Annotated in this window: 53 protein-coding genes and 2 pseudogenes (2 of these 55 running past the window's edge); 22 read left to right on the top strand and 33 right to left on the bottom strand. The window is 69.6% G+C overall.

Going from position 1 to position 55,198, the window contains the following annotated elements:
* From mfd to AC3RCE_RS09775, 3 genes are all read left to right on the top strand, one after another.
* Positions 1-1,126, top strand: partial view of a transcription-repair coupling factor gene (gene mfd, locus AC3RCE_RS09785; RefSeq protein WP_492255027.1) — the final stretch only. It extends 2,348 nt beyond the left edge of the window; 1,126 of the gene's 3,474 nt are visible here — the last part of the coding sequence; its start codon lies off the left edge, out of view; it ends in the stop codon at positions 1,124-1,126.
* A gap of 81 nt (positions 1,127-1,207) precedes the next feature.
* Complete coding sequence (locus AC3RCE_RS09780; RefSeq protein ID WP_218294208.1) at positions 1,208-1,885, top strand: hypothetical protein; 678 nt, start codon at positions 1,208-1,210, stop codon at positions 1,883-1,885.
* A gap of 202 nt (positions 1,886-2,087) precedes the next feature.
* The gene (locus tag AC3RCE_RS09775; RefSeq protein ID WP_369642225.1) at positions 2,088-3,068 is read left to right on the top strand and encodes a Bug family tripartite tricarboxylate transporter substrate binding protein; all 981 of its coding nucleotides are present in this window, start codon (positions 2,088-2,090) and stop codon (positions 3,066-3,068) included.
* Between the two features lie 128 nt (positions 3,069-3,196).
* On the opposite strand, the gene AC3RCE_RS09770 is transcribed toward AC3RCE_RS09775, so the two are convergent.
* Entirely contained in the window at positions 3,197-3,496 is a 300-nt protein-coding gene (locus tag AC3RCE_RS09770; protein ID WP_369642224.1) for a hypothetical protein, read from the bottom strand.
* 211 nt (positions 3,497-3,707) lie between these two features.
* Between AC3RCE_RS09770 and AC3RCE_RS09765 the strand changes: the two genes are divergently transcribed.
* Positions 3,708-6,065 (top strand): DNA polymerase II, encoded by a 2,358-nt coding sequence (locus tag AC3RCE_RS09765; RefSeq protein WP_369643889.1) that lies wholly within the window; start codon positions 3,708-3,710, stop codon positions 6,063-6,065.
* Between the two features lie 107 nt (positions 6,066-6,172).
* Here AC3RCE_RS09765 and AC3RCE_RS09760 read toward each other — a convergent pair whose 3' ends face one another.
* Together AC3RCE_RS09760 and AC3RCE_RS09755 are read right to left on the bottom strand one after the other, a co-directional pair.
* The gene (locus tag AC3RCE_RS09760) at positions 6,173-7,699 is read right to left on the bottom strand and encodes a carotenoid oxygenase family protein (protein ID WP_492255026.1); all 1,527 of its coding nucleotides are present in this window, start codon (positions 7,697-7,699) and stop codon (positions 6,173-6,175) included.
* A gap of 77 nt (positions 7,700-7,776) precedes the next feature.
* Positions 7,777-9,399 carry a serine hydrolase domain-containing protein gene (locus AC3RCE_RS09755; protein WP_492255025.1) on the bottom strand — a complete coding sequence of 541 codons (1,623 nt, stop codon included), beginning with the start codon at positions 9,397-9,399 and terminating at the stop codon, positions 7,777-7,779.
* Positions 9,400-9,619: 220 nt separating this feature from the next.
* On the opposite strand from AC3RCE_RS09755, the gene serB reads away from it, so the two are divergent.
* The 5 genes from serB to AC3RCE_RS09730 all read left to right on the top strand — a co-directional run bounded on the left by serB (position 9,620) and on the right by AC3RCE_RS09730 (position 14,713).
* Positions 9,620-10,333 carry a phosphoserine phosphatase SerB gene (gene serB, locus AC3RCE_RS09750; protein WP_218294204.1) on the top strand — a complete coding sequence of 238 codons (714 nt, stop codon included), beginning with the start codon at positions 9,620-9,622 and terminating at the stop codon, positions 10,331-10,333.
* A gap of 32 nt (positions 10,334-10,365) precedes the next feature.
* Positions 10,366-10,962 (top strand): redoxin domain-containing protein, encoded by a 597-nt coding sequence (locus tag AC3RCE_RS09745; protein ID WP_492255024.1) that lies wholly within the window; start codon positions 10,366-10,368, stop codon positions 10,960-10,962.
* A 158-nt stretch (positions 10,963-11,120) separates the two neighbouring features.
* Complete coding sequence (locus tag AC3RCE_RS09740) at positions 11,121-11,585, top strand: (2Fe-2S)-binding protein (protein WP_492255023.1); 465 nt, start codon at positions 11,121-11,123, stop codon at positions 11,583-11,585.
* A complete protein-coding gene (locus AC3RCE_RS09735; protein ID WP_492255022.1) occupies positions 11,582-13,681 on the top strand; it encodes a xanthine dehydrogenase family protein molybdopterin-binding subunit in 2,100 nt (699 codons plus the stop codon). The genes AC3RCE_RS09740 and AC3RCE_RS09735 overlap by 4 nt, the downstream gene beginning before the upstream one ends.
* Positions 13,682-13,705: 24 nt before the next feature.
* Positions 13,706-14,713 (top strand): helix-turn-helix transcriptional regulator, encoded by a 1,008-nt coding sequence (locus AC3RCE_RS09730; protein WP_492255021.1) that lies wholly within the window; start codon positions 13,706-13,708, stop codon positions 14,711-14,713.
* A gap of 63 nt (positions 14,714-14,776) precedes the next feature.
* Here AC3RCE_RS09730 and AC3RCE_RS09725 read toward each other — a convergent pair whose 3' ends face one another.
* Positions 14,777-15,271, bottom strand: a complete 495-nt coding sequence (locus AC3RCE_RS09725) for an RrF2 family transcriptional regulator (RefSeq protein ID WP_492255020.1) — start codon at positions 15,269-15,271, stop codon at positions 14,777-14,779.
* 90 nt (positions 15,272-15,361) lie between these two features.
* Here AC3RCE_RS09725 and ytfE point away from each other — a divergent pair, with 90 nt between their 5' ends.
* Positions 15,362-16,111 (top strand): iron-sulfur cluster repair protein YtfE, encoded by a 750-nt coding sequence (gene ytfE, locus AC3RCE_RS09720; protein WP_492255019.1) that lies wholly within the window; start codon positions 15,362-15,364, stop codon positions 16,109-16,111.
* 17 nt (positions 16,112-16,128) lie between these two features.
* Positions 16,129-16,581 carry a group III truncated hemoglobin gene (locus tag AC3RCE_RS09715; RefSeq protein ID WP_218340834.1) on the top strand — a complete coding sequence of 151 codons (453 nt, stop codon included), beginning with the start codon at positions 16,129-16,131 and terminating at the stop codon, positions 16,579-16,581.
* 51 nt (positions 16,582-16,632) lie between these two features.
* Here the strand turns inward: AC3RCE_RS09715 and AC3RCE_RS09710 are convergent, their stop codons facing one another.
* The gene (locus AC3RCE_RS09710; protein WP_218294196.1) at positions 16,633-16,806 is read right to left on the bottom strand and encodes a LiaI-LiaF-like domain-containing protein; all 174 of its coding nucleotides are present in this window, start codon (positions 16,804-16,806) and stop codon (positions 16,633-16,635) included.
* A 261-nt stretch (positions 16,807-17,067) separates the two neighbouring features.
* On the opposite strand from AC3RCE_RS09710, the gene AC3RCE_RS09705 reads away from it, so the two are divergent.
* Positions 17,068-17,274, top strand: coding sequence for a hypothetical protein (locus tag AC3RCE_RS09705; RefSeq protein WP_369642217.1), 207 nt, complete (start codon positions 17,068-17,070; stop codon positions 17,272-17,274).
* A gap of 145 nt (positions 17,275-17,419) precedes the next feature.
* Here the strand turns inward: AC3RCE_RS09705 and AC3RCE_RS09700 are convergent.
* The 3 genes and pseudogenes from AC3RCE_RS09700 to AC3RCE_RS09690 form a co-directional block, all read right to left on the bottom strand.
* Positions 17,420-17,646 (bottom strand): annotated as a pseudogene (locus AC3RCE_RS09700) (DUF3820 family protein).
* A gap of 35 nt (positions 17,647-17,681) precedes the next feature.
* Positions 17,682-18,044 (bottom strand): translation initiation factor Sui1, encoded by a 363-nt coding sequence (locus AC3RCE_RS09695; protein ID WP_218340832.1) that lies wholly within the window; start codon positions 18,042-18,044, stop codon positions 17,682-17,684.
* Positions 18,041-18,511 (bottom strand): DUF2721 domain-containing protein, encoded by a 471-nt coding sequence (locus tag AC3RCE_RS09690; RefSeq protein ID WP_218294192.1) that lies wholly within the window; start codon positions 18,509-18,511, stop codon positions 18,041-18,043. Before AC3RCE_RS09690 ends, AC3RCE_RS09695 begins: the two co-directional genes overlap by 4 nt.
* 209 nt (positions 18,512-18,720) lie before the next feature.
* Between AC3RCE_RS09690 and AC3RCE_RS09685 the strand changes: the two genes are divergently transcribed.
* Positions 18,721-19,977: a DEAD/DEAH box helicase gene (locus AC3RCE_RS09685; RefSeq protein ID WP_218340831.1), complete on the top strand. Its 1,257-nt coding sequence runs from the start codon at positions 18,721-18,723 to the stop codon at positions 19,975-19,977.
* A 58-nt stretch (positions 19,978-20,035) separates the two neighbouring features.
* Here the strand turns inward: AC3RCE_RS09685 and AC3RCE_RS09680 are convergent, their stop codons facing one another.
* Positions 20,036-20,389, bottom strand: a complete 354-nt coding sequence (locus tag AC3RCE_RS09680; protein WP_218340830.1) for a DUF6172 family protein — start codon at positions 20,387-20,389, stop codon at positions 20,036-20,038.
* 89 nt (positions 20,390-20,478) lie between these two features.
* Here AC3RCE_RS09680 and AC3RCE_RS09675 point away from each other — a divergent pair, with 89 nt between their 5' ends.
* Positions 20,479-21,765: a sensor domain-containing diguanylate cyclase gene (locus AC3RCE_RS09675; protein ID WP_218340829.1), complete on the top strand. Its 1,287-nt coding sequence runs from the start codon at positions 20,479-20,481 to the stop codon at positions 21,763-21,765.
* A gap of 36 nt (positions 21,766-21,801) precedes the next feature.
* Here the strand turns inward: AC3RCE_RS09675 and AC3RCE_RS09670 are convergent, their stop codons facing one another.
* Complete coding sequence (locus AC3RCE_RS09670; protein ID WP_218294188.1) at positions 21,802-22,005, bottom strand: hypothetical protein; 204 nt, start codon at positions 22,003-22,005, stop codon at positions 21,802-21,804.
* A gap of 15 nt (positions 22,006-22,020) precedes the next feature.
* Positions 22,021-23,676 (bottom strand): methyl-accepting chemotaxis protein, encoded by a 1,656-nt coding sequence (locus AC3RCE_RS09665; protein WP_255591399.1) that lies wholly within the window; start codon positions 23,674-23,676, stop codon positions 22,021-22,023.
* A gap of 389 nt (positions 23,677-24,065) precedes the next feature.
* On the opposite strand from AC3RCE_RS09665, the gene AC3RCE_RS09660 reads away from it, so the two are divergent.
* Together AC3RCE_RS09660 and AC3RCE_RS09655 are read left to right on the top strand one after the other, a co-directional pair.
* On the top strand, positions 24,066-25,595 hold the full coding sequence (locus tag AC3RCE_RS09660) for a CYTH and CHAD domain-containing protein (RefSeq protein WP_492255018.1): 1,530 nt from the start codon (positions 24,066-24,068) through the stop codon (positions 25,593-25,595).
* An 82-nt stretch (positions 25,596-25,677) separates the two neighbouring features.
* Positions 25,678-26,361 (top strand): 3'-5' exonuclease, encoded by a 684-nt coding sequence (locus AC3RCE_RS09655; protein WP_369642213.1) that lies wholly within the window; start codon positions 25,678-25,680, stop codon positions 26,359-26,361.
* Between the two features lie 66 nt (positions 26,362-26,427).
* Here AC3RCE_RS09655 and AC3RCE_RS09650 read toward each other — a convergent pair whose 3' ends face one another.
* Complete coding sequence (locus AC3RCE_RS09650; protein WP_369643888.1) at positions 26,428-28,491, bottom strand: oxidoreductase; 2,064 nt, start codon at positions 28,489-28,491, stop codon at positions 26,428-26,430.
* Between the two features lie 95 nt (positions 28,492-28,586).
* On the opposite strand from AC3RCE_RS09650, the gene AC3RCE_RS09645 reads away from it, so the two are divergent.
* Positions 28,587-29,219, top strand: coding sequence for a TetR/AcrR family transcriptional regulator (locus AC3RCE_RS09645; protein ID WP_218294184.1), 633 nt, complete (start codon positions 28,587-28,589; stop codon positions 29,217-29,219).
* A gap of 9 nt (positions 29,220-29,228) precedes the next feature.
* Here AC3RCE_RS09645 and AC3RCE_RS09640 read toward each other — a convergent pair whose 3' ends face one another.
* Positions 29,229-29,456 (bottom strand): SlyX family protein, encoded by a 228-nt coding sequence (locus AC3RCE_RS09640; protein WP_218294183.1) that lies wholly within the window; start codon positions 29,454-29,456, stop codon positions 29,229-29,231.
* 7 nt (positions 29,457-29,463) lie between these two features.
* Positions 29,464-30,654, bottom strand: a complete 1,191-nt coding sequence (locus tag AC3RCE_RS09635; RefSeq protein WP_218340824.1) for an aminotransferase-like domain-containing protein — start codon at positions 30,652-30,654, stop codon at positions 29,464-29,466.
* 125 nt (positions 30,655-30,779) lie between these two features.
* Between AC3RCE_RS09635 and AC3RCE_RS09630 the strand changes: the two genes are divergently transcribed.
* Positions 30,780-31,256, top strand: a complete 477-nt coding sequence (locus tag AC3RCE_RS09630) for an AraC family transcriptional regulator (RefSeq protein ID WP_218340823.1) — start codon at positions 30,780-30,782, stop codon at positions 31,254-31,256.
* A 21-nt stretch (positions 31,257-31,277) separates the two neighbouring features.
* Here AC3RCE_RS09630 and AC3RCE_RS09625 read toward each other — a convergent pair whose 3' ends face one another.
* Entirely contained in the window at positions 31,278-32,261 is a 984-nt protein-coding gene (locus tag AC3RCE_RS09625; protein ID WP_492255017.1) for a Bug family tripartite tricarboxylate transporter substrate binding protein, read from the bottom strand.
* A 78-nt stretch (positions 32,262-32,339) separates the two neighbouring features.
* Entirely contained in the window at positions 32,340-33,824 is a 1,485-nt protein-coding gene (locus tag AC3RCE_RS09620) for an amidase (RefSeq protein ID WP_492255016.1), read from the bottom strand.
* A gap of 95 nt (positions 33,825-33,919) precedes the next feature.
* Between AC3RCE_RS09620 and AC3RCE_RS09615 the strand changes: the two genes are divergently transcribed.
* A complete protein-coding gene (locus AC3RCE_RS09615; protein ID WP_492255015.1) occupies positions 33,920-34,867 on the top strand; it encodes a LysR family transcriptional regulator in 948 nt (315 codons plus the stop codon).
* Positions 34,864-35,502, top strand: a complete 639-nt coding sequence (gene nth / locus AC3RCE_RS09610; RefSeq protein WP_492255014.1) for an endonuclease III — start codon at positions 34,864-34,866, stop codon at positions 35,500-35,502. The genes AC3RCE_RS09615 and nth overlap by 4 nt, the downstream gene beginning before the upstream one ends.
* 78 nt (positions 35,503-35,580) lie before the next feature.
* Here the strand turns inward: nth and AC3RCE_RS09605 are convergent.
* From AC3RCE_RS09605 to AC3RCE_RS09575, 7 genes and pseudogenes are all read right to left on the bottom strand, one after another.
* Positions 35,581-35,769, bottom strand: a pseudogene (locus AC3RCE_RS09605) (type II toxin-antitoxin system death-on-curing family toxin); the annotation flags it as partial.
* A gap of 49 nt (positions 35,770-35,818) precedes the next feature.
* Positions 35,819-36,565, bottom strand: coding sequence for an aspartate/glutamate racemase family protein (locus tag AC3RCE_RS09600; RefSeq protein WP_492255013.1), 747 nt, complete (start codon positions 36,563-36,565; stop codon positions 35,819-35,821).
* 16 nt (positions 36,566-36,581) lie between these two features.
* Positions 36,582-37,343, bottom strand: a complete 762-nt coding sequence (locus tag AC3RCE_RS09595; RefSeq protein WP_218294175.1) for a GntR family transcriptional regulator — start codon at positions 37,341-37,343, stop codon at positions 36,582-36,584.
* Between the two features lie 13 nt (positions 37,344-37,356).
* Positions 37,357-38,244 (bottom strand): ABC transporter permease, encoded by an 888-nt coding sequence (locus tag AC3RCE_RS09590; RefSeq protein WP_218294174.1) that lies wholly within the window; start codon positions 38,242-38,244, stop codon positions 37,357-37,359.
* A gap of 1 nt (position 38,245) precedes the next feature.
* Positions 38,246-39,160, bottom strand: coding sequence for an ABC transporter permease (locus AC3RCE_RS09585; RefSeq protein ID WP_492255012.1), 915 nt, complete (start codon positions 39,158-39,160; stop codon positions 38,246-38,248).
* Between the two features lie 189 nt (positions 39,161-39,349).
* On the bottom strand, positions 39,350-40,645 hold the full coding sequence (locus AC3RCE_RS09580; RefSeq protein WP_492255011.1) for an ABC transporter substrate-binding protein: 1,296 nt from the start codon (positions 40,643-40,645) through the stop codon (positions 39,350-39,352).
* 63 nt (positions 40,646-40,708) lie between these two features.
* Positions 40,709-41,803 (bottom strand): ABC transporter ATP-binding protein, encoded by a 1,095-nt coding sequence (locus AC3RCE_RS09575; protein ID WP_492255010.1) that lies wholly within the window; start codon positions 41,801-41,803, stop codon positions 40,709-40,711.
* Positions 41,804-42,064: 261 nt separating this feature from the next.
* Here AC3RCE_RS09575 and AC3RCE_RS09570 point away from each other — a divergent pair, with 261 nt between their 5' ends.
* Positions 42,065-43,198, top strand: a complete 1,134-nt coding sequence (locus AC3RCE_RS09570; protein WP_255591397.1) for a GGDEF domain-containing protein — start codon at positions 42,065-42,067, stop codon at positions 43,196-43,198.
* Positions 43,199-43,266: 68 nt separating this feature from the next.
* On the opposite strand, the gene cobT is transcribed toward AC3RCE_RS09570, so the two are convergent.
* Complete coding sequence (gene cobT / locus AC3RCE_RS09565; RefSeq protein ID WP_492246017.1) at positions 43,267-44,331, bottom strand: nicotinate-nucleotide--dimethylbenzimidazole phosphoribosyltransferase; 1,065 nt, start codon at positions 44,329-44,331, stop codon at positions 43,267-43,269.
* Here cobT and AC3RCE_RS09560 point away from each other — a divergent pair.
* Entirely contained in the window at positions 44,330-45,121 is a 792-nt protein-coding gene (locus AC3RCE_RS09560) for a class I SAM-dependent methyltransferase (RefSeq protein WP_492255009.1), read from the top strand. The two genes, cobT and AC3RCE_RS09560, sit on opposite strands and share 2 nt — an antisense overlap.
* Before the next feature lie 28 nt (positions 45,122-45,149).
* On the opposite strand, the gene AC3RCE_RS09555 is transcribed toward AC3RCE_RS09560, so the two are convergent.
* The 9 genes from AC3RCE_RS09555 to cobN form a co-directional block, all read right to left on the bottom strand.
* A complete protein-coding gene (locus AC3RCE_RS09555) occupies positions 45,150-46,616 on the bottom strand; it encodes a cobyric acid synthase (RefSeq protein ID WP_218294474.1) in 1,467 nt (488 codons plus the stop codon).
* A 35-nt stretch (positions 46,617-46,651) separates the two neighbouring features.
* Positions 46,652-47,044, bottom strand: a complete 393-nt coding sequence (locus tag AC3RCE_RS09550) for a DUF3037 domain-containing protein (protein WP_218294169.1) — start codon at positions 47,042-47,044, stop codon at positions 46,652-46,654.
* Positions 47,031-47,816 (bottom strand): HipA family kinase, encoded by a 786-nt coding sequence (locus tag AC3RCE_RS09545; RefSeq protein WP_492255008.1) that lies wholly within the window; start codon positions 47,814-47,816, stop codon positions 47,031-47,033. Before AC3RCE_RS09545 ends, AC3RCE_RS09550 begins: the two co-directional genes overlap by 14 nt.
* 80 nt (positions 47,817-47,896) lie before the next feature.
* Positions 47,897-48,955: an aminotransferase class I/II-fold pyridoxal phosphate-dependent enzyme gene (locus AC3RCE_RS09540; protein WP_492255007.1), complete on the bottom strand. Its 1,059-nt coding sequence runs from the start codon at positions 48,953-48,955 to the stop codon at positions 47,897-47,899.
* Positions 48,952-49,944: an adenosylcobinamide-phosphate synthase CbiB gene (gene cbiB, locus AC3RCE_RS09535; protein ID WP_218294167.1), complete on the bottom strand. Its 993-nt coding sequence runs from the start codon at positions 49,942-49,944 to the stop codon at positions 48,952-48,954. Before cbiB ends, AC3RCE_RS09540 begins: the two co-directional genes overlap by 4 nt.
* The gene (locus tag AC3RCE_RS09530; protein ID WP_492255006.1) at positions 49,932-51,518 is read right to left on the bottom strand and encodes a PepSY domain-containing protein; all 1,587 of its coding nucleotides are present in this window, start codon (positions 51,516-51,518) and stop codon (positions 49,932-49,934) included. The genes cbiB and AC3RCE_RS09530 overlap by 13 nt, the downstream gene beginning before the upstream one ends.
* Before the next feature lie 28 nt (positions 51,519-51,546).
* On the bottom strand, positions 51,547-53,616 hold the full coding sequence (locus AC3RCE_RS09525; protein WP_492255005.1) for a TonB-dependent receptor: 2,070 nt from the start codon (positions 53,614-53,616) through the stop codon (positions 51,547-51,549).
* A gap of 131 nt (positions 53,617-53,747) precedes the next feature.
* Complete coding sequence (gene cobO, locus AC3RCE_RS09520) at positions 53,748-54,317, bottom strand: cob(I)yrinic acid a,c-diamide adenosyltransferase (protein WP_218294164.1); 570 nt, start codon at positions 54,315-54,317, stop codon at positions 53,748-53,750.
* A gap of 28 nt (positions 54,318-54,345) precedes the next feature.
* Positions 54,346-55,198 carry the 3' end of a cobaltochelatase subunit CobN gene (cobN, locus tag AC3RCE_RS09515; RefSeq protein WP_492255004.1) on the bottom strand. It continues 3,380 nt past the right edge of the window, so 853 of the gene's 4,233 nt are visible here — the last part of the coding sequence; its start codon lies off the right edge, out of view; it ends in the stop codon at positions 54,346-54,348.

The raw sequence follows: 55,198 nt of genomic DNA, 5'->3' as shown, positions 1-55,198 counted from the left end.
GTCGGTCATCGCCACCGCGCCGCAGCGGCGCCTGGCGATCAAGACCTTCGTGCGCAACGAGGGCACGGGCGTGATCCGCGAGGCGGTGCTGCGCGAATTGAAGCGCGGCGGGCAGGTCTACTTTCTGCACAACGAGGTGGAGACCATCGAGAACCGCCGCCAGAAGCTCGAAGAGATACTGCCCGAGGCCCGCATCGCCGTGGCCCATGGCCAGATGCCCGAGCGCGAACTGGAGCGCGTGATGCGCGACTTCGTGGCCCAGCGCTACAACATCCTCTTGTGCTCGACCATCATCGAGACCGGGATCGACGTGCCCACGGCCAACACCATCATCATGAGCCGCGCCGACAAGTTCGGCCTGGCGCAGCTGCACCAGCTGCGCGGCCGCGTGGGCCGCAGCCACCACCAAGCGTATGCCTACCTCATGGTGCCCGACACCGAGGGCCTGACCAAACACGCCGCCCAGCGCCTGGATGCCATCCAGCAGATGGAAGAGCTGGGCAGCGGCTTCTACCTGGCCATGCACGACCTGGAGATCCGCGGCGCCGGCGAGGTGCTGGGCGAGAACCAGAGCGGCAACATGCTGGAGGTGGGCTTCCAGCTGTACAACGAGATGCTCAACGAAGCCGTCAAGGCGCTCAAGGCCGGCAAGGAGCCGGACCTGCTCAGCCCCCTGTCGGTCACCACCGACATCAACCTGCACGCCCCCGCCCTGCTACCCGACGACTACTGCGGCGACGTGCACCTGCGCCTGTCGTTCTACAAGAAGCTGGCCACCGCCAAGAACCCCGACCAGATCGACGGCCTGCTCGAAGAGATCGTGGACCGCTTCGGCAAGCTGCCGCCGCAGGCCCAGACCCTGATCGACGTGCACCGCCTGCGCGTGCTGAGCCAGCCCTACGGCGTGGTGAAGGTCGATGCCGCCCCGGGCGTGATCCACATCACCTTCAAGCCCCAGCCGCCCATCGACCCGATGCGCATCATCGAGCTCATCCAGAAGAACAAGCACATCAAGCTGGCAGGCAACGAGAAGCTGCGCATCGAGCGCGAGCTCAAGGACCCCAAGGACCGCGCGCAGATGGTGCGGGACATCCTGCGCTCGCTGGGGCAGCCGGTGGTGGCCTAGCGCGTGCAGACATGATTCGAATGGGCCTCCAGCGCTTATCCATCAAGCTCCAGAAGCTATCAAAACAATAGCAATTTAGAAATGGAAGCCGCCCTGGCCCTGATCGCCCTGGTTGCCGCGCTGGCCGCCCGACCCTGGCGGCTGCTGGCCAGCCGAAAGCCCCTGGCGCATGAGGCAGGGCACGGCGCCCCCGCCCCGCTGTGGACGCCGCTGCTGGCCACGCTCGTCCTGCTGCCCTGGGTCTGGGCCCTGCCCACGCTGCACCAGATGCCGCTGCAACTGCAGTGGTCGGGCGCGTGCCTGGTACTGCTCATGCTGGGTTGGCCGCTGGCCGTGCCGACGCTGCTGGCGGTGGGCGCCATCGCTGCGTGGGTCTCGCCCGGCCTGGGCGGATGGGATGCGCTGGGCATCGCCGTGTGGCAGGGCGTGGTGCCCGCCACGCTGGCGCTGCTGCTGGGCGTGGCGCTGCGCCGCCTGGCGGGGGCCCGATCGCTCGCGGGCGTGCGCGCCTTCGTCTATGTGCTGGGCCGGGGGTTTCTGGGCACTGCGCTGTGCCTGTTCGTGGCGGGCACCCTGTCGCAATGGAGCGGCCACACGCTGCCCGGTGTGGGCGACCAGCTCTCGCTCGTGGCGCGCTGGCTGATGGCCTGGGGCGACGCGGTGGTCACCGGCATGCTGTGCGCGGTGTTCGTGGCGTTCAAGCCCGAATGGCTGGCCACCTGGTCGGACGATCTGTACCTGCATCAGAAAAAGGGCTGAAACGCTTTTTCATTCAGCGCAAGCAGCTATCAAAAAAAGAGCAAACGTGCGCTTCGAGGGGCCTCTTCCTGGCGTGCTGGGAGGTCTGGTGCAGGAATTGCTTGAGAACGGAACACGCGGTATACCTGCGAAAAGGCGATGCCCATCCGCGCCCGCGGGGGCTCGCCTGGCGTGCTGTCCGTCCACCCTTGGGAGCTGTTCCATGCAATTTCGACGTCTTGCCCCGGCCCTGGCCTGTACCGTTCTTTCGCTGTATTGCGCAGCCTCTGCCTGGGCCCAGGGCACCTACCCCGACCGCCCCATCAAGGTCATCGTGGCGCTTCCCGCGGGCGGCAGCGCCGACATGATCGCGCGCGTGGTCACGCAGAAGATGGCGGCCGAGCTGGGCCAGCCCTTCGTGGTGGACAACAAGGCCGGCGCATCCGGGCAGATCGGCACGCCGCTGGTCTCGCGCGCCGCGCCCGATGGCTACACGCTGATGGTCTCGCCGGCGTCCTTCCTCACCACCAACAAGAGCATCTTCAAGACCCTGCCCTACGACCCCGAAGCCGACTTCGTGCCCGTCACCAAGTTCGTGAACCAGCCCATGGTGCTGGTGGTCAAGGACAAGCAGAAATTCCCCACCGTGGCCGCCGTGCTGGCCGCCGCCAAGGCCGCGCCGGGCAAGCTGACCTACGCCTCGTCGGGCGACGGCAGCCCGCAGCACCTGGCGGGGCTGATGTTCACCACCCGCACCAAAACCGACCTGCTGCACGTGCCCTACAAGGGCGGCGCCCCGGCCATCAACGATGCCCTGGCCGGCACGGTGGACATGCTGTTCGCCGTGCTGCCCGAGGCGCTGCCGCACATCCAGTCGGGCAAGCTGCATGCGCTGGGCCTGATGGCTTCGCAGCGCACCGCCACCCTGCCGCAGACGCCCACCATGGCCGAAGCGGGCGCGCCGGAGATGAACCTCTCGGCCTGGGTGGGCCTGCTGGCACCGGCCAAGACGCCCCAGCCCGTCATCGACCGGCTGCAGCGCGCCGCCCACGCCGCCCTGGCCGACCCTGACACCAAGGCCAAGCTCGCCGCCAGCGGCATGGAAGTGGCGCCGGGCACCGGCCAGCAGCTCAAGGACGCGATCACGCAGGAGATCAAGGTCCATGCCGAGCTGGTGAAGGCGGCGGGGCTGGTCCCGCAGTAGGCCGCCGCCCTGGCGGACCTCCCGCCCCGAAAGGCCTGCACCATCCCCGAAGAATCTACCCACTCCCATGGATCTGGCACTCTGCGGGCCTGCCGGGCTTCGGCAACCCGGTCAGCGCGGTGGGGCGGTCAGGGCTCGCGCAGCAACCGGGCATAGCGCCACAGCCCCCAGGCCACGCCCACGGCCAGGCCGATGGCCACGCTCCAGCCCACCGGGACACCGACTGCGAAGGCCAGCAGCAGCATCAGGCCCGCACTCACCAGCGAGATCAGCACCAGCGTCACGAAGTCGAAGTGCGCCACCGCCAGCGTGTCCTCGGCCACGCCGCGCTCCCGGCTTCCGCGCCTGTCGCGCTGGGACCGGAACAGCAGCACATCGACCACGAACTCGAAAAAGCCAACAACAATATCGACCAGGAAACTGAACATCGGAATGCTCCGTGCTTGCAGGGGCTGCCATCGTAGCGCCGGGCACCGCCGGCAAAGGCCCCACTCCGGGCCGGTGAATCAAGGCGCCAGCGCCACACCGGGTGAGCGTGGCGGGGCAACGGCATCCGCCCGCTGCTTCGGCGAGAATCAGCACCCCGACGATCCTCCCACCCCCTTGCGTGCCTTCTGCCTGCCCGTGGCCTCCATCCCCATGAAGGGCTTCATCCTCACGCGCCACTGGCGGGACACACCGGCGGGCACCGAGATCGAGTACTGGCTGGCGACGGATGCCGGGCCGCTGAAGGTGCTGCTGACCGGCCAGACCTCGGTGGCCTTCGTCGAGGCGCGGCACCGGGGCACGGTGGACGCGCAGCTCCTGGCCCTGCCGGACGTGGAGCTGCGCGCGCTCGACCTCAAGAGCTTTCAGCAGGAGCCCGTGATCGGGGTCTACGCCAGGCACTTTCGGCAGCTGGGGCGCCTGGCGCGCTCGCTGCAGCAGCTGGGCATCTCCCTGCTCGAAGCCGATGTGCGCCCGCACGAGCGCTACCTGATGGAACGCTTCATCACCGCTGGCGTGCTGGTGGAAGGCGGGCGCACCGAAAACGGCGCCCGCGTGGACTGCAGGCTGCTGCCCGCGCCCGACTACCGGCCCACGCTGAAGGTCGTGTCGCTGGACATCGAGACCAGCCAGCACCAGGCGCTGTACTCCATCGCGCTCGACGGCATGGCCGAGCGCGTGGTGTACATGCTGGGCGAGCCGCCCTCCGCGCCCACGGAGCCCCCGGGCTTTGCGCTCGTCTACTGCCCCACCCGCCAAGCGATGATCGAGCAGCTCAACGACTGGTTCGAGCGCAACGACCCGGACGTGGTCATCGGCTGGAACGTGATCCAGTTCGACCTGCATGTGCTGCAAAAGACCGCCGACGAGTGCGCCACGCCGCTGCTGCCGGGCCGCGAGCGCCGGCCCATTGCCTGGCGCACGCACCCGGGCAAGCAGGGCTACCTCTTCGCGCCCATGCCCGGGCGGGTGGTCATCGACGGCATCGAGGCGCTGCGTGCGGCCGTGTGGAGCTTTGCGTCGTTCAGCCTCGAAAACGTTTCGCAGCAACTGCTCGGCGAGGGCAAGGAGATCGGGGACGAGTACGACAAGATGGCCGAGATCGAGCGGCGCTACCAGCACGACAAGCCCGCGCTGGCCACCTACAACATCCGCGACTGCGAGCTGGTGCTGCGCATCTTCGAGAAGGCCCGGCTGCTGCAGTTCGTGATGGAGCGGGCCCACACCACCGGCCTGCAGATGGACCACTTCGGCGGCTCCATCGCCGCGTTCAGCCACCACTATCTGCCGCGCATGCACCGCCTGGGGTACGTGGCCCCGAATGTGGGCGAGATCCAGGGCAAGTCCTCGCCCGGCGGCTACGTGATGGACTCCCGGCCCGGCTTCTACGACTCCGTGGTGGTGCTGGACTACAAGAGCCTGTACCCCTCGATCATCCGCACCTTCCTCGTCGACCCGGTGGGGTATGTGGAGGGCCTGCACGCCAGCGACGCGGCGCCGCTGATCCGGGGCCCGCTGGGCACGCGCTTCTCGCGCGACAGGCACTGCCTGCCGGAGATCGTCACCACCCTCTGGCGCGCGCGCGACGAGGCCAAGCGCGCGAAGAACGAGCCCCTGTCCCAGGCGCTGAAGCTGGTGATGAACTCGTTCGCCGGCGTGCTCGGTGCGTCGGAATGCCGCTTCTTCAACCCGCAGGTGATCTCGGCGATCACCCTGCGCGGCCATGCGATGGTGAAAGCCACCCGCGACTTCGTGGAGCAGCGCGGCTACGAGGCCATCTACGGCGATACCGACTCCATCTTCATCTGGCTCAGGCGCACCCACACCAACGCCGAGGCGCACGCCGTGGCCGCAGGGCTGGTCAAGGACATCAACGCCTGGTGGACGCGCACCCTGCGCGAAGAGCAGGGCCTTGAGAACTACCTCGAGATCGAGTTCGACACGCACTACAGGAAGTTCTTCATGCCCACCATCCGCGGATCGGACGTGGGCAGCAAGAAGCGCTACGCCGGCCTGAGCGTGGACGTGGAGGGCAAGGAGGAGATGGTCTACCGCGGCCTGGAGATGGCCCGCAGCGACTGGACGCCCCTGGCCCGGCAGTTCCAGGAAGGGCTGCTCTCGCGCGTGTTCCAGGGCATGCCCTACCGGGACTTCGTGGCCGGCTACGCGCAGGCCACCCTGGCCGGCGGCAAGGACGACCTGCTCGTCTACCGCAAGCGCCTGCGCCACCGCCTGGACGCCTACGTGGCCAACGTCCCGCCACAGGTGCGTGCCGCCCGCATGGCCGACGAATACAACGCCCGCAGGGGCCGGCCCCAGCAGTACCAGAGCGGCGGCTGGATCCGCTACGTCATGACCCGCAACGGGCCGGAGCCGCTGGAGGCGCGCCGTTCCCCCATCGACTACGGGCACTACCTCACCAAGCAGATCCAGCCGATCGCGGACGCCATCCTGCAGCCGCTGGGCGAGAGTTTCTCCCACCTGACCTCGGCCCAGCAGGACCTGTTCTAGCGCCAGCCACCTGGCTCGGCAAGGCGGGCCCAGGGCAAGGCACAAACCGCCGGGCGCACCGCTGCTACCGGCGCGGTGCGGTTGCGGTGCAGGTGAAGACGCTCATCTCAGGCCCGCTTCCACGCCGCATGGAAGCCGAACGGCACCACCTGCGGCAGGTGCAGCGTGGCCAGGCAGTGCATGCTGGCCGGGTCGACCACGCCGATCACCGTGCCGGTGTCGTCCTCGGCCAGCGTGGGCACCAGCAGCACGCCGTCGTCCTCGGCGCTGGAGCCGGGGCGGTCCACGAACAGGGGTTCCATCTGCACGGCGGCCTCGCGCTGCCAGATGCCGGCGATGCGGCCGCCGTCCAGGTCCAGCTTCACGGTACGGTCGAAGATGGGCGCCTTGCCTTCGGGGTCGAAGCCCGCGAACCAGGCGTGGCGGGACTGCTTCCGGCCCCAGTAGGCGCCATGCACGGCGGGCAGCTCCACGCTGGCGCCTTCCACCAGCGTCCGGGGCTGCGCATCGCTGCGGCCGGGCTCCAGCCGGTAGCGCTGCACGCGGTGCTGCACGCCCACCGGCACCCCGGCGCGCAGGCGCTCCAGACGCAGGGCGCTGAAGATCTCGGGGCCATCGGTGGTGCACAGGTCCAGCACCAGCACGGGTGCGCCACGGCCGTCGGGGCTGGGCTCGTCCCAGGCCTGCACGGCATGAAAACCGGTCATCGCCGGCACGGCCCAGCTGCGCACGCTGCCGTCGATGAGCGAGATGGCGTCGATGCGCGAGCCCAGGGACTGGTTCCACGCAAAGCTGTCGATGAAACCCCTGCCCGACAGCGCCAGCTTGATCGCGTTGAGCCGCATGGCCGGCTGCCACACGATGGCATGGGTGGGCGTCATCGCAAACGCATGCAGGTAGCCGGCCTGGCGCACGGACCAGCGCGCCAGCACCTCGCGCCGCCGGCTGCCCTGGACGATCTTGAACAGCTTGTAGGTGCACTGGGGGCCCACCTCCAGCCCCACGTTCCAGTAGGCGCCCTGCGCGTCCGTTATGCCATGGGCCGACATCACGTGGATCACCTCGGCATCGTCGTACACGATGCGCCCCGTGGTGGCCAGCGTGTCGGGATCGAAGCTGGTGAGCAGCGGCGTCTCGGTCTGCGCCACCCATTGCGAGCCGATGCGCGCCATCACCACCGCCCCGTTGTCCGTCACCTTGGGGTGGCGCAGGTGGCGCAAGCGCGTGAAGAAGCCCGCCGGGTCCGGCGTGCCAAAGGCCGCACGCGCCGGCTTGCGCGCCGCCAGGCTTTCGCGCAGGTCGTCGGTCTGCAGGTAGCGGCTGCGGTAGGTGGCACTGGCCCCGCCCATGTCCCCCGGGGCCAGCCGCACCCGGTGCAGCATGGCCAGGCCATCGAACCAGTGTTCGTAGCTGCCGTGCGGCAGGTCCCACAGCGCCGGGCCGTTGAGCAGCAGGCTGCCGCCGATGAGCCATGGGGGAATCTGGCCGCGGATCTCGACCGGGGAGTCGGACATTTCACGGGCGATGGATTGGAGGCCGCGCAGGCGGCCCAGGGAGCTGGATGGCGCTGGTGCTGCGGACTGGGCGAGGGTCATGGGCTTCTGGTCGAAATGGCTGTTCAGGCGTCTTGGCACGGGTGTGCGTCCATCATGTCCCAAACCGGGCCAAGGCTGCAGTGGAAATTTACCCAGGGAACTCGCACATGCCGCCCCTACCCGGCAGCCCGCCCCCGCACCTGTCCCCTGACCCCCCAGTTGTTCTCCAGCCCCACGTTCACCGCCTTCCCGCCATCCTCGAATGTCAGCGTGATGACGGTGACCTCCCCATCGGCCACCGAGCGCGAGATGAGCTGGAAGCTCTGCGCATCGAGCCAGTGGCCCTTGATGGCGATGACCCTGTCGGGGCCCTGCGGGGCGGTGCGGTACAGGCCGTCCAGGCCCAGGGGGCCGGCCACGGGCTCGCGCGGCAGCTCCGGGCGGCCGGGATCGAACGTGACTTCATAGCGCGGGTTGGCGGGGGTCAGGTCCAGCACCAGGCGCTGGATGCCCAGGGGGTTGCGCTCCAGCACCCAGGCCTTGCGCGAGACGGTGGCGGCCAGCTCGGGGGTGGTGGCCGGGCTGGTGCTGGGCTTTTCCACCCCGGCGTCGCGGATGCGCGCGGCCAGCTGCTCCTGCGCGGCGCTGTCGGCGGGCAGCGGCTCGTGCGAGCGGGCCGCCGCAATGATCTGGTCGAGGAACGGAGGCAGCGGGTAGTTGCGCCGGCCCGTGACCGCCACGACCACGTCCAGGTCGGGCAGCACCACGATGAGCTGGCGGTTGAAGCCGGCCGTGAAGTAGGCGCGCCTGGACGGGATGCTCCACCAGCCGTTGGCGTACCTGAAGGCAGGCGCGGCGCTGCCGAAACCCATGTCCACCACCGGATTGAAGACCTGCTCCACCCAGGCGGCGGGCAGCAGCTGGCGGCCGTTCCACTGGCCCCGGCGCAGGTAGAGGTACCCGATGCGCGCCATGTCGCGCGGGTGCAGGTACAGGCCCCAGCCGCCCATTTCGATGCCCTGCGGGTCCTTGCGCCAGCGCACGTCGGTGATGCCCAGGGGGCCGAACAGGCGCTTTTGCGCATAGGCCAGGGTGCTGCCGCCGGTCTTGTGCGCGAGGATGGCCGAGAGCAGGTGGGTGTTGCCGCTGTTGTAGTTGAAGCCCGTGCCAGGCGCCTGGGCCATGGGCCGGTCAAGCACGAAGCCCTGCCAGTCGCGCGCGCGGGCCAGCTGCAGCATGGTCTCGGGCACGGCGTCGCTCAGCGGCTCGATCCAGTGCAGGCCCGAGGTCATGTCCAGCAGGTGGCCCAGGGTCATGGCCTTCTTGGCGGCATCGGCGCTGGCGACCTGGCGGCCTTCGAAGAAGTCGAGCACGGGCACGTCGCGCGAGGCGATCAGCCCGTCCTGGATGGCCATGCCGGTGAGCGTGGCGACGATGCCCTTGGTGGTGGAGTTGACGGCGTGCTGGAGCCCCTCGCGGTAGGGGGCGTAGAAGGCTTCGGCCACGAGGGTGCCGTGGCGCGTGACGAGCAGGCTGTCCATGCCCTGCGCGGCGCCGTAGCCGATGAGCCTGGCCAGCGCCGCGGAGTCCATGCCCTGGGCCTCGGGCGTGCTTTCGGCCCAGTCGTCGCCCGGCCATGGGGCCACGGCGGGGGCGGCCTGTGGTGCGGGCGCCGCGGCATCTTGCGCGGCCGCCACCGCGAAGGGTGCGGCGGCACCGGCCAGCAGCACGGCCGTGGCCTGCCTGCGGTTGATCGGTGCGGCGCCGGCCTGCCCAGCCGCCCTGCGTCCCCTGTGCATCGCCATCGCCTGCCTCCCTCCGTTGCATGTTGTGCGGGAATCATATGCGCCCGGCCGTGCGCGCTCCGGCCCGCTGTGCGGGGACCGTTGCCGTTTTTCCACGCCGGCATCGCCAGCAGGCGCCGGGCCGATGCGGCCCTGCGCGCCTCCGCCCGAGCCCCGGGGCGCGGGCGATACCATTGCGGGTTCCGATCTCCGCATTTGCCAAGAGCGCCCCGCCATGAAAAACGCCACCGAATTCGCCCCCGGCCTTGTTGTCCAGGGCATCGAACCCCCGTTGTCCCTGTCCGCCTACAAACTCATCGCGTTCGACATGGACTCCACCCTCATCAACATCGAGTGCGTGGACGAGATCGCCGATGCCGCCGGCCGCAAGGCCGAGGTGGCCGCCATCACCGAAGCCGCCATGCAGGGCATCATCACCGACTACAAGGAAAGCCTGCGCCAGCGCGTGGCCCTGCTCAAAGGCGTGACGGTGCAGCACATGGAGCAGGTGTTCAGCGAGCGCCTGCGCTTCAACCCCGGCGCCCAGGAGTTGATCACCGCCGCCAAGGCCGCGGGCCTGACCACGCTGCTGGTCTCGGGCGGCTTCACCTTCTTTGCCGACCGTGTGAAGGCCGGGCTGGGCATCGACTTCGCCCGCTCCAACATGCTGGAGGTGGACAACGGCCAGCTCACCGGCCGCATGGTGGACCAGGCCTGGGGCGACATCTGCGACGGCGCGGAAAAGCGCCGCACGCTGCTGGAAGTGGCCTCGCTCATGGGCATTGCGCCATCCCAGGCCATCGCCGTGGGCGACGGCGCCAACGACCTGCCCATGATGGATGCCGCGGGCCTGTCGGTGGCCTACCACGCCAAGCCCGCCGTGCGTGCGCAGGCCAAGGTGGCCATCAACCAGGGCGGGCTGGACCGCCTGCTGGAAGTGCTGCGCTGATCCAAAGTCCTTCGCCCGCGCATCGCCCCGCCATGCTCCGGTCCTTCTTCGCCCGCGCATGGTTCTCACTGCGCACTGGCTGGAAGCAGCACCTGGCCACCCTCGCGCTGGCGTGGATCGCCGTCGTGGCGGTGGACACCTGGCGCACGCGCGATCTGCCCCGGGGGCCCGCGCCCGATGCATTGCTGGTGATGGCATCCACCCCCACCGGCGCCACCACCACCCCGCCCGCCGGCACCACCCTGGCGCAATGGCGCGCGCAGCACCCCGGCCAGGCCGTGGCCGTGCATTTCTGGGCCGAATGGTGTGCGGTCTGCAAGCTGGAAGAGCCCGGCATCGCCAGCCTGTCCACCGACTGGCCCCTGCTGGGCGTGGCCATGCAATCGGGCAATGCCGAGCGGGTCGCGCAGGTGCAGCGCCAGCGCGGCATGGCCTGGCCCACGGCGGTGGACCCGCAGGGCACGTTCTCGCGCAGCTGGGGCGTGCGCGCCGTGCCCGCGCTGGTGGTCATCGACGCCCAGGGCCAGGTGCGGTTCGCCACCTCGGGCTATACGCCGCAATGGGCGATGCGCCTGCGCCTGTGGTGGGCGCAGACCATGCCGCAGTGGAATGCAATGCTCCCGAAATAATAGCTACCAGCGCTTGAAGAATAAGCGCCAGCGGCCATTTTCATTCATATCCCTGGCGTGGCGAGCCCCTTGCCGCACCGGTCCGTCTGGCGCAGATCTTCAAGACCTGCCGCCCCTGCCTTTGCACACTGGCCTCCATACCACCACCGGAGGCCCGCATGCACATCACCCTGAACCAGCAACACCAGCCCGTGCCGCCCGGCTGGGAGGACGAACCCCTACTCTGGCTGCTGCGCGAGCCGCTGGGCCTGGTCGGCACCCGCTTTGGCTGCGGCGTGGGCCAATGTGGCGCCTGCACGGTGCTCATTGACGGGGTAGCTCAGCGCGCCTGCCTGCACAGCGCACGCGGGCTGCAGGGGCACGCCGTCACCACCGTCGAAGGGCTGGCTGCGGGCGACGGCACGCTGCACCCCGTGCAACAGGCCTGGCTGGACCTGCGCGTGCCCCAGTGCGGCTACTGCCAGAGCGGCCAGATCATGGGCGCGGTGGCGCTGCTGCGCGCCACGCCCCGGCCCACCGATGCGCAGATCGACGCCGCCATGTCGGCCCACCTGTGCCGCTGCGGCACCCAGCACCGGGTGCGGGCGGCCATCCACCAGGCCGCCCAGGGCACCGCGCCATGAAGCGCCGCCAGTTTCTGGCCACCGCTGGCGCCGGGGCGCTCACGGTCACGCTGGCGGGCTGCTCACTGGTGCCGGTGATCCCCCAGCGCCCCACCTCCACCGCCGATGACGCCCTGGGCTGGATACGCCACGAAGGCGGCCGCTACACGCTGTGGCTGCCCAGCACCGAGATGGGCCAGCAGATCAGCGCCGCGCTGCAAGGCCTGGCGGCCCAGGAGCTGGGCGTGCCGCCCGCGCAGGTGCACCTGCGGCTGCCTGCCACCACCGACATCGCCCGCATGCGCGCCACCGTGGGCAGCGCCAGCGTGCAGGACTTCGCCCTGCCGCTGGCACGCGCCTGCGCCACCCTGCGCGAGGCGCTGGCCCAGGGGCGGACCACGGGCACGCTCGGCGCGCGCGCCATCCCTGCCAGCGCCCTGCGCAGCCTGCAGCCGCGCGCAGGCGCCCGGCCGCCCGCCGCCCCGGCCCCCGGCCAGCTGCACGCCATCGTCACGGGCCAGCCCCTGTTCGCGGGCGACACGCGCCTGCCCGGGCTGCTGTACGGACGCGTGCTGCGCGCACCGGCGTCGGCCGAGCTGACCTCGCACCCCCGGTCCTTCGACGAGGCCGCCGCGCGCGCCGACCCCGCCTGCGTGGCCGTGCTGCAAAGCCCCCGCCTGCGGCAGATGGGCAGCCGGGGCCTGGGCATCGTGGCGCGCACGCCCGCCGCGCTCGACCGCATCGAGGCCGCGCTGGCCGTGCAGTGGGAGGTGGATGGCGCCTTCGGGCAGCCGGCCATCGACGAGCGCATCGACATCGACCAGCACCTGCGCCGTGGCCGCCTGCAGCATGCCGTGCGCCAGGACGACGTGCCCGGGGACACCCTGTGGACGCTGGACCTGCGCATGGACATCCCGCTGGCCGCCCACGCTCCCATCGAGCCCCGCAGCGCCACCGCGCAGTGGATGCCGCAGGAAGGCGAAGGCCCCGCGCTGCGCGTCTGGGCCGGGACGCAGGACATGTTCTACATCCGCGACGTGCTCGCCCGCCAGCTCGGCCTGGAGGCGGGGCGCATCGCGGTGCAGGCCTGCCGCGTGGGTGGCGGCTTTGGCGGGCGCACGCTGTGCACGGTGGAGCTGGAAGCCGCCGTGCTCGCCCAGGCGGCGGGCGCGCCGGTCAAGGTGCAATGGAGCCGCGCGCAGGAATTTGCCCAGGGCTTCCAGCGCCCGCCGTCGAGCCACCGCATCCGCGCCCGCGTGCACCAGGGGCGCCTGACCCACTGGTGGCATGCCTTCGCCAGCAGCCACATCCTGTTCACGCCCGCCGCCATGCCGGTGTGGATGCAACGCCTGGCCGACCTGGCGGGCGACAGCGGCGTGGCGCGCGGCGCGCAGTTGCCGTATGGCGTGCCCCGGCAGCGCATCGAATTCACCGCCGCCCGGCTGCCCGTGCACACGGGCCCCTGGCGCGGCCTGGGCGCGGGGCCCAACACCCTGGCCGTGGAAAGCGCCATGGACGAATGCGCGCGCCTCGCGGGGGCCGACCCGCTGGACTGGCGCCTGCGCCACACCTCGGACACGCGCCTTGGCGCCGTGCTGGCGCAAGCCGCCAGCCACGCGCGCTGGGGCGAACGCCCCCGCAGCGACGCCACCACGCTGCGCGGCCGCGGCATCGCGGGCGGTATCTACAAGGGCGTGAGCTACGCCGCCGCCGTGGCCGATGTGGAGGTGCACCGGGGCACGGGCGAGGTGCGCGTGACCGCGATCTGGTGCGCCCACGACTGCGGCCTCGTCCTGCAGCCCGATGGCGTGCGCGCCCAGACCGAGGGCAACCTCGTCTGGTGCCTGGGCATGGTGCTGCTGGAGCAAGTCCCCGTGGCGCGTTCGGGCGTGGCGGCGGCCACCTTCGCCGACTACCCGCTGCCGCGCATGGGCGACGTGCCGCCGCTGCACGTGCACCTGGTGGACAGCCGCGAGCCCCCGACGGGCGCCGGCGAGACCGCCATGGTCGCGGGGGCGGGGGCCATCGCCAACGCGCTGCGCGACGCCACCGGCGTGCGGTTCACCCGCCTGCCCGTGCGCCGCGCGGACGTGCAACACGCGCTGGCCCCGCGCTAGGCCGCGCGGGCACAATCCGGCCCCATGCAAGACTTCGCCAGCGCCGCCATGGTCCGCCTGCTGGTGCGCGCCATGCACGCGCACGGCCTGGCGCCGCCGCCCGCGCCCCATGGCCTGCACGGCGGTCCCCAGGGCAGCCGCGTGCCCCTGGCCTGCAAGCGCGCGGTGGTGGAAGCCATCCTGCGGCAGGGCGGGCCCGCGATGCTGCTGCGGCTGGCCCAGCGGGTGGACCTGCTGCAAGGCGACCCCGTGCACCGGGCCCTGATGGGCGCCGCCGACATGGCCGCCCTGCTCGCCCGCTGGCAGCGCCTGGAGCGCTACGTCCACTCCCGCCATCAGGTCAGCGTGCAGGCCCTGGGCCCAGGGCGCCTGCAACTGCGCCATCATGCACGCGCTGGCGTGGCCCAGCCGCCCCTGCCCACCGAAAGCCTCGCCGTGCTGGGTGTGCTGCTGGGCGCCGGAAAGGCCCTGGGCGTGCGCGCACTGGGGGTGGAGATGGCTGCGTCCCGCCTGCGATGGGATGCCGATGACCGGCGGGGAGGGGGACTGGACGGGGACCTGGACGGACGGCTCGCGCAACTCATGGCGCACGGCAAGGTGGACCAGTGGGTGCTGCACTGGCAAGCCAGCGGCGCACGCGCCCCCGAGGCACCACCGCCGAGTGCCGCAACCGGCCTGTGCGACCCCCTGCCCTGGCCGCCCCTCGCGCATGCGCTTGCCCGCCATGTGCTGCAAGACCCCGCCGCCCCGCACACCGTGGATGCGCTGGCGCGCCAGGCGGGGCTCGCGCGCCGCAGCCTGCAACGGGCCTTGTCAGGCACCGGCCTGAGCTGCCGCAGCATCGTGGCGGAGGCCCGGGCCCGCGCCGCCGCGCAGTGGCTGCTGCAGGAGCGCCACGGCCTGGCGGAGATCGGTTTTGCCTGCGGCTTCGCGGACCAGCCGCATTTCACGCGCGAATTCGCGCGCCATGTGGGCCTGACCCCCGCCCGCTACCGGCAGGCGTTCGGGGAGCCGGTGCAAACCCCTCAGTGACTATGTTTTTAATAGCACCTTGCGCTTGACAGTAAAGCGCCACAGCCCTTTTTCGTTCAGAATTCAATCCCCATCCGGCGCGGCCCGCCGCGCGGCCCCGTTGCGAGGCACAGCCACGGTGGGCAGGGCGCCGAAGCCCAGGGCGGCGGCCTGTGGCGCCATCAGATCCTCCAGCGTCACGCCATCGAGCACCGTCAGGTAGGCCTGCATGGCCTGCCACAGCACGCCCTTGAGGCGGCAATGGCTGCTCAGGCGGCACTGGTTGGTGGCGGGGTCGAAACACTCCACCAGATTGAAATCCGTCTCGGTGGCCCGCACCACCGCGCCAATGTTGATGGTGCCCGCAGGCCGCATCAGCCGCATGCCGCCTCCCCGGCCGCGCGTCGTCTCCAGCAACCCCTGGGCGGACAGCTGCTGCACGATCTTCATCAGGTGGCTGCGCGAGATGCCGTAGCCCTGCGCCACCTCGGTGATGGTCACCGGCTGCTGGCGGCCTTCGGTGGCGGCGCAGTACATGAGCACCCGCAGCGTGTAGTCGGTCCATTGGGTCAGGCGCATGGGATTTGCCCCAGGTCAATTAAAAGATGCATCTACCGAGAATTTTATTGGATAAAATATTCACATCAAATGAATCTTTAAAGGATCGCCATGAACGCCCGCGTTGATCACCTGCAAACCGCCCACCCCGCACACGCGCCCCTCGGCGCGGATCAGCAGATCGGCCAGATTGCCGTGCAGCTGCCCGGCGCCACGGCGGTGTTCCGGCGGCTCAAGCTCGACTTCTGCTGCGGCGGGCAGGTCAGCCTGGCCCATGCCGCCGCCGAGAAGGGGCTGGACGCCCATGCCGTCCTGGCGGAACTGGCGGCCCTGCAGCGCAGCGACGCCTTGCCCGAAGCCGCCTCGCCCGGCGCGCTCATCGACCACATCCTGGCGCGCTACCATGAGGTGCACCGCGCCCAGTTGCCCGAACTGATCCGCATGGCCCGCCGCGTGGAAGCCGTGCACCGCGACAACCCCATGGTGCCTGCCGGGCTGGCCGACCTGCTGGAAGACATGCACGGTGAACTGCTTTCGCACATGGCCAAGGAAGAACAGGTGCTGTTTCCGATGCTCAAGGCCGGGGGCAACCCCTTCGTGGGCCAGCCCATCGGCATGATGCGTGCCGAGCACGTGGACCATGGCGCCGCGCTGGACAAGCTCAACGCCCTGACCAACGACGCCACGCCCCCCCAGGGCGCCTGCAACACCTGGCGCGCCCTGTATGCGGGCATCGCCCAGCTGGGTGACGACCTCGTCAACCACATCCACCTCGAAAACAACGTGCTGTTCCCGCCGTTCGAGGCAGGTGCGGCGGCCCCCTCGCAGGGTTGCGGTTCGTCGGGCTGCGGGTGCAGCTGAGCGGGAGCCGCACGGCCATGAGCGATCCGGCGGCCACGCCCCCCGGGAAGGCCTCGGCACCCAGCGTGCAGAGCATCACGCAACTGGTGCATGGCTTTTACGCCGATGTGCGGGCCGACCCGCTCCTGGGGCCCGTTTTCGACAAGGCACTGCACGGCCAGTGGGAGAACCACCTGCAGCGGCTTGTCGATTTCTGGAGCACGGTGGCGCTGGGCACGCGCAGCTTCCGCGGCGATGTCTTCGGCAAGCACATGGCGCTGGACGGCGTCACGCCAGCCCACTTCGCCGCCTGGGTAAGGCTGTGGCAGCACCACACCGAGCGCCTGTTCACGCCCGAGGTGGCGGACAGCCTGCAGGTGGCGGCGCATGGCATCGCGCGCAACCTGTTCCGGGGCTATTTCGGCAGCGACCCGGCCTTTGTGCCGCCGCGCGAAGACGACGGGCACGGCCCACGGCGGGCCGGCGGCTGACCCCGCGCGCGGGGCGATGGTCCGTGTTGCGGGTGCCCCGCGAACCCGGCCTTACTTGCCCTTGGTACCGGGCGTAAAGAACAGGGCCACGCCCACCGCGATCAGCGCGACCGGCCACCATACCCGCAGCAACTCGCGCAGGCTGATGCTGATCAGCCCCAGATTGGTCAGCAGAAAAAACACGCCCAGCACGACCAGGACGATCGCCGCAATATTGCCCTTCATGTGCATTCCCTCGGAGTGGTGAGTTGGTATCGAAGGCAATTATGGCGGCACGCAGACTCCCCAGGAGACCCGAAGGCTCAATGGCGTGAAGCTGGCCGCCGCCGTGCCACTGGTGGCTCCCTGTGTCCGCCAGCCGGTTGTTTTGATCTCTATGCGCCAGCCCGGCGATACCCCCCACCGGAGGCGCCAATGGCATTCCCCCAAGCCCATAGAACGGGTGGGAGTTCATACTGAGGCTCTCAGAAAAATCAGGAGAACAACATGACCCAGAACGCAGACATCGTCCTTGCACGAGGGCTCTATCGAGCCAGCGAACTCGCCTCGAAACAAGTGATAGAAGCCCAGAGCCTGGCGAAAGATCTGTTCCCCGGAGCCGACCACTCGCGCGCCGATATTCTCGCTATCGCGCAACTCATTGCGATCAACTACGCCAGCTTGCACAGCAGCACAGGCCAGCACAAGGGCTGAGGGGCGCACAGAACCACTTCCGGGGTGAGGCCTGTGGTCGGTGCAAGGACCGGCACGGGCTCGGCAGGTCTTCGCATGCCCTCGCCAATTCCTGGGCCCATGCTGATCGCGCAGCAGGCTGGCGTGCGCCCCGCGCGACCAGCGATCAAGTGTTCAGTTCGCGCGCCCCACGCAACGGTTTGAGCAGGTGTGACAAACCGTTGTGGTCGATCTCGTGCATCAGCGCCAGCAGCTGCCCCAGCTCGCCTTTGGGGAAACCCTCGCGCGCGAACCATTCAGGTAGTTGCCCGGCAGATCGGCCAGCACCGTTCCCTTGTACTTGCCATAGGGCATCTCCAGGGTGGCCAGGCGCTGCAGTTTTTCGGGATCCATCGTGGTGCGGTGCCTTCTTTTCGTTTCAGGGGGCCTCAGCCTCCCGCGCGCTTGACCTTGTGGCCCAGCTTCTGGAGGGCGACCATCACGCGCTCCACATGGTCACCCTGCACTTCGATCACACCGTCCTTCACCGTCCCGCCGCTGCCGCAGGCGGCCTTGAGCTGCTTGCCCAGCTGCTCCAGCGCGGCACCGTCCACGAGCACGCCCTTGACCAGCGTCACGGCCTTGCCGCCGCGCCCCTTGGTTTCGCGCGACACGCGCACGATGCCGTCCCCCGTGGGCAAGGGTTTGTTCTGCTGGCAGGTGCACTGCGCCACGGGCTGGCGGCAGCCCGGGCACATGCGGCCGGAGTCGGTGGAATACACCAGGCCGCCCAGGTCGGCAAACGACTTCATGGCTTTTTACCTTCCACCTCTTGCTGCAGCATGTGGAAGTTGAGCAACCGCGTGGCCAGCAGCGTCTCGGTCAGGAAACACACCAGCGCCAGCAAGAACGACGCGACTCCCGCCAGGAAGCCCGCCACCGCCAGCCGGTTGGACTGAAAGTTGGTGGTCTCGCCCAGGAACAGCAGGATGATGGTGGTGCCGATCAGGAACGCGCAGAACGTGAGCAGCCCGATGCACCCGTTGGCCAGCCGCCCGCGCAGCCGCAGATCTGCCAGCTCGCTGTAGGCGCGGGCCAGAAACTCGGGCTCGGTGTTGGCACGGGCGCGGTCTTCCACCACGCGGGCCCGGTCGATGATGCGGGCCAGCCGGCCCGCGACGGCGCCGATCATGCCGGACACGGCCGTGAGCAAAAACACGGGCGCCACCGCCAGCTGGATGCCGTGGGTGATGGCGGAGGAATCAAGGGTAAGGGCCATGGTGCGGGGAAAGACAAGGGAAAAACCGGCGAACCGCCGGTGCCTGATTATCAGGGCGGTGGCCGCCCACGGGGCCCGCCGCAAGGCCCGGCACGCCAGCGCGCCGAGGCGGCGCACGGGCCCCGAGGGCAACTGCGGCGACAATCCCCCATCTTTCCCCGTTCGCGCTGTCGTGCGTCCGCTTTCAACGCCGCTCCAGCGCTGCCTCCATGCCCTTTGCCTCCCTCGGTCTGTCCCCTGCCCTTGTCCACGCTGCCGAAAAGGCGGGTTTCGTGGCGCCCACGCCCATCCAGGCGGGCGCCATTCCAGCCGCCCTGCAAGGCGCTGACCTGCTGGGCGCCGCGCAGACGGGTTCGGGCAAGACGGCCGCTTTCGCCCTGCCCCTGCTGCAGCAGCTGCAACTGGGCGCCACCGGCGGCCCGCGCAGGGTGCGCGCCCTGGTGCTGGTGCCCACGCGCGAGCTGGCCGCCCAGGTGGGCGAGGTGCTGCGCAGCCTGGCCCAGCACCTGCAGCAGCCGCTGAAGATCGCCATCGTGTTCGGCGGCGTGTCGATCAACCCGCAGATGCTGGGGCTGCGCGGCGGCGCCGACATCGTGGTGGCCACGCCGGGCCGCCTGCTGGACCTGGTGGAGCACAACGCGCTGCGGCTGTCCGCCGTGGCGCACCTGGTGCTCGACGAGGCCGACCGCCTGCTGGACCTGGGCTTCGCCGAAGAGCTGGCGCGCGTGCTGGCCCTGCTGCCCGCCCAGCGGCAGAACCTGTTCTTTTCAGCCACCTTTCCCGCCGCCGTGCAGGCGCTGGCCGACGGCCTGCTGAAAAACCCGGTGCGCGTGGAGGTGCCCCACACCCCGGGCAACGAGCCCGCCATCGAGCAGCGCGCCATCGCGGTGGATGCCGCCCGCCGCACCCAGCTGCTGCGGCACCTGGTCAAGGAGCACGGCTGGCCGCGCGTGCTGGTGTTCGTGGCCACGCAGTACGCGGCCGAGCATGTGGCCGAAAAGCTGTACAAGGCCGGCATTTTCGCCAGTCCCTTTCACGGCGGCCTGAGCCAGGGCGCGCGCAAGCAGGTGCTGCAGGAGTTCAAAGACGAACGCTGGCAGGTGGTGGTGACCACCGACCTGGCCGCGCGCGGCATCGACATCGCGCAGCTGCCGGCCGTGGTGAACTACGACCTGCCCCGCTCGGCCGTGGACTATGTGCACCGCATCGGCCGCACGGGCCGCGCGGGCGAGAGCGGTGTGGCCGTGAGCTTCGTGACGGCCGATGCCGAAGCGCACTTCCGGCTCATCGAAAAACGCCAGCACCTGAGCCTGCCGCGCGAGCAGATTGCGGGCTTTGAGCCCACCGAGGCCCCCGCGCCGGCCTCGGCCGCCGACCCCCAGGGCACCGGCGGCATCAAGGGAAAGCGGCCCAGCAAGAAGGACAAGCTGCGCGCTGCGGCGGCCGCAGACAAAAAAGGCTCCTAGAAGGAGCCTGTCGAACACCCGCGGGGGCTCCTGGCCGCCCGCTCGCCACGGCCCGGGGTCAAGCCCCTTCGCCGGCCTCGTCCATGCCGCCGCCGTCCTGGCCGGACGGGGCCCCGGGCTCGCCCGCGGGCCGGGGCGTGCGCTTGCCGGGCCTGGCGACGATCTCCACATGGAACTGCGGGCCGCCTTCTGCCGCCACTTCGTTGATGAGCCCGGTCAAGGCCGACAGGTGCGCCGCGGCGGCGTCTTCCCTGGTCCGGCCGAACTGGCAGTCAAAGTCCCAGAAGTCAGCGCCTTCGGGCAGCTCGCGGCGCCGTTCGCGCTTGATGTACTTGCGGATTTCGTGCTTGACGGCATCCAGAACGCGGTCGCGGTTCTTGCCTTCAACGTGGAGTTGGAAAGTTTTTCTCATGGGCGATGGTACCGCCTGTGACAAACATCGATTCCCACCGGCCCACCCCGGTGCCACAATGGGGCATTACCTTTTGTTACGTCACGCCGATGTTCAACGACCTCCGTCTGCTGCAACTGCTGCCAGCGGCTGTACTGGTCGCCCAGGGGGGCATCATCCGCTTTGCCAACGCCGCCGGCCTGGATCTCCTGGAGGCACCGGGCCCGGACAGCCTCATCGGCAGGCCCTCGGACGACTTCGTGCATCCCATGGACCGCGTGCGCTCCAACCACCGTGTCCAGCAGGTCACCGTGCCCGGGCAGGGAGGACGGCCCAACAAGCCGTCGGAGTTCCGCATCCGCACGCTGCGGGGCAACCTGCGCATGGTGCTGATCAGCAGCGTGGCGGTGGAGTGGCAGGGCGCCCCCGCCGTGCTGATGTGCGGCCTGGACATGACGCACCAGAGCGAGATCGAGGACCAGCTGCGCGAAAGCGAACAGAACTTCCGCCGCCTGTTCGAGAACATGCAGGACGTGTACTACCGCACGGACGCCAAGGGTGTCGTGCAGCACGTGGGCCCGGGCGTGCGGCGCGTGCTGGGCTATGAGCCCCACGAGATCGAGGGCCGCACCGCCGAGTCGTACTACCCGCACAGCTCCGACCGCGACGCGTTCAAGGCCGCCATCGTGGAAAAAGGCGAGGTGTCGGACTTTCCCGGCCAGATGGTGCGGCGCGACGGGCAGGTGATCGACATCTCCATCAGCAGCCACGCGCTGTACGACCATGCGGGCAACTTCGCGGGCGTGGAGGGCATCTACCGCGACGTGACGCAGCGCAAGAACCTGGAGCGCGAGCTGCAGCGCCTGGCCACCACCGACATGCTGACGGGGATGGCCAACCGCCGCGCGTTCCTGGAATGCGCCGAATCGGTGTACGCGCGCTCGCGCAGCAACGGCGAGCCGCTCGCGCTGCTCATGCTGGACCTGGACCACTTCAAGTCCATCAACGACCGCTTTGGCCACCTGGAGGGCGACCGCGCGCTGGTGGCGTTTGCCCAGGCCGTCAAGAGCCAGCTGCGCGCCAGCGACACGGTGGGCCGGCTGGGGGGCGAGGAGTTTGGCGTGCTGCTGCCGCTGACCGCGCTGGCCGAGGGCATGGAAGTGGCCATGCGCATTCTCCAGAGCATCCGCGCGCTGCGCCTGGCCGACGAGGCGGGCCACGGCTATGGCATCACCGCCAGCCTGGGGCTGGGCGCCTTCCGGCAAAGCGACCGCAGCCTGCGCGACATGCTGGACCGTACCGACCAGGCGCTGTACCTGGCCAAGCACCAGGGGCGCAACCAGATCGCGTCCCTCGACGTGGCCGCCCCGCAAGAGCCGCCACCGGCCCCGCGCTGAGAAGGCGCACCGGGGCAGCGCCCGCCTCCCGGTGCTTCACAGGCGCAGCCGCTCCTGCTGCAGGTTCCACAGGCAGGCGGCGCTTTTGAGCAGCATCTCCATCGCCATCTCCGAACCACTGCTGGACAGCTCCAGGCCGTCGATGACCATGGCCAGCTGCGAAATGGAGTCCTCGGGGCTCGAAGCGCCTCCCGTGCGCGCCACCTCGGCAATGGCAATCAGTACATCGGTCCTGTTCATGGAAAGGGCTCCGTCCTAGCGCGGCACCGTGGCCAGGCGCTTGTGCGCCGCCTGGGGCCGTGGCGGTGCCGCCAGAAGCTGCCGCGCTCCGCCCGATGGTTGCGGCGCCGTCCCGTCCACCGCCGCGGCGGCGCCGTCGGGGGCAAGGCGGAACTGGTGGATCACTTCCAGCAGCCGCCGCACCTGGTGCTTCATGCCCGTGGACGCCGACGAGCTGTCATCCACCAGCGCCGCATTTTTCTGCGTCGCGGCGTCAAGCTGGCGCACGGCTTCACCGATCTGCGCGATGCCCCGGGACTGCTCCTGGCCGGCGTCCCGGATCTCGCTGATGAGCTCCACCACCTGATCGACATGCCGCACCGTATTGGCCACGCGCTCGCCCGCCTGGCCGACCAGCGCCGAGCCCCGCTCGACCCCATCCACGCTCGCCGTGATCAACCCCCGGATTTCGCGCGCCGCCGTGCTGCTGCGCTGCGACAGCCCCCGCACTTCCCCGGCCACGACGGCGAAGCCCCGCCCCTGCTCCCCCGCGCGGGCGGCCTCGACGGCCGCATTGAGGGCCAGCAGGTTGGTCTGGAACGCGATGTCGTCGATCACCTTGATGATGTCCGTGATCTTTTGCGACTGGACATGGATCTCCTGCATGGTGGCGATGACATTGCGCATCACGCTGCCGCCTTCGTTCGCGACCTTGCTGGCCTCCTGCGCCAGGTGGGTGGCGCGGTGGGCGTTGTCGGTGTTGTGCTGCACCGTGATGGTGAGCTGCTCCATGGAGGCAGCCGTCTCCTGCAGATTGGAGGCCTGCGTCTCCGTGCGGCGGGCCAGGTCTTCGGTGCCCCCCGCGATCAGCACGGCCTCCTGCGCCACCGACTCGGTGCTCTCGCGCACTTCGGTGATGACGCGCACCAGCTGCTGGTTCATCTCGCGCAGCGCCCCCAGAAGCTCCGCCGTCTCGTCGGCACCGCGCACCTCGATCTGCGCGCTCAGGTCGCCTCCGGCCACCGTCCGCGCCAACGCCACGGCCTGCCGCAGCGGATGCGAGATCGACCGGGTGATGACCCATGCCATCGCCGTGCCCGCCAGCAGCGCCAGCACGGTGGCCGCCAGCATCCACACATGGATGGTTTCGCTCATCTGCCGGGCCGCGCCGAACTCCGCGTCCGCCAGGCTGATCTGCAGCGCCACCAGCTGTTCCACGGCATCCTGCACCTTCGCGGCCTGGGGCCGGATCTGGCTGATGTAGAGCTCGGAGCCATCGTCGTACTTGCCCGCCACCAGCGCCGCGGCCGCGGGAATCAGCCCCTTGTCCAGGTACGCGGCATTGGCCTGCGCGAAGGCCCGGGCCAGCGCCTGCTCCTGCTCGCCGAGGGGTTTGGCGGTGTAGGACTTCCACAGGGCCCGGATCCGCTCCACGTTCGCGGACAGCGCCGCATGGCTTGCCTGCAGATTGCTGGTGCCGGGGTCCATCAGCATGTCCATCACGAGCACGCGGTTGCGCTGGGTCAGGTGGCTGATCTCGGCCAGCACGCCCATGGGCACCGTGCGGTCCCCATACAGCGCCGCGCTGCGCTCCGTCAGGCGCTTGGCGCCACTGATGCCGCCAGCCGCCAGCGCGGAGATCAGCAGCAGAAGCACTGCAAATGCCAGGGCCAGCCTGGTGCCAATTTTCATTTTCTGAAGCATCTGGAATCCTCTTGAATGGCCACCGGAGACGACCCCGGGCACCCAGAAGATACTAATTGTTTCAAATGACAGAACCGTGACCAATCGATAATCCAGGCCCCAAGGGAAGTATTGACACATCCTCCACCGAAGAACAGGGCAACCCGAAATCACGGATATTCATGACCACCCTATAATCCGCCGAATCCCCGCCACATCCGGCAGCCAACCGGGAATTCGATGCAAGGCACGGGTACGCTTGATGCCACCGGGGTCATTCAATAAATTGTCATGATGATCATTCTTGGATATTTCCGATTATCTCCACGCATTATTCACCGCTGCACTTTCTCTCTGCAAAAATAAAAACACTTCCACGCGCAGGCAAAATAGACCCCATGGAAATCGAATTCAAGTTCTGCATTCCTCCCGAGCGCCTGGCGGCCGTGCAGGCGGCGGCGCGCCGGGGCCCGTGCGCGTCCATCCGCATGGAGGCCCGCTACTTCGACACGCCCGATGGCGCGCTGGCGGCCCGCGGCATCGCGCTGCGGCTGCGCCGCGAAGGCGACCTGTGGGTGCAGACCGTCAAGGCCCTGGGTGACGGCCCCCTGGACCGGGAGGAGCACAACGTGGACCGGGGTCCGGCCCACGCCGCGGGCCCCGCCCCCGAGCCCCACCCCGCACTGCATGCCGGCACCCTGGCGGGCACCCGGCTGCTGCACGCGCTGCAGGGCGCCAGCGGCCCCCTGGCCGAAACCTATGGCACCGCCATGGACCGCGTGACGCGGGACATCGCCTTCAAGGGCGGAGTGGTCGAGCTGGCCCTGGACACCGGGCGGGTCATCGCCCACCGTGGCACGCCGCAGCAGAAAGAGGCGCGCATCTGCGAGCTGGAGCTGGAGCTCAAGACCGGGCCGGTATCAGGCCTGGCGGCCATCGCCGCCCGGTGGGCCACACGGCACGGGCTGTTTTTGAGCACGGTGTCCAAGGCGGAGCGCGGCGAGCGGCTGCTGGCCGCGCAATGGGCCCGGCCCGCCACCAAGGCCGCCCCCCTGCGTGCCAGCGGCCAGCGCAAGCACTTTTTGCAGGGGCGCGGCCTGCAGCGCGTGGTGGTGGCGCACTGCCTCCAGCAGATCCTGGGCAATGCCAGCGAGATCGTGGAAGGCGGGGGCGACGAGGAACATGTGCACCAGCTGCGCATCGGCATCCGCCGGCTGCGCACGGCCTTGCGCGAGTTGGCGCCGTTGGCCCCCGGCGCGTTCGACCCCGCCTGGGAGCCACCGCTGGTGGAGATGTTCCAGCGCCTGGGCCAGCTGCGCGACCGGGGCCAGGCGCTGCAGGCCATCGTCGCCGACATGCGCGATGCGGGCGCGCCTGCGCTGGAGGTGCGTGCGGCGGCGGACCAGGCTCCCGCCGCCGCCATCATCGCGCGCACGCCCGCGTTCCAGGCGGCACTCATCGCCCTCATGGCGTTCACGGCCCGGGGCCGCGATGACGCGTCGGCGGCCGGGGACCAAGGCCTGGAGGCCCGGGACACCCGCCGCCTGCTGCAAAAGCGATTGCACCGCCTGCACGCCAGGGTGCGCCAGGGGGCCCAGGGCTTTGCAGCCCTGCCGGTGGATGAGCAACACCGCCTGCGCAAGCGCCTCAAGCGCTTGCGCTATCTCACGGAGTTCGTGGCGCCTGCGCTGGACGCCGAAGGGGAATCTTTCCTCGACAGCCTGCAGCCCGCGCTGGCGGCCCTGGGCCGGCTGAACGATGAACGCGTGGCCAGCGTGCTGTATGGCGACATCGCCGCCACCGACCCGAAGGCCTGGTTTGGCGTGGGCTGGCTGGCTGCGCGGCAGGCACTGACCGTGGCTGCCTGCGACGAGGCCCTGGGCCACATTGCCGAAATGCCCCGCCTGCACACGACGGGCAAGCGCTGAGAGGCCGGCACGCAGGCGGAGGGGCCCGGCCTCTGGGCGCGGGCACGTCGGGGCTCCAGGGCCCGCACGGCACAATGGGCCCATGACGGCACCACCCCCTCCCCGGCACCCCCACCCGCCTTCGCGCGCCGCCCACCACGCCACCCCCGGCAAAGACCAGATCGCCCTGCTGGAACCCTTCGAGCGCCTGGGCACCGACCGCATCGCCCTCGTCTCCACCCCGGAGCAGGCCGACAAGGCCTGCGATGCCCTGGCGGCGGCCAGCGCGTGGGGGTTCGACACCGAATCCAAGCCCACCTTCGTGCAGGGCGAACAGTCCGACGGGCCCCACATCGTGCAGCTGGCCACGCTCGACACCGCCTGGGTCTTCCAGCTGCACGACCCCGGCTGCCGCGCGCGCGTGGCCGAGCTGCTGGCCCTGCGCGGCGTGACCAAGGCGGGCTTTGGCCTGGGGGACGACACCAAACGCATCCAGCACAAGCTGGGCGTGCAGCCGGCCGATGTGCTGGAACTCAACACCGTGTTCCGCCAGCGCGGCTATCGCAAGGACATGGGTGTGAAGGGCGCGGTGGCCGTGCTGTTCAACCGGCGCTTCATCAAGTCCAAGAAGGCCGCCACCTCGAACTGGGCCAACGCCCGGCTGACGGAGGCCCAGCTGGTCTACGCGGCCAACGATGCGTGGGCCGCGCTGCGGGTGTTCAATGCACTCGAGAGTTCTGCCGCGCAGCGGGGGACATCGGCCGTCGGCCAGACACTATCAAAATAATAGCTGCCAGCGCTTTCCTATCCAGCGCTGGCGGCCTGTTTTTCTTAAAAACCGGCTTCACTCGCCTTACAAGCGCGCCGCCAGCCGCGCCGCCTGGTCGATGGCGCGCTTGGCATCCAGCTCGCCCGCCTCCAGCGCGCCGCCGATGCGGTGCGGCTTGCGGCCCGTGGCCTCCAGCGCCTGCGCCAGGCTGAAAAGGGGCACCTGTCCCGCGCACAGCACCACGGTGTCGCAAGGGATCCAGGCCGGGTCCTCGCGCTTGTCGCCGTAGGACACCAGCAGCCCCTCGTCGGCGATGCGCTCGTAGTTCACGCCGCTCACCATCTGCACTTCTTTCATCTTGAGCGTGGTGCGGTGGATCCAGCCCGTGGTCTTGCCCAGGCCCGCGCCCAGCTTGCCCTTCTTGCGCTGCAGCAGCGTCACCTGCCGCGCGGGGGGCGTGGCGCGCGGGCCCGAGGGGGCCAGGCCACCGCGCGCCTCGGCGGGGTCGGTGATGCCCCACTCGGCCTTCCAGGCCGGCAGGTCGAGCGTGGTGGAAGGGTGCTCGCCATGCGTGAGGTACTCGGCCACGTCAAAGCCGATGCCCCCCGCGCCGATGATGGCCACGCGCTCGCCCACCGGCTTGCCGTGGCGCAGCACGTCGATGTAGCTGAGCACCTTGGCGTGGTCCTGGCCAGGGATCTGCGGGTCGCGCGGCAGCACGCCCGTGGCGATCACCACCTCGTCGAAGCCCTCCAGGTCGCAGGCCTGCACCACGCGGTTCAGGTGCAGCTGCACGCCCGTGTCCTCCACCCGCGTGGCCAGGTAGCGCAGCATCTCGTGGAACTCCTCCTTGCCCGGCACCACCTTGGCCATGTTGAGCTGGCCGCCGATGGCGGGCGCGGCGTCGAACAGGTGCACCTCGTGCCCCCGTTCGGCCGCCACCGTGGCCGCCGTCAGGCCGGCGGGCCCGGCGCCCACCACGGCGATGCGCTTGCGTGCGGACGGTGTGGCGATGGGCCGGTAGACCAGTTCCGTCTCGTGGCAGGCGCGCGGGTTCACCAGGCAGCTGCTGGTCTTGTTCTGGAACACATGGTCCAGGCAGGCCTGGTTGCAGGCGATGCAGGTGTTGATGCGGTCGGCCCGGCCCTCTGCCGCCTTCTTCACGAAGGCGGCGTCGGCCAGCAGCGGACGCGCCATCGACACCATGTCGGCGCAGCCATCCGCCAGCACCTGCTCGGCCACCTCGGGCGTGTTGATGCGGTTGGACGTGACCAGCGGCGTGGCAATGCCTGCCGCCGCGAACTCGGCCTTCATCTTCTGCGTGACCCAGGCGAACGCCGCGCGCGGCACGCTGGTGGCAATCGTGGGCACGCGCGCTTCGTGCCAGCCAATGCCGGTATTGACGATGTTCGCGCCACCGGTGGCCACGGCCTTGCCCAAGGTGACGATCTCGTCCCAGGCGCTGCCGCCGGGCACCAGGTCGATCATCGACAGGCGGTAGATGATGATGAAGTCCGGCCCCACGGCCTCGCGCATGCGGGCCAGGATCTCCACCGGCAGGCGCATGCGGTGGCTGTAGTCGCCGCCCCAGGCGTCGCTGCGCAGGTTGGTGGTTTGCGAGAGGAACTGGTTGATGAAGTAGCCCTCCGAGCCCATCACCTCCACGCCGTCGTAGCCTGCCTCGCGCGCCTTCACGGCACAGTTGACGAACGCGCGGATCTGACGCTCCACCCCGCGCGCCGACAGCGCGAACGGCGTGAACGGCGAGATGGGCGACTGCAGGCGCGAGGGTGCCACGGCCAGCGGGTGGTAGGCATAGCGGCCGGTGTGCAGGATCTGCAGCGCGATCTTGCCGCCGGCGCCGTGCACCGCGTCGGTCACCACCCGGTGGCGCCGGGCGGCACCCGAGGTCGCCAGCGTGCCCGCGAAGGGCTTGGCCCAGCCCGCGATGTTGGGAGCAAAGCCGCCCGTCACGATCAGTCCCACATCCCCCTCGGCCCGCTCGCGGAAGTACGCCGCCATGCGCGTGAGGTCGCGCCCGTCCTCCAGGCCGGTGTGCATGGAGCCCATCAACACGCGGTTTTTGAGGGTGGTGAAACCCAGGTCAAGCGGCGCGAGCAAGTGCGGGTACAAGGCGGCACCGGGCATGGATGCAGCGGCTGCAGGGGCGGCAATGGGGGAAGGATGCATGGAAATCGTGGACTAGAAGTATTTTCTAGAACTTTATTCTAGAATCGCATTCCATGGCAAGCCGCAATTCCCCGCCCTCCACCTCATCCCCGGCCGAGGCCGCCACCGACCGCCGCCAGGACATCCTGAACGCCGCCCTCGCCTGCGCGGCCGAAGGCGGCGTGGATGCCGTCACCATCGACGGGGTGCGCGCCCGCTGCGGGGCCAGCGTGGGCAGCATCTATCACCACTTCGGCAACCGCGACGGCATCGTGGCGGCGCTGTTCTTCGACATCTTTCACGACCAGTCGCGCAGCGTGCAGGCGCAGCTGGATGCCGCCCAGGGCGTCGAGGCGGGCGTGTCGGCCCTGGTCACGGGCTATCTGGACTGGGTGGTGGCACAACCCGAGCGGGCACGTTTCCTGTTCCAGGCGCGCGGCGCCGTGGCCGCAGGCCCGCGCACCGCCGACCTGGCCGAGGCGGCGCGGGGCCGCAACCAGGCGCTGGTGGCCTGGTTCGAGCCGCACCGCCAATCGGGCGCGCTGCGCGACCTGCCTTGCGAACTGATGCCGTCGCTGGTCATGGGCCCGGTGCAAAGCTATTGCAGGGCGTGGCTGTCGGGCAACGCTGCCCAGGGCGGCCTGCCCTCGCCCACCACGTACCGCGCGGAGTTGGCGGATGCGGCCTGGCGGTCCGTGAAAGCCTAGATCGCTAGATCAATAATGCGGCGGCAGCTCGTCGCGCAGGTTGCGCGGGCCGTTCGAGCCGCTCTCGGGCGCCTGCTGGCGCAGCTGGATGACCTCGTGCGTCAACCGGTCGATCAGTTGCTGCTGCTGGTAGATGGTCATGTTCAGCTGGTCCAGCAGGTCTTCGGTGAAGCTGGCCTTGATCTCCAGGCTTTCCAGGCGCTGGAGAATCTGGGCGAGATCGTTGGCGTCCGACATCGACGCTTCAGAGGGCCTGGCCGAGGCGCGCCACGCCTTCGCGGATCTTCTCCACGTCGGCCGTCGCGAACGACAGGCGCAGCGTGGCGTGGTCGGGGTTGGCGCAGAAGAAGGGCGTGCCGGGCACGAAGGCCACACCCTTTTCGATGGCGCGCTTTGCCAGCACGTTACCGTCGGCCACCTTGCCACCCGCGCCCGTGAGGCGCGCCCACACGAACAGGCCGCCCTGGGGCTGCACGAACTCGATGGCGCCGCCCAGCTCCTTGCGCAGCGCATCGCCCATGGCCTGGGCGCGTTCGGCATACACCTTGCGCACGTTCGCCAGCGTGCCGGGCATGCGGCCGGCCTTGAGGTACTGGGCGGCCGTGGCCTGGGCGAAGGTACTGGTGTGGGCGTCGCTGAACTGCTTGCACATGGTGGCTTTGGCCAGCAGCTCGGCCGGGGCGATCATCCAGCCCACGCGCAGGCCGGGTGACAGCACCTTGCTCAAGCTGCCGCAGTGCACCAGCAGCTCGCGGCTGCCGGGCACGCTGGCCGACAGGTTGAGCAGGCTGGGGGGCGGTGCGTCGCCGAAGTACAGGTCGCCGTAGGGGTCGTCCTCGACGATCAGGGTGCTGTGCTTCACGGCCATCTCCAGCACGGCCTTGCGGCGCTCCAGACTCAGCATGGCGCCGCTGGGGTTGCCGAAGGTGGGGATGAGGTAGACGAATTTGGGCTTGTGTTCGGCGATGAGCTTTTCCAGCTCGTCGGTCTTCACGCCGTTGCCGTCGATGGGCGCGCTGATGAGTTCGGCGCCGTACAGGCGAAAGCACTGGATGGTGGCCAGGAAGGTCGGGCCTTCCACGATGACCTTGTCGCCGGGACTGATGAGGGTCTTGCCCAGCAGGTCCAGCGCCTGCTGGCTGCCGGTGGTGACGATGAGGTTGTCGGCCGCCACGTCCTGGGCGCCCTTGCTGGCCATGAAGGCGGCCAGTTGCTCGCGCAGGGGGTTGTAGCCTTCGGTCGCGCCGTACTGCAGCGCGGCGCCGGGTTCTTCGGCCAGGGCGGCGTTGCTGGCAGCGCGGATGCCTTCCACGTCGAACATCGCGCTGTCGGGGAAGCCACCCGCGAAGCTGATGATGCCGGGCTTGCCCAGCAGCTTGAAAAGCTCACGGATGGCGGAGGTTTCTACATTGTTCAGGCGGTCGGCGAATTGCATGGCGTGGACAAAAATGGGTGGCAAAGGATTCCCGCATTGTCGCCAATTGCCGAGCAGGTTTCCTGCGGCTTAGACTGCAAGGCACAAAAGCGCCCTCCCTACCGCAACCCCATCCAGGACCACCCATGCCCCTCGACATCCGCCAGTTGCCCCCGATGCGCCTTGCCTACATGCGCCAGACCGGCCCCTACGGCCCGTCGCTCACGCAGCTGTGGGACCGCTTTGGCCAATGGTGCGCGGCCCATGGCCTCGCCGAGCCGCGCCCCAGGTACTACGGCATCAGCCTGGACAACCCCGCCTGCACACCGCCCGCGCAATGCCGCTACGACGCTTGCGTCCAGGTGGGCGTCGGGTTGCGCACGGGCACCGAGGCGCTGGTACAGGACTTTCCGGGCGGCGACTACGCCTGTTTGCAGTTCGTCGGCACCGGGCCCGAGATCGGCGCGGCCTGGGCGGGAATGATGGCCCCGGGGCAGATCCCCGCAGGCTGGGAAGTGGCCGCGCGGCCCGCCGTCGAGGTCTATGACGAGCACTTCGCCGTCAACCCCGCCACGGGCGCGTTTCCGTGCTGGCTGTGCCTGGCGGTGCAGCGCACGGCCTGAGCCAGCCCCTGCACCAGCCGATCAATCGACGCGAATGTCCGCCCGCGCCGCCACGGCGCGCATCAGCGGCAGTTCACGCTCGATGCGGGCGCGCAGCGCGTCGCCGTTGCCCCAGGCGGGGGTCATACCGATGTCCACCAGCTTCTTCTTGAACTCGGCGGAGGCCATGGTGTCGGCCAGGGCCTTCTCCAGCTTTTTCTGCACCGGTGCGGGCAGGCCGGCGGGCGCGACGAACGCGAACCACGACCCCATGTCAAAGCCCGGGTAGCCGCTCTCGGCCACCGTGGGCACGTTGGGCAGCAGCGGCAGGCGCTGCGGGCTCAGCACGGCGATGGGCTTGATCTTGCCGGCCTTGATGAGCGGGGTGGAGGCCACCACCGTGTCCACCGCCAGCTGCACCTGCCCGCCCATCAGCGCCGTGAGGTTGGGCGAGCTGCCGTTGAAGGGCACGTGCATCATCGGAAAGCCCGCGGTGGCCTTGAGCATCTCGGCGCCGAAGTGCACCGACGAGCCCGTGCCGTAGGAGCCGTACGAGAACTTGTCCGGCGCGGCCTTGGCCTGGGCCACGATGTCCTTGAGCGTGCTGCCCTGCACATCGTTGTGGGCCACCAGCAGCAGCCCCATGTCCGCCACCATGCCGATGGGCGTGAAGCTGCGCACGGGGTCGTACGGCAGGTTGGTGCGGATGGCGGGGTTCATGGTGAGCGTGGTGTTGGCGCCCAGCAGCAGGGTGTAGCCATCGGCCGGAGCCTTGGCCACCAGCGAGGCCGCGACCACCGTGCCCGCCCCGGGACGGTTCTCCACCACCACCGGCTGGCCCAGCCGCTCGCCCATCGCCGTGGCCAGCAGGCGCCCCAGGATGTCCGTGGCGCCGCCGGGTGCGAATGGAACGACCAGCTTCACAGGGCGGTCGGGATAGGTCTGCGCCAACGCCACGGCGGGCGCGGCCAGCGCGAACGCGCTGGCCAGAAGGCACGAGATGAAGCGGGAGCGCGGCAAGGGCATGGGGAAGTTCTCCGGTCAAGAAAATGCGGGAAAGGCGGCAGGGGAAGGCATATAAAACGTGGAACGGAACGGGGCCCATCAACCCAGCAAGGGGCTCGCTACACGGGCGTAGCCACTGGCCCGGTCGTATGCGTGCCCTATCTGCAGCACGGCGGCATCGGCCTGCGCCGGGCCGATGATCTGCAGCCCGGCAGGCAGTCCACCAGGCCCGAAGCCGGCGGGTGCTGCCAGTGCAGGCAGGCCGGCCATGGTGGCGGGCACCACGGTTTCCATCCAGCGGTGGTAGGTGTCCATGGTGCGGCCTGCCACATCGTGCGGCCAGTCCAGCCCGGCGTTGAACGGAAAAACCTGCGCGGCGGGCAGCACCAGAAAATCGAATTGCTCGAACAGGCCGCGCAGCATCTGATACCAGGCACTGCGTACGCGGGCTGCGTCGTACACCTGCAGCGCCGTGAGGCGCATGCCGCGCTCGATCTCCCACACCGCCTCAGGCTTGAGCAGCGAGTGCGTGGCGGGGTTGCGGTACAGGCCTGCGTTGGCACCCGCCACGCTGAAGCTGCGCAGGTCGATCCAGGCGTTCCACAGCTGCTCCATGTCGAACGCGGGCACCACGGATTCCACCGTGCAGCCCACCGTGCGGAAGTGCGCAAGCGCCTGCTCGCAGGTGGCCAGCACGCCGGGCTCGGTGGGCAGGTGCCCGCCCAGGTCGCCCAGCCAGCCGATGCGCGCGCCGTGGAAGTCACGCTCCAGCGGCTGGCCCAGCAAGGCCACGTCCTCGTGCCGGCGGGTGAGCGGCAGCCGCGCATCGAAGCCCGCCTGCACCGACAGCAGCAGCGCCAGGTCCGGGATGTCGCGGGCCATGGGGCCGGCCACGCTGAACTGCTGGAAGAACACCTCCTCCGTCGGGCCGTGCGGCACCAGGCCGAACGAGGTGCGCAGCCCGTACACGTTGTTGAACGCCGCCGGCGTGCGCAGCGATCCCATCATGTCCGAGCCGTCGGCCACCGGCAGCATGTGCAGCGCCACGGCCACCGCCGCCCCGCCGCTGCTGCCGCCCGCCGACACGGCCGGGTCGAAGGCATTGCGCGTGGTGCCATACACCGGGTTGTAGGTGTGCCCGCCCAGGCCGAACTCGGGCGAGTTGGTTCGGCCCATGAAGAGCGCGCCGCTGGCACGCATGCGCTCGAACACCACGGCGTCGGTGGCAGAGACCTGGCCCGCGAAGATGGGCGAACCGCGTGTGGTGACCATGCCGGCGGCGGGCATGATGTCCTTGGGCGCCTGCGGAAAGCCGTGCAGCGGCCCCAGGCTCTCGTCGCGCGCCAGTTGCGCATCGCGCTCGGCGGCCTGCGCACGCAGCACGTCGCGGTCTGCCAGGGCCACCAGCGCATTAGCCACGGGGTTCAGGCGGTCGATCTGGGCCAGGTAGGCATCGAGCACCTCGACGCACGACACCTCGCGGGCATGGATGGCGTGTGACAGGCCCACGGCCGTGCGGGCCACGATGCCGCCGGGCGGGGTGCTGGTCTGGGGGTGCAAGGGGGTTGCGGGCGAATGTGTCATTGGGAAGTCAGCATAAGCAGCCGCTTGCGTTTCGACAATCGACGATTTCTGAGGTTATCGTTGCGCTTTACGCAAACCACACACCCAGGCCTCCCATGCTCTCAAGCCGCCTGCAGGACACGGCCCTGCGCTACTTTCTGGAGGTGGTGCGCAGCGGCTCGGTGAGCGAAGCCGCCACGCGCCTGCATGTGTCGCCCTCGGCCGTGAGCCGGCAGGTGGCGGCGCTCGAAGACCTGCTGGGCGTGCCGCTGTTCGACCGCCGTCCGCGTGGCATGGCGCCCAGCGCGGCGGGCGAGCTGCTGGCCGCGCACGCGCGGCGCGGCGCGCTGGAGGCCGACCGCGTGGTCTCGGACATCCAGGCGCTGCAGGGGCTGCACACGGGGCGGGTGCGGCTGTGCAGTTCAGCCGGTTTTGCCATCGAATTTTTGCCACGCGTGATGGCGCAGTTCCGCACGCAGTACCCGGGTATCCAGTTCCACCTGCGCGTGGTCAGCCCGGCGGCGGTGACCACGGCCGTGCTCAACGGCGACGCGGACATCGGCCTCACCTACAGCCGCTCGGCCGAGCGGGACATCACCGTGCAGCACCGCGAGGCCTCGCCGGTCATCGCGATCATGCGGCCCGACCACGCGCTGGCGCGCTTCCCCAGCGTGACGCTGGCGCAGATGCACCCCTGCCCCATCGCCCTGCCCGAACGCGACAACACCGTGCGCCAGCTGTTCGACATCGGCTGCAGCCAGCGCGGCCTGGTGTTCGAGCCCGTGCTGGTGTGCAACCACTTCGAGACGCTGACCCACTTCGTGCTGCACGGCGGCGGGCTGTCGATATCGGGCGAAGTGACGGTGCGCGACCGCGTGCGGCGCGGCGAGCTGCATGCGGCACAGATCCGCGAGCCCGGCATGAACGCACGCGCCGCCGAACTGCAGACGCTGAGCGGCCGCACCCTGCCGGCGGCCGTGCGCATGTTCCTGGAGTTCTTGCGCACACAGCTACGGGACAATGCAGAACCCACGCATTCCTCCAGAACAATCCCTCCCCCATGAAAACCGCGCAGATCGAACCCTTCTTCGCCACCCTGAAGGCGGCCAACCCCATGCCCAACACGGAGCTGGAATACACCACCTCGTTCGAGCTGCTGGCCGCCGTGCTGCTGTCGGCCCAGGCCACCGATGTGGGCGTGAACAAGGCCACGCGCAAGCTGTTCCCGGTGGCGGGCACACCCCAGGCCATCCTGGACCTGGGGCTGGAAGGGCTGGAGGGCTACATCAAGACCATCGGCCTGTACCGCACCAAGGCCAAAAACCTGCTGGAAACCTGCCGCATCCTGGTGGAGCAGCACGGCAGCATAGTGCCCCGCACGCGCGAAGCCCTGGAAGCCCTGCCTGGCGTGGGCCGCAAGACGGCCAATGTGGTGCTGAACGTGGCCTTCGGCGAGCCCACCATGGCGGTCGACACGCACATCTTTCGCGTGAGCAACCGCACGGGCCTGGCGCCCGGCAGGAACCCGCTGGCGGTGGAATTGCAGCTGATGAAGCGCGTGCCCGCCGCCTACGCGGTGGACTCGCACCACTGGCTCATCCTGCTGGGCCGCTATGTGTGCCAGGCGCGCAAGCCGCGCTGCTGGGAATGTGTGGTGAGCGAGTATTGCGACTACCAGCCGAAGACACTGGCGCCCTGAGCTCGGATTGCTTCTGTTTTCATAGCTACGCGCGCTTTCTTGACAAGCGCTGGAGCCTGAAAATACTTCAAATTGACATCAACGAGCGGCGGCGTGGTCCCGCAGCCAGGCGGCGAAGGCCTCTTCGGTGATGTCGCCTGCAGTTACAGCGAGCATGGTGAGCACACACGACGCATCGTCGGCGGTGAGCGCCCATCCGTTCAGCCGCAGGAAAAGCTTGGCGGCCACGAAGCCCGTGCGCTTGTTACCGTCGACAAAAGGATGGTTGATCTCCAAGTAATTACAAACGCAATACCTGACTTTCCACCTACCTGCGTCAAACCATCCCCGCCACTCCCAAGGCCGCCATTTCCCCCGACACCCCCACCCACGCCACCTCAAACCCCGCCACTTTCCGCTCCGGCGGCACGGGGTGCGCACGCAGGGCCCAGGTCGCACCGGCCACCACGCTGTCGATCACCGGCACCGCCACCTGGGGTTGCACCGCAGCGGCCATGCCGGCAAGCCCTGCCCCGCCCAGGATGACAGCCTGCACCCCCATCTGCCGCACCACGTCGCGGCAGGCCTCCACCAGCAAGGCACGGGCGGCTTCGGGGTCTGCCGCCAGCTGGGCCCCCGTGGGCGCCACCGTGTGAATACCCGCGAGCCCGTGCGAATGCCCCAGCGCCTGCGCCAGGCGCTGCAGCATGGGGCCCCAGCGCTCGCCGCCGGTGACGATGGCATAGCGCCCATGGCGGGCGGCTTCGATGAAGGAGGCTTCGGCCAGGCCCGTCACAGGCACGGGGCAGCTTTCGCGCAGCGCCATCAGTCCCGGGTCGCCAAAGCAGCCGATCAGCACGGCATCGGGCCGGGGCCGGGGTTGCGCCAGCTCATGGGCCCAGGCGTCCAATGCGGCATGGGCTGCCACGGCATAGCTGGCCTCGCAGGCGATGTAGGGGGCGCCAAAACGTGCCGTGGCCGTGCGCACCGCCACATGCGAACCTGCGGCTGCCTGCACATGCCGCTGCAGCAAGGCGCTGACGCTGGCCGAGGTGTTGGGGTTGAGGACGAGCAGCTGGCGCATGGCAAGGTGTCGGGATTCAGGCGCCCAGCAATTGCGCCAGATCGGGCACATCGCTGGCCGGCGGGGTGAACTCCAGCTGCGTTTCGATGCGGGCCAGGTGCGTCAGCATGAGGCGCGCCGCCTCGCGCGCGTCGCGCAGGCGGATGGCATCGATCAACGCCCGGTGCTCGCGGCAGCCGCAGGCCGTGGCCTCCTCGCGTTCGCGCGCGTGGCTCGGGCTGTAGGTCATGAGGATCAGCGAGGTGCGCGAGACCAGCTCCCGCAGGATGCGCCCCAGCGTCTGGTGCCCGGCGGCCTGCGCGATGTGCAGATGAAAATCGCCCGACAGGCGAATGGCGCGGCGCATGTCGCCACTGGCGCGGGCCGACTCTTCGTCGTCGATGCAGGCGCGCAGCGCGGCAATGTCGGCATCGGTCGCGTTGGCGATGAACAGCTCCACCAGGCGCGGCTCCAGCAGGCGGCGGGCCTCGAACACCTCCAGCGCCTCTTGCGGCGTGGGCTGGGCAATGGATGCGCCCCGGTTGGGCGTGAGCGTGACAACCTGTTCATTGGCCAGCCGCACCAGCACCGGCCGCACGCGCGTGCGCGACACGCCAAAGGCCGCCGCCAGCTTGTCTTCCACCAGCTTGGTGCCCGGAGGCAGCCGGTGGTCGAGGATGGCCGACACCATGCGGTCGTACATGTCGTTGTCGCTGAGCTGGCCGGTCGCGCCGGGCTGCACGGGCGGCTCGGTGACCGCAGCGCGTGTGCGCCGGGGCTTGGGGTTGATGGTCGTCATAAGGGTGCCGTTTTTAACCCGGACGGCCCTTGCGCCTGCGCCCCAAGGCCCATACCAACGCCAGCGTGATGCCCATGACGATGAACGACACCACGGTGGTCAGCGTGCCCAGCGCGTAGATGGACGGCGTGGTCACCGTGCTGGTCAGACCCTGCAGCTCCAGCGGCAGCGTGTTCACGTCGCCGATGGCCTGCGAGGTGCGGGCGATCTCATCCCAGCTCAGGGTGAAGCCGAACATGCCGATGCCCACGACCGAGGGCGCGATCAGCGGCAGCACGACATGGGCGAAGCCCTGCCAGGGCGTGGCGCCCAGGTCGCGCGCGGCTTCTTCGTAGGATGGGTTGAAGCGGTTGAACACCGCGAACATGATGAGCAGGCCGAACGGCAGCGTCCAGGTCAGGTGCGCGCCCAGGGCCGAGGTGAACAGGCCGAGCGACGTACCGTAGCCCTCGAGCGTGCTCTCCATGCCCAGCCATTCCAGGGCCGCCTTGATACCGTTGTCGATGAGCCGGAACTCCAGCCCGATGCCCAGCGAGACGATGATCGACGGCATGATCAGGCTGGCCACGACGATGAAGAACAGCGTGTTGCCCCCCGCCAGCCGCTTGCGGAAGGCCAGGCCGGCCAGCACCGACAGCACCACCGTGCACAGCATCACCGCCACGCCCAGGCCCAGCGAGCGCCACAGCGCCGCGCCGATGTCCACCACCCCCAGCCCCTCGGCCAGCTTGTGGAACCAGTGCAGCGACACGCCGCGCATGGGAAAGGTCAGCCCGCCTTCGGGGCCCTGGAAGCTCAGGATGAAGATGACCAGCATGGGCCCGTACATGAACAGCACGAACAGGGCAAACACGAGGGCCAGGGGCCAGAAGCTCGCGGGGCGGGAATCGCGCATGGACATGTCAGAGTTCCTTTCGGATGTCGACCAGGCGCGTGAGGCCCCAGATGATCATCAGCACCACCGCGAGCAGGATCACGGCATTGGCCGCGGCCAGCGGGAACTGCAGGTACGAGGTCTGCACCTGGATGATCTTGCCAATCGATGCGATCTGCTGCCCGCCCATCACGCCGATGGTCACGAAGTCGCCCATGACGATGGTGATCACGAAGATGGAGCCGATGATGATGCCGGTGCGCGACAGCGGGATGATCACGTTCCACAGCGTCTGCCAGCCGCTGGCGCCGCTGTCGCTGGCCGCCTCGATGAGGCTGCGGTCGATGCGCATCATGCTGTTGAAGATGGGCACGATCATGAACATGGTGTACAGGTGCACGAAGGCCAGCACCACCGAGAAGTCCGAGAACAGCAGCCATTCGATGGGCTGATCGACCAGCCCGGCCCCCACCAGGGTCTGGTTCACCAGCCCGTTGCGCCCCAGCAGCGGCACCCAGGAGATCATGCGGATCACGTTCGACGTCCAGAACGGAATGGTGCACAGCACGAACAGCAGCGTCTGCATGCCCGAGGAGCGCACATGGAAGGCCAGGAAATAGGCCACGGTGAAACCGATCACCAGCGTGATCAGCCACACCAGAAAACTGAACTTGAGCGTGGACCAGTACGTCTTGAGCGTGACGCACAGGCCGTCTGACGCATCACCGCACCCCGCGAAGATCGACACGTAGTTCTTGAACGTGAACCCCGGCAGCAATTCGTACTCATTGAAGTCCCAGAAGCTGACCATCACGATCAGCGCCAGCGGAATCAGGAAGAACAGCGCGAACACCAGCGTGAACGGCGCAGCCTGCCACCAGGCGGCAATGCTGCGGCCGGGGACGGCAGCAGCAGGCAAGGTCGGTGTGTGGGTTGTGCTCATGGTGTTTGCAAACAATCGGTATCAGATATCCGCAGCTCGGCGTTTCGTCTTAATCCTTGAAACTGGCGCGGCCAAAGGCCAGTGCCCCCGTGCAAGGACCGCCCCGCCGCACCGGGGGCGTCCCCCTCCCGACCCGCGCAGCGGGTCGAGAGAGGGGGAAGGCGCAAAGCGCCTCAGGGGGTGCACTCTCTACGCCGCGACGAATTCATTCCACTTCTGCACCATGTAGTTGTTCTCGTCCATCAACGCGTTCCAGCAGGCGATGCCGCCCATGCGCGACTCATAACTGCCGCCGTCGCGCACCGCGCCGGTCTTGGCCAGCACGTCGCCATTGGGGCTCTTGATGTCCTGCGTGGCGGGCTTGCCTTCCATCCAGTAGGCCCACTCGTAGGCTTCCATCTTGGACTTGGCGGTCTCCAGCACGGCGCTGTAGTAGCCCTGGCGGTTCAGGTAGGCACCCGCCCAGCCGTCCAGGAACCAGTTGATGAATTCGTACGCGCCATCGAGCTTCCTGCCCGACAGGGTGGCCGGCAGGCCGAAGCCGGCGGCCCAGGCGCGGTAGCCTTCCTTGAGCGGCTGGAAGTTGCAGGCGATGCCCTTGGTGCGCACGGCGGTGACGGCCGGGCTCCACATCGACTGGATCACCACCTCGCCCGATGCCATCAGGTTCACCGACTCGTTGAAATCCTTCCACAGCGCGCGGAACTGGCCCTGCTTCTTGGCCTCGATCAGGGTCTTGATCGTGAGATCGATCTCCTTCTTGGTCATGTTGCCCTTGTCGGGGTACTTGTAGATGCCCATGGCCTCGACCACCATGGCGGCGTCCATGATGCCGATGGAGGGGATGTTCAGGATGGCGGTCTTGCCCTTGAACTCGGGGTTGAGCAGCTCGGCCCAGGAGTTGATGGGGCGCTTGATCAGGTCGGGGCGGATGCCCAGCGTGTCGGCGTTGTACACGGTGGGGATCAGGCTCATGAACTGCGTGGGCGCGGTCGCGAACTTCTTGGACTTCTCGCCCTCCAGGTAGATCACCTTCTTGGGCGCGGTGCCCTGGTCGCCCACGGCCTTGCCGGCCACCATGCCGTTGGTGAACAGCGTGGTGATCTTGTCGGCGTTCTTGATGCGCTTGGTGTCGATGCCCTTGAGGTTGCCGGTGGGCACGATCTTTTTCAGCGAGAAGTACTCGGTGTCGATCAGGTCGAAACTGTTGGGCGCGGTCACGGCGCGCTTGGTCACGTCGTCGGTGGTCACGGCCACGTACTGGATCTCGATGCCGGTGTCGGCCTTGAACTTCTCGGCAATGGCCTTGTCCTGGTTCACGGCCGTGCCCAGGTAGCGCAGCACGATCTTTTCCTGCGAGTGGACGGCCGGGAACACGCCGGCGGCCAGGATGCCCGCCGTGCCCTTGAGCAGCGAGCGGCGCTGCACGCCTGCAGCCTCGGTAACGACAACAGCGGGGGAATCGGCACGGGAATCATCGGACATGGGAAAACTCCTTGGGTTGCGGAAGGGGACGGGTGGAAAAAGGGAAGATGCGTGGCAGCGCCATCAGGCGGCAACGGCCACGGCTGGAGATGGCACCGCCGGTGATGCGGCAGCAGGCTTGGACAGCGGGTGCGCCTGCTCCGGCGTCCAGTGCAATTGCACCGCCTGCCCCACCTGGTAGGGCTGCGCGGCAAAAGCGGCCTCGGACACCATCACCGAGTACGCCGCCGTGGCGTTGGCCGACAGCGCCACGCCCTGCTTTTGCAGGCCCAGCAGCACGTAGGTGCCCTGGTATTCCACGTCGGTCACCACGGCCTGCATGCGCTGGGCACCCCAGGGCAGCTCGGCGATGGCGAGGGTTATCTGCAGGTGGTCGGTGCGCACGCCGACCTTGCCCTCGGGCGTGTCGATCACGTTGTGGCCGCCCATGAAGCGCGCCACGAATTCGCTGGCCGGGCGGTTGTAGACCTCGTGCGGCGAACCCACCTGCTCGATCACGCCGTGGTTCATCACCACCATGGTGTCGGCCAGGGCCATGGCCTCTTCCTGCGAGTGGGTCACGTGGATGAATGTCAGGCCCAGTTCCTTCTGCCAGCGGCGCAGCTCGGCGCGCATCTGGATGCGCAGGAAGGGGTCGAGTGCCGAAAGGGGTTCGTCCAGCAGCAAGACACGCGGCTGGGTGATGAGGGCCCGCGCCAGCGCCACCCGCTGTTGCTGCCCGCCCGAGAGTTCGGCGGGCTTGCGCTCGGCCAGGTGGCCCATGGCCACGCGCTCCAGCAGATCGCGCGCCTTGGCTTGCCGCTCGGCCTTGGCGACGCCCTTCATCTTGAGGCTGAAGGCCACGTTGTCCAGCGCCGAGAGGTGCGGGAACAGCGCGAAGCTCTGGAACATCATGGCCGTGCCGCGCGCGGCGGCGGGCAGGTCGGTGATGTTGCGGTTCTCCAGCAGGATGTCGCCGCTGGTCACCGACTCGTGCCCGGCGATCATGCGCAAGGTGGTGCTCTTGCCACATCCCGAGGGGCCCAGCAGGCAGCAGTAGCTGCCGCTGGCGATGCGCAGGTTGATGGCGTCCACGGCGGGCTTGCCGCTGGCGTAGCGCTTGGTGAGCGCGACGATTTCAATGGCAACCGGGGGCTGGGCAGGGATGGGAGCTTGCATGGCACCCATGAACGCAAGGCCCATGCCAACTTTGTACACAATTTTTCATTGAGTTTGCGTACAAATTGCACCATCCTTGTGCCCGGCCTGTGCCGGCCCCCGCGCTGCGCGCACCATCCTTGCCGCTTCGGCTCCTTTTTCTGGTGCACGGAAACGTTTGCGGGGCCCATGGCACACGCCTGAAACATATTCGTATGGCTATACTGAAATCGCAGCAGAAACAATTTCTTACGTAGCGCGCCCTCTTCCCATTCACGCTGGATGACGAACCTCGACCCGCGCTCCATGATCGCCATGGCGGGCTTCATGTCCGCCGTCATGGCCATCGTCCTGCTTTTCATGAGGCGCTACTACCCGCCGTCGATCCAGGGGGTGGGCGCCTGGGCGCTGGCGCCGCTGCTGTGGCTGGCGTCCACGGTGCTTTTCAGCGCGCGCGGCTTCATCCCGGACTGGCTGAGCCTGGTGCTGGCCAACCAGCTGCTGGTGCTGGGCACCGTGACCTACTACATGGGCACGCGCAGCTTCATGGGCAGGCCCTCCACCTGGCGCACTTGGTCCTGGGTCATGGCGGGCACCACCCTCGTGTTCATCTGGCTGACCTACTGGATGCCGCACTACGGCCTGCGCGTCGGGTTCTTCACGGTGGCCATGGGCATCGTCTATGCCGCGCAATTGCGCTTCATGCTGCGGCACGGCGGGCGCAACTTCCCCGTGCGGCTGGTGGAGGTCGTCCTGGCGCTGCACATGGGCGTCCTTGCCGTGCGCCTGGGCTCCATCATGGCCGGGCGCGCCGGCGCGGACCTGATGGAACCTTCGCTGTTCCAGACCCTGTACATCGGCGCCTACGTGCTGACGGTGCTCATGCTGTCCATCGGCGCGGTGCTCATGGCCACCGACCGCCTGCGCACCGAGCTGGAACATCTGGCGACGCACGACTCGCTCACCCAGACACTGAACCGGCGCGCGCTGCTGCAGCGCTGCGAGGACGAGCTGGAGCGCGCACAGCGCTACGGCAACGGCCCCTCGATCATGATGCTGGACCTGGACAACTTCAAGTCCGTGAACGACACCCATGGACACCAGCACGGAGATGCCGTGCTCGTGCATTTCGCCGAACGGACGCGCCAGGTACTGCGCCGCGCGGACCGCCTGGGGCGGTATGGCGGAGAAGAATTCATGGTGCTGCTGCCAGGCACGCAGGGAGTGGCGGCCCGGAGCGTGGCGCAGCGCATCCACGCCGCGCTGGCGACGGGCCACCCGCTCGACTGCGAGGTCAGCATCGGACTCACCAGCTGGGCAGGCCCCGGCGAGACGCTGGACGGCATGCTCTCGCGCGCCGATGCCGCGCTGTACCGCGCCAAGGAGCAGGGGCGCAACCAGACGGTCGAGGCCTGAGAGACAAATCGCACGCCGCCGGGCGCCAGGCGGTGGAAGGCTGCGCCGCAGGGGCGCCGCCCCCTGGTTCAGGCTGTCTGGGTGGCGACCCCGGCCGACTCGAAGCTCGCCATCTCGCTGAGCACCGCGCACGCCGACTGCAGCAGCGGCCAGGCGAGCGCAGCGCCCGAGCCCTCGCCCAGGCGCAGGCCCAGGTCCAGCAGCGGCTCGGCCTGCATCTGCGCGAGCATGAGGCTGTGGCCGCGCTCGCCCGATCGGTGGGCGAACACGCAGCGCTGCAGCACGGCCGGCTGCAGGCGGCTGGCCACCAGCACGGCGGCGCTGGTGATGAAGCCATCCACCACGATCACACGGCGCTCGGCCGCGGCCTGCAGCACCGCGCCCACCAGCGTGGCGACCTCGAAGCCGCCCAGGGCGGCCAGCGCATCCAGCGGGCCGGTGGCACCGGCGTTCACGTCCAGCGCCTGCTGCAGCACCGCGCGCTTGCGCTCGATGCCGGCTGCATCCAGCCCCGTGCCGGCGCCCGTCACCTCGGCCAGCGGCAGGCCGGCCAGCCGTGCCAGCAGCAGCGAGGCCACGGACGTGTTGCCGATGCCCATCTCGCCCAGCAGCAGCGCATTGCCGGGCAGGCCGCGCACCACCTCCGCGCCGTTCGCCAGGGCCCCAGCGCACTGCGCCGCCGTCATCGCGGGCCCGACAGAAGCGTCCTGCGTGCCCAGCGCCACCTTGCGCAGCAGCAACTGCGGCTGGCCGGGCGCTGCCTCGCGCGCGGCGATGGGCTTGGCCACGCCGCAGTCCACCACCGTCAGGCCCAGGCCGTGCTGGCGCGCGAGCACGCTCACGGCGGCGCCCCCGGCCAGGAAGTTCTCGACCATCTGCCAGGTCACATCGCTCGGAAACGCCGACACGCCCCGCGCTGCCAGCCCGTGGTCGCCCGCGCACACCAGCATCTGCGGCGCATGCAGTGCGGGCGTCTCGGTGCCCAGGATGAGCCCCAGGCGCAGCGCCAGGCGCTCCAGCAGCCCCAGGGAGCCGAGCGGCTTGGTCTTGTAATCGATCACGTGCTGCAGGCGGCTGGCCAACGCGGCATCATGGAGGTCATCAACGGGTGGAAGAATGAAAGGTGCGGTCATGGTGGTAGAGAACACGAAGAAAGATGCCGTGCACGCAGCGGCACAGCGGGGTTATGCGAATGAGGCCCAGACATACGCGCGCGGCCGGCCCGACTACCCGGCGGCGCTGTCGGCCTGGCTGGGGCAGACCCTGGGCCTGGGCCCCGGCCGCCAGGTGGCCGATGTGGGCGCGGGCACGGGCAAGTTCACCGCGCTGCTCGCGGCCACCGGGGCCGGCGTGGTGGGCGTGGAGCCCGTGGATGCGATGCGCGCCAGGATCGATGCCCTGCAATTGCCCACGGTGCGCGCCGTGGCGGGCACGGCCCAGGCCATTCCGCTGCCGTCCGGCGCGCTCGATGTCGTGGTCTGTGCGCAGGCCTTCCACTGGTTTGCCACGAACGAGTCTCTGGATGAATTCCACCGCGTGCTGCGCCCCGGCGGCCGGCTTGGCCTGGTGTGGAATGTGCGCGACGAGTCGGTGGACTGGGTGGCGGAACTCACGGACATCATCACGCCCTTCGAGGGCGATGCGCCGCGCTTCTACAAGGGCGACTGGCGCCGGCCCTTCCCGCACCCCGGCTTCAGCCCACTGGCCGAGACCCGGCTGCCGCATGAACATGTGGGGCCGCCACAGCAGGTCATCATGGACCGCTTCATGTCGGTGAGCTTCATCGCCGCCCTGCCCGACAGCGAGCGGGCCCAGGTGCGCGCACGGATCGAGGCACTCATCGCCCACCACCCCGCGCTGCGCGGGCAGGGCACCGTGCGCTTCCCGTACACCACGCTCGCATACCACTGCGAACGGGTGTAAAGCGCCGAGGCCCGCCACCGCGGCAGCCCTACGCGGCCACCAGCGCATCCAGCACCCCGGGCGTGAAACAGGGGCCGATGGCGTGCGCCAGGCCGTCGAACACGCTGTCGAGCGTGGGCACCGGCGCGGCGAGCCGCGCACCGAACAGCGCCTGGAGCGCCGCCCCGTCCTCGAACAGGCCGTGCAGGTACACCCCCAGCACATTGCCCGCCGCATTGCTCCAGGCCAGGCCTGGCATCACCTCGTGCGCCACATCCCCCTTGGCCGCCATGGCCGGGTGCTGCGCGGTCTGGCCGTGGTGGATTTCATAGCCCGCCACCTCCACCCCCGACAGCGCCCCCCAGGCGCCCGGCAGCGCACCGCAACGCGCGCGCGTGAGCCGCACCGTCTTGTCGCGCGCGAAGGCGGTGACCAGCGGCAGCAGGCCCAGGCCGGGCGCATTGCCGTCGATGCCCTCGGTGTCGATCAGCGCCTCGCCCAGCATCTGCAGGCCGCCACACACCCCCAGCACGGCCCCGCCCCGCGCGGCATGGGCCGCGATGGACTGGTCCAGCCCCTGCGCGCGCAGCCAGGCCAGGTCGGCGGCCGTCGCCTTGGAACCGGGCAGCACCACCCAGTCCGTGGGCTTCAGGCCGCCCAGGTCGGCCGGGCTGCGCGCCCACAGCAGGCGCACGCCGGGCACGTTCTTCAGGGGCTGGAACTCGTCGAGGTTGCTGATGCGCGGATAGGCCACCACGGCCACGGTGGTGTGCACGGTGCCGGCCGAGGTGCTGCGGTCGTCGAACACGCCATCCTCCTCGGGCAGGCCATGGCGCCAGTGCATCGGCACCGTTGCCACGGTGGGCACGCCGGTCAGGTCCTGCAGCATCTGCGGCGCGGGCGCCAGCAGGCGGGCATCGCCGCGGAACTTGTTGAGCACGAATCCATGGATCAGTGCGCGCTCGTCCTCGGGCAGCAGCGCCCAGGTGCCGTACAGGTGCGCAAAGGCGCCGCCCCGGTCGATGTCGGTCACCAGCAGGCAGCGGGCGCCGGCATGGCGCGCGACGCGCATGTTCACGATGTCGCTCGCGTGCAGGTTGATCTCGGCGGGCGAGCCCGCGCCTTCGATCACCACCACGTCGTTCTCGGCGCGCAGCGCATCAAGCGCGGCGGCGATCTGCGGCCACACCTTTTCGCTGCGGCCGCGCCAGGGCATGGCCGTGAGCTCCGCGCTCACCTGCCCCATCAGCACGACCTGGCTGTGCGTGTCGGCCTCGGGCTTGAGCAGCAGCGGGTTCATGCGCACCTCGGGCCCGGCGCGGGCCGCGAGGGCCTGGAAGTACTGCGCGCTGCCGATCTCGCCCAGCAACCCGCCGGGGCCGGGCACGACGCGCGCGTTGTTGCTCATGTTCTGCGCCTTGAACGGCGCGACCTTCAGGCCCAGGTTGCTGTAGTGGCGGCACAGCGCGGTGGTGAGCCAGCTCTTGCCGGCGCCGCTGGTGGTGCCCAGCACCATCACGCAGCGCGCCATGCGCGGAGAAGTGGATGCGTTCAAGGCAGGGGCCTCACCATGCGGTCCATGATGTGGTCGAGCGCCGCCGCCGCGTCGGTGCAGCGGCCGGTGTGCACGGGCGATGTCTGGATGACGGCGCTGCGCCTGGCGGTGAGCCAGTGAAAGCGCGAGCGGTAGGGCAGCCGCGCAATCGGCCCGCAGCCCTCGTCCCCGGCGCAAATGGCCACGATGGCCGCCAGGTGGCGGCGCACGGTGTCGATGTCGGCCCGCGGGTCGATGGCCAGCAGGCGCGCCTCGTCGAGCGCGATGGCGGCCTGCAGGAAGCCGCTGCGCTGGCACGAGAGGATCACGCCCGCGTTGATGAACTCCTCGCGCTCCACGCGCGGCACCACACGCACGATGGCGTAGTCGTACACCTCAGCCGCGTGCATCGATGGCCACCTTCACCCAGGCCTCGCGCCCCGCGATGCGCGCCGCGAAATGGTCCACATAGGCCTGGCGATGGCTGGCCGGGGCCGACAGCGGGCCCTCGGCATGCTCGGCGCCGGCCAAGGCCAGGAATTCATCGGGCACATCCGCCAGGATGCCCGTGAGCACCTCGCGCGTGAGCAGCGCCGCCAGTTCGCCGTCCACCTCGCCGATGGCCGTGGCGCGGTGCAGCAGCACATGGTCGGCAATCGGCGCGAAAGGCCTGGCGGGCTGCGCCACCGCGCCATTCCACGCATGGTGGAAGGTGAGCGAGGCGCCATGGTCGATGAGCCAGGGCTTGCGGTGCCACACGAGCAGGTTGGTGTTGCGCGCCGTGCGGTCCACATTGGCCACCAGGGCATCGAACCAGACCAGGCGCGAGGCGAAGTCCTCGGACACCTCGTCCACCGCGGGGTCGAAGTTGAGCGCGCCCGACAGGTAGTCGAGCCCCACGTTGAGACCGCCGCTGGCGCGCACCAGGTCCTGGATCTCGGGGTCGGGCTCGGTCTGGGCCAGGCCCGTGTCCAGCTGGGCGAGCACGATCTCGGGCACGGGCAAGCCCAGGGCCCGCGCCAGGCCCCCGGAAATGAGCTCGGCCAGGAGGGCGCGCACGCCCTGCCCCGCCCCCCGGAACTTGAGCACGTACAGCCCGAGGTCGTCGCCTTCGACCACGGCGGGCATGGATCCGCCTTCACGCAGCGGCGTGACGTAGCGGGTGACGGTGATGGTTCGCACGGGGGCCGGGCCTCCTGAAGAGATAGGGAGAGGAAGATGCATGGATGAATCCGGCATGGTAGCGCCCGCGCGGCGCGGGATCAGCGCCCCCATGCCTGCAGCAACGCCTGTTGCGACGCTGGCGGCAGCACCCCCAGCCGCACATGGCCCGGCAGGCCGAACGAGGTGCAGTCGCGCAGCTTGATGCCCTGGCCGCGCAGCCCGGCCAGCCGTTCGGCCAGGGACTGGGAATCGGGCCCGCCGTCAGGCCGGGCGCAGAAGTAGTTGGCCTGGCTGCCCGCCCGCACCGCCCAGCCCAGGCCCGCGCACAGCGCCAGCTGGCGCGCTTTCCAGTCGCGCAGGGTGGCAAGGCTGCCCACCACCCACTGCTGCACGGCGGGGTCCAGCCAGGCCTGCAGCAGGGCCACGCCGTGCGCGCCCAGCGGCCACGAGGGAGCCAGCGCAACCAGTGTGTCCACCTGCCCTTCGGCACCCGCGGGCGCCACGGCATAGGCCGCACGCACGCCGGTGAGGCCCAGTGCCTTGTTCGGCGTCCACACCTGCCAGCAATGGGCCGGGGTGGTGGCGGGCCGGCCGGTCCAGGCGCCCGGGCCCTCCAGCCGCAGCGGCGCATAGGCGCAGTCGAGCACGCGCAGGACGCCGGGGACGCCGGGGACGCCGCCATCGGCCGGCGCATGCCAAACATGCGCGGCAGGGTCTGGCCGGCCCAGGGGACTGGAAGGGTCGCAGGCCCATTGCAAGCCCGCCAGGCCCGCGCCCGCTTCGCCTGCGCGCGCCAGTGCCAGGCCCCGCGCCTGCGCGGCCTGGGCGTAGTCGCCATAGCTGTGCGCGGGCAACGCGACCTGCACGCAGCCCTGCTGCACGGCCAGCGCAGTGATGCGGTGGATGAACTCGCTGGCGCCGCCCGCCAGCACGATGCGCCGGGGGGCCACGCCGTGGAATGCCCCCAGGCCCTCGCGCAGGGCGGTGTAGGCCGGGTCGGGGTAGCGGGTGGCATCGGCCGCCCGCACGGCATGCAGCGCCCCCGGGCATGGCCCGCAGGCATTGCTGTTGGTGGAGAAGTCATGGAGCGCCGCCCCCATCGCATCCGGCCCGCCGTGCTCGGGGGCGGCCGCGCTCCAGCGCAGGGGCCCGCTCATGCCGTGCACACCATCACGAGCAGCAATTGGGCGGCCGCCAGCAGCGGAACCAGCGCCAGCACCGCGTTGCCGCCCAGGCGCGCCGCGCGCCGCGTATCCAGCGGACCGGCCGCGCGGCCCGCGCCATGCAGCGTGTACACGCCGGGCTTGGCCAGCCGCACCCCGAGCGCCAGCGCCATGGCCGCCATCGGCCAGCCGCTGTTGGGCGAAGGCGTCTTGCGGGCCTGGCGCGCCAGCGTGCGCAGCCGCATGCCGCGTGCGCCGGCCACCAGCAGCAAGGCGGTGATGCGCGCCGGCAGCCACGACAGGACATCATCGGCATGCGCGGCCCATTTGCCCGCCCACTGCCAGTAGCGTCCCCCGCGCATGCCGGGGTAGCCCCACATGGCATCGGCCGTGTTGGCAAACCGGTACAGCGCGGCACCGGGCAGGCCCAGCAGCACGAACCAGAACAGGGGCGCCACCACCGAATCGTTGAGGTTCTCGGCCAGCGATTCGATGGCCGATTCCCGCACCTCGACAGCGCTCAGGGCGCTCACGTCCCGGCTCACCAGCCGCGACAGGCGCGCGCGCCCTTCGGGCAGCGACTGGCCCAGCGCCACCTCCACCGCCAGCACCTCGTCGCGCAGCATGCGCCAGGCGAGCAAGGGCTTGAGCAGAAAGGCCAGCACGGCCGCGGCAAGCAGTTCATGCAGTGCGAACGCCGCATGCTGCAACACCGCGGAAACTATCAAAACAATAGCTGCCAGCGCACACCAGACAAGCGCTGCAAGCCAAAAACATCTCCAATCCTGCGCCACGGGCACCGTGGGGGCCAGCCGCTCGCCCCCGCGCTGCAGCGCCTTGCCCATCCACACCACGGGGTGCCAGGCCGCGGGCGGCTCGCCCAGCCACCAGTCGATCACCAGGGCCAGCGCGGGTACCCACACGAGGACGCGCCATGCGGCCCAGCCCGCGCCGGGAACCAGCCCCGCGACTACGCCGTCCATGCGCCTCCCGCATCGCGGGCCGGCCCCTGGGCGCGGGCGGCGCGCCGCCGGGGCACCAGCACCCGCCACGCGATCACGCACGAAGTGGCACACAGCGCGACACCCAGCAGCGAAAGCCCGACGATCAGCCAGGTGCGCAGCACAGGGCGCGCGAGCAGCGGCGCGAAATCCAGGCTGTGCAGGCCGTGGTACAGCACGCGCTGCCACGCCGTGCCCGCGTCGGTGCGCAGCACGATGCGGCCCGACGCCGGGTCGGCATACACCGCCACCCCGTCATCGGCCCAGCGCGCGCGCCACACCGGCAGCGGCCGCGTGTGCAGGGCAGCGCCGTCCTGGCGCCGCGCATAGTAAAGGTCGTCGTAGTGCTCCATCTTCTCCACGGCAGGTGCCGGTGCTTCGGGGCGCAGCATCTGCAGCCGCGCGCGCAGCATGGCGTCGGGCAGTGCCCGCGCCATGGTGGCAGACGGACCATCCGCCCGCACCAGCCATTGTGAAGGAATGCCCGCGGATTCCCGGCCACGCACCCGGTACCAGGCCTGGCCCGCGATGCGCAGCAGATCCAGCTCCTGCACGACCATGCCCTGCGCCGCCGCCAGCACCACCGCATCCCGTGGCCCCCGGCCGAGCGGGGCGGGCTCACCGGCCCACAGCGCCCGCGCCTGGGGCCCCACGGCCGCGCCGCCGAACACGCCAAACGGGTTCATCGACATCAACCCCGAGAACATCCAGGTGAGCGTGAACACCGCGGCCACCAGGCCCAGGATGTGGTGCCAGCGCATCCAGAACCTGCGGTACGGAATCCACCGCTGGCGGTTCAGGAACAGCTGCCAGACGCCGAGCACGATGCCCGTGGCGGCCAGCAGCACCCCGGGGATGGAAAGCCACACCACCACGTGGTGCCAGGCCCTGGGGAACTGCCGCAGCACGGTGGGGTAGATCCAGTGCGGCACGGCGCCCACCCAGTTCCAGAAGCGTTCGGCGCGGCGCGTGTCGCGCACCACCTCGGCCGCGCCGAGCGAGACGTACAGCTGCAGTCCGTCATCGCCGTCCAGCAGCACCTTGATGAGGGGACGGTGCACATCCAGGCCCTGCGGCACCGTCCACTGGTCGCGCTCGACCCACTCGGTGCCCGTGGCGCGGCGGCCGCTGAAGGCCTCGGCCACCCGGGCGGCCGCGTCCGGCGACAGCGGCGCGAGCAGCGTCCCGCTGCGCGCGTCCACGGTGCGCCAGCGCGGCCTGGCATCGGGCTGCGGCGCACGCGCCACGGCGCGTGCCGGCACTGCCTCTTCCGTGGCCAGCAGGCGCCACACCGGCGCATCGCCCAGCATGCCCAGGCGTGCCTCGCCGCCCACCGCAGGCCGCAGCCCCGCGCGCTGGGCGGCATCCTGCGCCGCAAGGCAGCATCCCGGGCCTTCCAGCGTCAGGGCGGGCAAGGCGGCCAGCCGCTCCGCCGCCGTGAGGCTGGGGAACGGCACGAAGTACAGCACCACCCCGCTCACGAACCACATGAGGAAGAACAGCGCCAGCACCACGCCCAGCCACTTGTGCACGAAGATGACGAGCTTCTTCAGCATGCGCCGCGCCTTGCCCGGTTCGCCGCGATCAGAACGTTGCGCGCGCGGTCAGCTGCACGGTGCGCGGCGCACCCAGCAGCCAGCGCGCGTTGGCCGTGCCGGCCAGCGCATAGTCGCGGTCGGCCAGGTTCTTCACGGCCAGGCCGAGCTTGAGGTTGCGCGAATGGTCGTAGGCCAGCGAGGCATCCAGCACCACATACGACGGCAGTTGCGTGGTGTTGGCGGTGTTGCCCTGGCGCGCGCCCACGTAGCGCGCGCCAAAACCCGCCTGCCACTGCGGCAGGAAGCGGTAGGTGGTCCAGATGCTGGCGGTGCGCTCGGGCACGCCGGTGGGCGTGTTGCCATCGCGCGAGACCAGGGCGCCGGAGACCAGTTCCTTGAATGCGTCGTAACGCGCACGCAGCAAGGCGGCATTGGCGTCGATGGTCCAGCCGCGCACGGGCTCGGCCGCGAAGGCCAGCTCGATGCCGGTGGAGGACTGCTGGCCCACCTGCTGCGAGAGGTTGGGGTTGCCGGCGTCACGTGACAGCAGGTTGCGTTTTTCGATCTTGTACAGCGCCACGGTCCACTCCCCGCGCACGGCGGGCACCGCGCCCTTGGCGCCGACCTCGACCTGGCGGCCCTTGGTGAGGTCGAAGGTGTTGCCGCCGCCCGGCAGCGACAGCGCGCCGGACAGCGGGTCGGTGCCGGTGCCGAACTGGCCGTAGAGCGACAGCGCCTCGCTGGGCGACCACACGGCGCCCAGGCGGCCGGTGACGGGCGAATACTTCTTGACCAGGTTCACGCCCGTGCGCAGGTCGGTGGTGTCAAGCTCCATGCGGTCGCTGCGCAGGCCGGCCACGAGCTTCCATTCCTTGGTGAGGTCAAGCGCGTTCTCGGCGAACAGCGCGGTGGTCTGGAGTTCGGACGCGCGGCCCGGGAGGGTGGGCACGGGGCTGATGAAGCCGCCCGGGGCGAAATTGAACGGGTCCACCGTGCTCGCGCCGCCGTACGGGGAGTTGTTGGTGTGCAGCAGCCTGGTGCGGTACCAGTCCAGGCCCACGATGAAGCGGTTCTTCATGCCGCCGAGGTGGCCGTCGAACGCGGCGTCGAGGCGGTTGCCGGTCTGCTGCTGGTCGTGCAGGATCTCCAGGTAGTCGCTGCGGTTCACGGCCGTGCCGGCGGCGTTGAAGGCATAGGCCTCGGCATTGCGCCAGTGGCGGTCGGTGGTCAGGTGGTAGGTCTCGTTGCGCAGGCGCACGCCGGCGGCGGCCTGCCAGTCGACCTTGGCGCGCCAGATGCGGTCGTCGTACTGGACCACCGAGTCGGCCACGTTGAAATTGGTGCGGCGCAGGCGCTCGTCGAGCACGCCATTGCGCAGCGGGGTGCCGAAGTAGCGCGCATCGTCGTTCACGCCACCGTCCAGCGACAGGGTCACATTCAGATCGGGGCTGGCGCGCACGGCCAGGGCCAGCGCGTAGTTGTGGCGCTGCGTGTCCATGAACTGGCGGTAGCCGTCGCTCTTTTCGGCATCGAGGTAGACCGAGTAGGCCAGCACATCGTTGATGGGGCCGCGCAGGCCCACGCCGCCCTGCACGCTGCCGAACGAACCCACGCTCAGGAACGCCTCGCGCTGCGGCGTTCCGAAGACCGGGCGCTTGGTCACGTAGTTCACGGCCGCGCCGATCGCCCCGTCGCCATAGAGCACCGAGGCCGGGCCGCGCAGCACCTCGACCGACTCCATGGGCCAGGTCGAGAACGGGTAGGTGATGGTGCCCGAGGCCACGATGAGGCGCGTGCCGTCCACCATCTGCGCCACCGAGCTGTGGCCCGCAAAGCCGCGCGCCACCAGGCTGGTGCCGCCGTTGCCGGGGGCCGGCGCCTCGGTGATGCCGGGCATGCGCACGGCCACGTCCTGCGCGCGGGTCAGGCTGCGCTCGGCGATGTCGGCCGCGCCCAGGCTGCTCACGCTGGCGGGCGTCTCGCGTGCGGTGAGGCCCAGGCGTGAGCCGGTGGTGCCAGGCAGGTCGAGCCCCAGCGTGCTGCCGGCCGTCTCACGCGGCGCCGTCACCTCCACCGGCAACAGGGTGGCTGACTCGGCCGCAGCCGGTGACTGCATGCCAACAGACCAGAGGCACAGGGAAATGGAAGTCAGGGAAACGCGCATGGAACAGGACCTTGGAAAAGCGGAAGGGCGAAAGCATAACGCAACCAAGTTGCATTATCGACGCAAAGCGACTTTGAACGTGCTCAGTCCTCGATGCCACGCTGCGCGGGAATGCCCGCCTTGAATGCGTGCTTGACCATCTGCATCTCGGTCACCGTGTCGGCCAGCTCAATGATCTCGGGCGGGCAGCGGCGGCCGGTGAGGCACACATGCACCTCCTTGGGCCGCTCGCGCAGCGTCTGCAGCACACCCTCCAGCGGGAGCCAGCCGTAGATCAGCGGGTAGGTGATCTCATCGAGCACCACCAGGAAGTGCTCACCCGACAGGATGGCGGCGCGCGCCTTCTCCCAGCCGTCGCGCGCCAGCTGGGCCGAGTGCTCCAGGTCCTTGCTCTTCCAGCTGAAGCCGTCGCCCAGGCCCTCGATGGGCAGGCCGAGCTGCTCGAACATGCGGTGCTCGCCGAAGCGCGCGGTGGGTACCTTCATGAACTGGAAGATCTTCACGGCCTTGCCTCGGCCGTGGGCGCGCAGCGCCAGGCCAAAGGCCGCCGTGCTTTTGCCCTTGCCATCGCCGGTGTTGACGATGACGATGCCGCGGCGCTCGCCCTCGGGCTTTTCATAGCGCTTCTCGGTGGGTGGGGTTTCGATCTGCATGGTGGGGGTACTTTCAAGAAGGGTCGATTCACGCGCGGGCCAGGCCGGGCGCGGCGGACAGTGAGAACGGACGGCGCGCCTGCCACGCAGCGCCCGCCAGCACCACCAGGGCCATGACCAGCAGGGCCACGATGCCGGCCATGCGCTCCACGGGGCTGGGTTCTTGGGCGGTGTCGGGGGCATCGCGCTCGGGCTGGCGCTCCAGCAGCACGCCCATGGCGGGCACGGTGGGTGCGGCGGGCAAGGCTTCTGCCTGGGCGGGTGGCGCAGGCAGGTCGGCAGCAGGCGGCACGGGCCGTGGCGCCTGCGCGGCAGGCGACTGCGGCGTGGCCACGGCCATCCCGGCGGGCACGGACTCTACTGCTTGCACACCCTGCGCGGCCTGCTCCACCCAGCGCCGCACGCTGGGCAGCTCGGCCGCCAGCGGGGCCGCGCGCGTGAGCTCCTGGTACATCTGCGCGAGTTGCTTTTGCGTGGCGGCATCGGCCTGCCAATAGCCCTGGCGCTGCGCCTGCACCAGGCGCTCCAGCGACTGGGCATAGGCCTGCGGATGCTCCTTCAGCCATTCGGGCAGGCCCAGCTGGTGCTTGTCGCGCACCAGCACGTCATAGAAGCTTTGCCAATGGTCGCTGCGCACCGTGTCGGGCGCCACGGCCTGCCAGCCCCAGGCGAACTGCACGGCCTTGAGCACCTGCAGCGTGCCCGAATAGCCCTCGGCCTTCTGCGCCTTGAGCCAGCCCGGGTGCAGGTAGCGCGACTGCATCTCCAGCGCAATGGCGCGCTGCGCGGTCTCGGTGGTGGGCTCGCTCACATCCTGCAGCTGGGCCACGTGCAGCTCCAGCCCCTGCGACCGGCCGGCCACACGGGCTGCGGCCGACAGG

The sequence above is a fragment of the Acidovorax sp. GW823-FHT05D11 genome, from assembly GCF_058795695.1.
The sequence above is the reverse complement of the archived record's forward strand: the minus strand, read 5'-3'. Positions and strand labels throughout refer to the sequence as shown.

Coding starts and splice junctions, on each gene's coding strand:
- AC3RCE_RS09780 (WP_218294208.1), top strand. CDS start 1,208: ATGGAAGCCGCCCTGGCCCTGATCGCCCTGGTTGCCGCGCTGGCCGCC.
- AC3RCE_RS09775 (WP_369642225.1), top strand. CDS start 2,088: ATGCAATTTCGACGTCTTGCCCCGGCCCTGGCCTGTACCGTTCTTTCG.
- AC3RCE_RS09770 (WP_369642224.1), bottom strand. CDS start 3,496: ATGTTCAGTTTCCTGGTCGATATTGTTGTTGGCTTTTTCGAGTTCGTG.
- AC3RCE_RS09765 (WP_369643889.1), top strand. CDS start 3,708: ATGAAGGGCTTCATCCTCACGCGCCACTGGCGGGACACACCGGCGGGC.
- AC3RCE_RS09755 (WP_492255025.1), bottom strand. CDS start 9,399: ATGCACAGGGGACGCAGGGCGGCTGGGCAGGCCGGCGCCGCACCGATC.
- serB (WP_218294204.1), top strand. CDS start 9,620: ATGAAAAACGCCACCGAATTCGCCCCCGGCCTTGTTGTCCAGGGCATC.
- AC3RCE_RS09745 (WP_492255024.1), top strand. CDS start 10,366: ATGCTCCGGTCCTTCTTCGCCCGCGCATGGTTCTCACTGCGCACTGGC.
- AC3RCE_RS09740 (WP_492255023.1), top strand. CDS start 11,121: ATGCACATCACCCTGAACCAGCAACACCAGCCCGTGCCGCCCGGCTGG.
- AC3RCE_RS09735 (WP_492255022.1), top strand. CDS start 11,582: ATGAAGCGCCGCCAGTTTCTGGCCACCGCTGGCGCCGGGGCGCTCACG.
- AC3RCE_RS09730 (WP_492255021.1), top strand. CDS start 13,706: ATGCAAGACTTCGCCAGCGCCGCCATGGTCCGCCTGCTGGTGCGCGCC.
- AC3RCE_RS09725 (WP_492255020.1), bottom strand. CDS start 15,271: ATGCGCCTGACCCAATGGACCGACTACACGCTGCGGGTGCTCATGTAC.
- ytfE (WP_492255019.1), top strand. CDS start 15,362: ATGAACGCCCGCGTTGATCACCTGCAAACCGCCCACCCCGCACACGCG.
- AC3RCE_RS09715 (WP_218340834.1), top strand. CDS start 16,129: ATGAGCGATCCGGCGGCCACGCCCCCCGGGAAGGCCTCGGCACCCAGC.
- AC3RCE_RS09710 (WP_218294196.1), bottom strand. CDS start 16,806: ATGAAGGGCAATATTGCGGCGATCGTCCTGGTCGTGCTGGGCGTGTTT.
- AC3RCE_RS09705 (WP_369642217.1), top strand. CDS start 17,068: ATGACCCAGAACGCAGACATCGTCCTTGCACGAGGGCTCTATCGAGCC.
- AC3RCE_RS09695 (WP_218340832.1), bottom strand. CDS start 18,044: ATGAAGTCGTTTGCCGACCTGGGCGGCCTGGTGTATTCCACCGACTCC.
- AC3RCE_RS09690 (WP_218294192.1), bottom strand. CDS start 18,511: ATGGCCCTTACCCTTGATTCCTCCGCCATCACCCACGGCATCCAGCTG.
- AC3RCE_RS09685 (WP_218340831.1), top strand. CDS start 18,721: ATGCCCTTTGCCTCCCTCGGTCTGTCCCCTGCCCTTGTCCACGCTGCC.
- AC3RCE_RS09680 (WP_218340830.1), bottom strand. CDS start 20,389: ATGAGAAAAACTTTCCAACTCCACGTTGAAGGCAAGAACCGCGACCGC.
- AC3RCE_RS09675 (WP_218340829.1), top strand. CDS start 20,479: ATGTTCAACGACCTCCGTCTGCTGCAACTGCTGCCAGCGGCTGTACTG.
- AC3RCE_RS09670 (WP_218294188.1), bottom strand. CDS start 22,005: ATGAACAGGACCGATGTACTGATTGCCATTGCCGAGGTGGCGCGCACG.
- AC3RCE_RS09665 (WP_255591399.1), bottom strand. CDS start 23,676: ATGAAAATTGGCACCAGGCTGGCCCTGGCATTTGCAGTGCTTCTGCTG.
- AC3RCE_RS09660 (WP_492255018.1), top strand. CDS start 24,066: ATGGAAATCGAATTCAAGTTCTGCATTCCTCCCGAGCGCCTGGCGGCC.
- AC3RCE_RS09655 (WP_369642213.1), top strand. CDS start 25,678: ATGACGGCACCACCCCCTCCCCGGCACCCCCACCCGCCTTCGCGCGCC.
- AC3RCE_RS09650 (WP_369643888.1), bottom strand. CDS start 28,491: ATGCCCGGTGCCGCCTTGTACCCGCACTTGCTCGCGCCGCTTGACCTG.
- AC3RCE_RS09645 (WP_218294184.1), top strand. CDS start 28,587: ATGGCAAGCCGCAATTCCCCGCCCTCCACCTCATCCCCGGCCGAGGCC.
- AC3RCE_RS09640 (WP_218294183.1), bottom strand. CDS start 29,456: ATGTCGGACGCCAACGATCTCGCCCAGATTCTCCAGCGCCTGGAAAGC.
- AC3RCE_RS09635 (WP_218340824.1), bottom strand. CDS start 30,654: ATGCAATTCGCCGACCGCCTGAACAATGTAGAAACCTCCGCCATCCGT.
- AC3RCE_RS09630 (WP_218340823.1), top strand. CDS start 30,780: ATGCCCCTCGACATCCGCCAGTTGCCCCCGATGCGCCTTGCCTACATG.
- AC3RCE_RS09625 (WP_492255017.1), bottom strand. CDS start 32,261: ATGCCCTTGCCGCGCTCCCGCTTCATCTCGTGCCTTCTGGCCAGCGCG.
- AC3RCE_RS09620 (WP_492255016.1), bottom strand. CDS start 33,824: ATGACACATTCGCCCGCAACCCCCTTGCACCCCCAGACCAGCACCCCG.
- AC3RCE_RS09615 (WP_492255015.1), top strand. CDS start 33,920: ATGCTCTCAAGCCGCCTGCAGGACACGGCCCTGCGCTACTTTCTGGAG.
- nth (WP_492255014.1), top strand. CDS start 34,864: ATGAAAACCGCGCAGATCGAACCCTTCTTCGCCACCCTGAAGGCGGCC.
- AC3RCE_RS09600 (WP_492255013.1), bottom strand. CDS start 36,565: ATGCGCCAGCTGCTCGTCCTCAACCCCAACACCTCGGCCAGCGTCAGC.
- AC3RCE_RS09595 (WP_218294175.1), bottom strand. CDS start 37,343: ATGACGACCATCAACCCCAAGCCCCGGCGCACACGCGCTGCGGTCACC.
- AC3RCE_RS09590 (WP_218294174.1), bottom strand. CDS start 38,244: ATGTCCATGCGCGATTCCCGCCCCGCGAGCTTCTGGCCCCTGGCCCTC.
- AC3RCE_RS09585 (WP_492255012.1), bottom strand. CDS start 39,160: ATGAGCACAACCCACACACCGACCTTGCCTGCTGCTGCCGTCCCCGGC.
- AC3RCE_RS09580 (WP_492255011.1), bottom strand. CDS start 40,645: ATGTCCGATGATTCCCGTGCCGATTCCCCCGCTGTTGTCGTTACCGAG.
- AC3RCE_RS09575 (WP_492255010.1), bottom strand. CDS start 41,803: ATGCAAGCTCCCATCCCTGCCCAGCCCCCGGTTGCCATTGAAATCGTC.
- AC3RCE_RS09570 (WP_255591397.1), top strand. CDS start 42,065: ATGACGAACCTCGACCCGCGCTCCATGATCGCCATGGCGGGCTTCATG.
- AC3RCE_RS09560 (WP_492255009.1), top strand. CDS start 44,330: ATGGTGGTAGAGAACACGAAGAAAGATGCCGTGCACGCAGCGGCACAG.
- cobT (WP_492246017.1), bottom strand. CDS start 44,331: ATGACCGCACCTTTCATTCTTCCACCCGTTGATGACCTCCATGATGCC.
- AC3RCE_RS09555 (WP_218294474.1), bottom strand. CDS start 46,616: ATGGTGCTGGGCACCACCAGCGGCGCCGGCAAGAGCTGGCTCACCACC.
- AC3RCE_RS09550 (WP_218294169.1), bottom strand. CDS start 47,044: ATGCACGCGGCTGAGGTGTACGACTACGCCATCGTGCGTGTGGTGCCG.
- AC3RCE_RS09540 (WP_492255007.1), bottom strand. CDS start 48,955: ATGAGCGGGCCCCTGCGCTGGAGCGCGGCCGCCCCCGAGCACGGCGGG.
- cbiB (WP_218294167.1), bottom strand. CDS start 49,944: ATGGACGGCGTAGTCGCGGGGCTGGTTCCCGGCGCGGGCTGGGCCGCA.
- AC3RCE_RS09530 (WP_492255006.1), bottom strand. CDS start 51,518: ATGCTGAAGAAGCTCGTCATCTTCGTGCACAAGTGGCTGGGCGTGGTG.
- AC3RCE_RS09525 (WP_492255005.1), bottom strand. CDS start 53,616: ATGCAGTCACCGGCTGCGGCCGAGTCAGCCACCCTGTTGCCGGTGGAG.
- cobO (WP_218294164.1), bottom strand. CDS start 54,317: ATGCAGATCGAAACCCCACCCACCGAGAAGCGCTATGAAAAGCCCGAG.